Below are 57671 nucleotides of genomic sequence, written 5' to 3'. Positions count from 1 at the left end.
TCTTCATCATTTCCATCTTCATATGCTCTCGGTAAATACTTAAATACGAGATCAATTGCTTTTAACGCTAAACCATCTGTATAATCATTTGCCATAACAGACACATATGCTTCAATTGCATGTGTTAATACGTCCATGCCAGTATCTGCTGTTACATGAGGTGGTACTGTCATTACAAATTGTGGATCAACAATCGCTACATCTGGTGTTAATTCATAATCTGCGAGCGGATACTTTATATTATTTTTCTTATCTGTAATAACCGCAAATGGCGTCACTTCTGACCCTGTTCCTGATGTTGTTGGAATTGCAACAAACTGCGCTTTATTTCCTAATTTCGGATATTTACATGTGCGTTTTCGTATATCTAAAAACTTCTGTTTAATTCCATAGAATGTTGTTTCTGGGTGCTCATAGAATAGCCACATCCCTTTTGCTGCATCCATAGCTGAACCACCACCAAGTGCGATAATTACATCTGGTTTAAAGCTTTTCATCATGTCCGCACCTTTAAAAACAGTTTCATCTGATGGATCTGGCTCGACTTCAAAGAAAACTTCAACTTTCACATCATTTACATGTTTACGTAAATAGTGTGTAACTGTATCTACATAACCATGCTCCACCATTCCTGGATCCGTTACAATAAACGCACGTGAAATATTGGGCATGTTTTCTAAATATGCTGTCGCATGTTTTTCAAAATAAATTTTTGGTGGTAATTTGAACCATTGCATATTCTTTTTTCTATTTGCCAGCCTTTTTATATTTAATAAATGAGTCGCCGTTACGTTTTGGGAAACTGAGTTTTTCCCGTAAGAACCACAACCAAGCGTAAGTGATGGAATAAATCCGTTATATATATCGCCAATTCCCCCTTGTGATGAAGGTGCATTTACGATGAGACGGCAAGCTTTCATACGTAATCCAAATTGTTTTTGTACTTCTTTATTTGTAGAATGAATGACTGCTGAATGCCCTAAGCCACCAAGGTCTAACATTCCTTCGCAGTATGTTAATCCTTCTTCTAATGAATTTGCTTTTACACAAGCTAATACTGGGCTCAGTTTCTCACGAGATAGTGGATACGCTGCTCCGATCCCTTTAATTTCAGCTATAAGAATTTTTGTATCTTCAGGTACAGTAATCCCTACTAATTCGGCAATGTACTGTGCTGATTTCCCTACAATATCGCTATTTACTGCACATGTATTTTCATTAATAACAAGCTTTTCTAATTTTCTTCTCTCTTCTTCTGTTACAAAGTAACAATTGTTTGCAATCATTTCTGTTTTAACATCATCATAAATTTCCTTATCTACAATGATAGCTTGTTCTGATGCACAAATCATTCCGTTATCAAACGTTTTCGATAAAATCAAATCATTAACAGCTCGTTTAACATGTGCCGATTTCTCTATATAACATGGTACATTACCAGGGCCTACACCTAACGCTGGTTTGCCAGTAGAATAAGCTGATTTCACCATACCAGCTCCTCCAGTTGCTAGAACGAGTGCAACACCTTCATGGTTCATTAATTGTTTCGTTGCTTCGACAGAAGGTCTTTCAATCCATTGAATACAGTGTTTTGGTGCACCAGCCTTCACTGCTGCATCATATACTGTTTTCGCCGCTGCAATGGAACAGTTTTGTGCAGAAGGGTGAAATGCGAAAATAATTGGATTTCTCGTTTTTATTGCGATTAATGCTTTAAACATCGTTGTCGACGTTGGATTAGTTACTGGTGTTACTCCTGCTACTACACCGACAGGTTCCGCAATTTCTATTATTTCTTCATGAGGATCTTCGTGAATAATTCCTACCGTTTTATCTTTCTTTATGCTATGCCAAATATATTCAGTGGCAAAAATATTTTTAATGCATTTGTCTTCATATACACCACGGCCCGTTTCTTCAACAGCCAATTTCGCAAGTGGCATATGTTGATCAACACCTGCTAGTGCCATTTCATGAACAATGTTGTCAATTTGCTCTTGTGTAAAACTATCTAATGCTTGTAAAGCTTTTTGACCGTTCTTCACTAACGTATCAATCATCTCTTTTACCTCTTGCATTTCATTTACAACTTTCTCTTTGACTACCATGTAAATTTCCTCCTATTCTACTATCGTGGTCCTTATATGTCCCTATAGGTCAAAATAAGTCCCTATTATCGTAAAAAAAATAGAGTTGCCTTCTTACATGAACCTCATTGTTTGTGAAATATTTCACAAGTTTGTTCGTGAGTAACATTTCATGAATTTAATATACAGGAAATCATTTCATTTGTGTGTGTCTAATTTGTGAAACATTTCACAAATTAGCATAATAAAAATGTACTGCTCATATAGAGCAGTACATTTTTATTATGCTAACGCTTGTGCTAAATCTTCAATTAAATCTTCACCATCTTCAATACCGACAGAAATACGAATTAATGTATCTGTAATTCCTAATTCTTTACGGCGATCAGCTGGAATAGATGCATGTGTCATTTGTGATGGAATAGAAATTAAGCTTTCTACTGCTCCTAAACTTTCAGCAAGTGTAAAATATTGTAGTTTTTCTAGTACTTTATTTAATGTTTCTTCACTATCTACATCAAATGAGATGATTGCACCAAATCCGTTCGCTTGTTCTGTTGCTAATTCGTGATTTGGATGTGATTCAAGACCCGGATAATATACTTTATTTACTTTTGGATGGTTATTTAAAAACTCAGCAATTGCGCGTGAATTTGTTTCATGCTCTTCCATACGAATTCCTAGTGTTTTTAAACCACGAAGTAGTAAGAAGCTATCTTGTGGTCCGAGAATGCCTCCTGTTGAGTTTTGTACGAAATGAAGGTCTTCTGCTAATTGTGGGCTATTTACAACTACTAGGCCTGCAACCACATCACTATGCCCACCTAAATATTTTGTTGCACTATGAAGTACAATGTCTGCTCCTAAAGAAATTGGTGACTGCCAATACGGCGTCATGAATGTGTTATCAATAATTGTTAATAAATCTTTCTCTTTTGCAAGAGTGGATATTTTCTTAATATCAGTAATTTTCAGTAACGGATTCGTCGGTGTTTCCACATAAATCGCTTTCGTATTTGGGCGAATTGCTTCTACAACTTCCTCTAGGTTTGTTGTATCTACAAAGGTATGCTCAATGCCGAAACGGTTTAGTACTTTTGTAATAACGCGGTATGTTCCACCGTAAACATCGTCTGTTAAAATGACGTGATCTCCTTTTGAGAATAACATAATTGTTGCTGTAATAGCTGCCATCCCTGAACCAAATGCAAATCCAGCATGACCATTTTCTAATACTGCAATCATTTCTTCTAAAGCTGAACGAGTTGGATTACCTGTTCGTGAATATTCATATCCTTGATGCTTACCAACTGCTTCTTGTTTGTACGTACTCGTTTGATAAATCGGTACGTTTACAGATCCAGTTGAAGGTTCTCCTATGCGAATACCATGAATTAACTTTGTCTTTGCTCTCATTTTTTATTCCCATCCTTTGTATATATCTTTACTTAAATAACGCTCACTACTATCTGGAAAAATCGTTACAATATTTGTACCTGGTTTTGCTTTTTCAGCCTCAAGCAAACTTGCATGGAATGCCGCTCCTGAAGAACTTCCAACGAGAAGACCTTCCTTTTGCGCCAATTCTTTTACACGTAAAAATGCATTTCGATCAGAAATCGTATGAATTTCATCGAAATAAGATGTTTTTAAAAATGGTGGAATAAATTCAAGACCAATTCCTTCTGTCTCATGTGAACCAGCCTTACCACCATTTAAAATAGATCCTTCTGGTTCTACAATAACCGTTTTAATATCAATGTTTTTCTCTTTTAAATAAGACGCAGTTCCCATAAACGTACCGCCAGTTCCTGCCCCTGCAACAAATATGTTAATCTCTCCATTCAGTGCATCCCAAAGTTCAGGACCTAGTGTTTTGAAATAAGCACGAGGGTTTGCTTCATTAGCAAACTGACTTGGAGAGTATGAATTCGGTATTTCCTTTACTAATTCTTTTGCCTTTGCAATTGCGCCGGTCATTCCCTGCTCAGTCGGTGTATGCACGACCGTTGCACCTAACGCTTTCATTAATTCTTGCTTTTCAACACTAAATTTCTCTGGTACACAAACAATGACGCGTAAATCATGTTCTAACGCTGCAAGTGCCAGTCCAATACCGGTATTTCCAGCCGTCGGTTCAATAATTGTTCCGCCCTGGGTAACAAGCCCTTTTTCTAGTGCATCTTCGATTAATTCCCTTCCTAAACGATCCTTAACGCTTCCGCCTGGGTTGTAAAATTCAAGCTTTGCAAATAAACGGACTCCTTTCGGAAGTGAAAAACGAGTAATTTCTACGATTGGTGTATGGCCAATCAACTCATGAACGCCACGATATACATTCATCGTGTTCTCCCCCTTATTTGCCAATAAAGAAAAGGCAACTGTATGTATTTTCTTTATATGAGACAGTTGCCTTTTTGTTACATTACTTTAACTCTTCTAGTACTTTTACGATAAAGTTTGTAGAATGAAGAGCTGCTTGATCTAAAAATTGATCAAATGAAACATTTGATTCTTTACCAGCAATATCAGAAAGTGCACGAATAATAACAAACGGAACTTCATATTGGTGGCATACTTGCGCAACAGCTGCTGCTTCCATTTCTACTGCATAAAGGTCTTCAAATTTATCACGAATTGCTGCAACGCGGTTCGGATCACTCATAAATGAATCACCTGTTGCAATCATACCTTTTACAACTTGAATATTTTCTTCTGCTTGCATACATTTCTCAGCTAATGCAACTAATGCCTCATCAGCTTTAAATCCAGGTGGCATTCCTGGCACTTGACCATATTCGTAGTTAAATGCTGTAACATCTACGTCATGATGACGAACTTCTGTTGAAATAACCACATCTCCAACATTTAAAGAATGATGGAATCCACCAGCTGAACCAGTGTTGATTACTTTTTCAGGTTTATATCTTTCTAATAAAATTGTCGTTGACATCGCTGCATTTACTTTACCAATACCAGACTTTAGCAAGATTACTTCATGTCCTGCCAATAGCCCTTTCGTAAATTCACAACCTGCAACAGTTTCTGTTTCTGCTTGTTCTAGTTTGTCACGTAAAATACGTACTTCTTCTTCCATTGCTCCAATTACAGCAATTCTCAATCTAATCCCTCTTTCTATTGCTTAGTTGCCTCCATTACCCATACAAAATGATTTAATCTCGTAAACGTTACATGGAAGCCATTGTTTTCAAAAATAGATTGCATGATAGGAATACGTGTATAGTATTCTGTTTGCAAATCGTTTGCTAACTGATGAAAACCTCTTTGTTTTGCTGTTTCAACAGTTTTATCATATGCATCTTGATCTGCAAATATCGTATCAGCAAACACTATTTTACCACCTTTGTTTAGCAATTGACTATACTTCGCAATTGCTACATCTTTTTCTTCATCTGTTAAATGATGAAATGCATAGGTGCTCACAATAGTATCAATTGAATTTGGGACTTCAAATGAAAGAAAGTCACCCTCTGTAATTGAAAACTCTTTTGGTAATTTCTCTTTTGCAATAGTACGCATTTCGCGTGACGGTTCTATACCGTAAACTGTGCGACCAGCAAGTAATAATTTATTTGTTAAATTGCCAGTACCAACACCGAATTCTAATACGTTGCCAAATGACTTGTTAACTACATCCTCTAAAATGTCCTCATAATGGGCGAAAACTTCTTTATATTGTATATCTTCGCCTTGTACAAATGAGTCGTACGTATGAGCCCATTCATCAAATAAACCATTAAATTCTATGCCCATAAAAATTCCCCTTTTTCTTATCGGTTTTATCAGTATGATATTCCCTCTTTCTAAAAATGTCAATTGAAATGCACATAGTATTTCCTTCTTTTCTTTGTTACACTATAGGTGATTACATAGGAGAGGGGTCGTCTTCGTGTCATTTACCTTTGAAATGTTAGAAGATAAAGTAGAGTTTTTTGAAGCGGCGGACTTAGCTTCTTTAGAAAAAAAAATTAGTGAGCAAATTGATAATAATAAAGCACTTATGCTCGAAGTACATCATATCTCGCATCAAATGATTATGGATTCTGAAAGCAAAAGACCTTATTATAGTGCGGTTGTTCATTTTAAATTAAAAAAATTACGCTAACTAAAAAAGAGAAGCTCCTAAGAGCCTCTCTTTTTTAGTTTAAAGTTTGAACAAGTACTGGTTTCCAGCCCTCATTATCTACCCAATCAATGTTTACATAATATTTTTTACCTGATTGCTTATCTTGTACGTTACCGTAGGCTTTATTCTTACCGTTATTTCCGATTCTATGAATAACTAATTGCTCTACTGGAACGTCAATTGCAGCGGAAATCGCTTGATTCATCTCATTCCAATCTGCTGTACCTTTTTTAAACGTCATCGCAGGTGTTGCACCTTGTTCTGTACCTACTGGCTTCCAAGAAGGTTTCGTATAAGCATCTGTTGCCTTTGGCTGTGTTTTTTCAGCTGATACTTTCTCATTAGCTTTTGCTTCTTCTTCAGCTTTTTTCTTTTCTTCTTCAGCTTTTTTCTTTTCTTCTTCAGCCTTTTGCTTCTCTTCTTCTTTTTTCTTAGCCTCTGCTTTATCTTGCTCGTTCTTCTTCGTCTCTTCTTTACCTTTAGCTTTCTCAGCTTTATTCTCTTTTGTTGTTTGCTGAGCTACTTTTTTATCACTAGGAGACGCTTGCTCTTTTGTATCAGGAACAAACAATTGATATGCTACTATAGCTACTGCTACTAATACAATAGCAATCGCAATATTTAAAACACCGTTTTGACGACGTTTTTGTTGTTTCTGTTGAAATCTAGATCCTCCTGCCATTCTTCAAACCTCCATGCAGTTTTTCATACTTGCTATTGTAACATTAAATCTAGAAAGGTTGAACATTTACAATAATATTTTCACGAAATGAGAACATTTCATAAATAATTGCAAGATTACTTTTCATTTTCTAATTGATGAATTGCTTCTACCAGCTCTGTAAAAACTGGTGTAACTACATTTACGTTACTATCTGTTTCTATATCAACTACAACTAAAGCATATCTTGGGTTTTCATATGGAAAATAACCTGCAAACCAGCGATTCACCTTCGCTCCTTTTCCTGTTTGTGCCGTCCCAGATTTTCCAGCGACGTTTAGTGGCAACGAACGAAATGCCGTTCCCGTTCCCTTCTCCATCGTTACAACGCCTCTTAATAACGCTTGTAGTTTTTTCACCGTTTCATAAGAAAGTTGTTTCCCATTTAATTTATGGTTTTCAAATGTAAAAAAGTTGGTTCCATTTTTATACACTATTTTTTTCACAGCTTTCACTTCCAGCTTTTCCCCATCTCTAGCAATTGTCGCCATCATATTCGCTATAGCTAGAGGTGACACGCGTACATCTTTTTGTCCGACCATCGTTTGGGCAATCGCTTTTCTACTATCTTTATTTTCTTCGCTTCCCCAAATAATAGCACTCTTTTCTTCTGGCAATTGCTCAAATTCCGGTGTATGAAATACGGAACCTTTCCACCCTACCTTCTGACTTGCTCCTAAGGCCTCTAAATACGTTTCTAAAACTTCACTATCCTTTTGCATTAGTTCATTACCTAATGCGGCAAACGTCCGATTACAGCTTCTAGCAAAGCTTTCCTTAAAATTTAATGACCCCATCATAACTTGTGGCAGATTTTCATCGTATAAATCCGTATTACAGTTAAATGTACGATTAAACCGCACCAAATTCTCATCAATTACTGCTGCTGCAACTACTGTTTTAAAAACAGACCCCGGAAAGTGAGGAGTTAACATTTGATTTTCAAGTGTAGCTTTATATACACTCCTATCACTCATCTGTAAAGATGGCTTACTTACCATTGCTAAAACTTCACTATTCTTTATGTCTAGTAATACTAACCCACCTTTTTTTATTCCGTTTTCATCTATAATCTTTTCTGCCTGTCGTTGCAACGTTTTATGTATTGTCGTTTGAATAGTAACTGGATAAAATGGATTTCCTGGTGAAGTATATTTCGCCTGTTTCCCGAAAATCGGTTCTCCTTGTCGATCCACTTGATATAGTACTTTCGCCTCTCCATCAGTTAGTAAAAATTCATCAAATGATTGCTGCAATCCGGAAATACCAATTGGCGTTTGTTTCGAAAGTTTTTTCATTTCTCCATAACGCTTTTGAAATTCCTGTTCATTCTCTCCCACATCACCTATTAAATGATTTGCCTCTCCCGTTTGCTTCAATCGAACTTCTGCTGCTACAATACCTAAAATATCTAAGCGATTTACCTTCTCCATCTGCTCGGCCGTTAATTGAAATGGGATATTCCCCCTTCGTAATATAAATGCTTCATTCTTATTTTTTATTTGCAGTCTTATCTCTTGTCTCGACACACCAATGATATGCGCAATTTTCTCTAACATGTCATTTTTTATTTGTAAAAATGGGAAAATAATTAAAACTGGATATTTCTCTTCACCAATTTCCTTACCATTTCGATCTATAAAATGCCCTCTTCCATTATCTACTGTAAGTGATTGTGTGCGCTGCGTAACACTTTTTTCAATCAAATTAATATTTCGGTCAGTAAACGATTCTGTATCTATAATCTGTATTTGGATTAAACGACAAAGTAATAAAAAAATCATACCCATAAAACAAATTAAAACAATTATAATTCTCCGTTTCATTTTCATAAAAAACACCTCGTCTATTTTAGTTTAGACGAGGTACTGTTTTATTTATACAAACTGCAAAATTTAAAGCTATATTACCTCAATATACTTAAATTCATTATTACTTTTGGGGCTTCTCTAGAAACTTCATAAGAAGCGATCTAAATTCTGTTTCATTCACTCCAGCATTTTTTGCAACCTCGATTACAGTTGTTGTTACCTGAGTTGCTACCTTTAAGTATTCAGCACTTAAATTGTTCATTTCACTTCTTTTTTCTTTTGCATTTTCAACTGTTACAGAATCAATACACACAATCATCTTATCTACAATTTGCAAGTAATTATTTTCTGCATCTATTATTTTTTGAATATCACTTTTATTACTTATTTTAGATTGTTTTAAATATGTATATGCTTGATTTACTTCATCTTTGAGGAGTTTATCATTATTCTTTGCCTGTTCTTGTAACATACCCTTCATATCATCTATTGTTTTTTGATCCATCGAATCTCGTAATAAATATTCTGGATTCCCAATCGCATAATCATACTTAATCGTTACATTCTGAAATATTTTCATTACAATAGCTAATTGATACTCCAAATCAAAATCATCAAACTTCTTGTTATCAATACTTGATTCTACTTTCTCTTTTGGACTTTCTGTACTTTTTGAATTCTCGGTTGCAGCATCATCCTTTTTTTCTTCTTGCTTCACTTTTTCCCCCTTTGATGATGTAGCTTCCTCGTTAGTTCCACACGCAGTGAGCCCTAATATGGAGATACTAGAAATCAGTACCGTAAATATTTTTTTTTTCATACTTACCCTCTTTTCCCCCTTAAAACTGTTCCATGTTGAAATAATTAAAACTTAAAGTCCTCAATTATGATATCAAACTATTTAGTAGTTTATTGTCCTTTCCTGTCGAACTGTTTGAAAGTTCTAACAGTTTTATATTTGTATAAAAAAGTTAAAATAATAAAAAAGATTCCCCCAATTGGGAGAATCTTTTTTATTATTTTACAGAGATAATCTCTACTTGCATTTCTCCACCTGGTGTTTGGATTGCTACCTTCTCACCAATTTGCTTACCTAATAAGCTTTTTGCGATTGGAGAATCGTTAGAAATTCTTCCTTCAAATGGATCGGCTTCTGCGCTACCTACGATTGTGTAAGCTTCTTCGTCTCCACCCGGTAATTCTTTAAATGTTACAGTTTTACCTAATGTTACAACTGTAGACTCTTCACCGTTGTCTTCAATGATAACCGCATTACGGATCATATTTTCCAGTTGTGTAATACGCCCTTCTACGAACGCTTGCTCATCTTTCGCTGCATCATACTCAGAGTTCTCAGAAAGATCTCCGAAGCTACGCGCGATCTTAATACGCTCTACAACTTCTTTACGTCTTACTGTTTTTAATTGTTCAACTTCGTTCTCTAGTTTTTGCTTACCCTCTTGCGTCATAGGGTATGTTTTTTCTGTTGCCATATTTTCCACTCCTTTTATATACCAATCCCCCGAAAAAAGAGGAGTTCCATATGAAAACTCCCCCACTTATATTAGCGGAGGTTTCTAGTACACGTGGCACTAGTGGAGTTGTCACATACAACCCCGTATTCCAAATTCTTCTTTATAGTAAGAAGATATGTATGGAAACTTGATATAAATATGCCCTCACCTATATATAGATGAGGTTGCATGTTTCATTGTATTCGATAGGAAGGGAAAAAATCCCTTCCTATCGTATATCTTTTACTATGCTATTACAAATTTACTTTTTGTTCAAGAATTGTAGCAATTTTTGTCACCATAATATCAATTGCAACGTGGTTTTGTCCACCTTCAGGGATAATAATATCCGCAAATTTCTTAGAAGGCTCAATAAATTGATTGTGCATTGGACGTACAACACTTACGTATTGATCAATAACTGAATCCATCGTACGACCACGCTCTTTAATATCGCGCTGCATACGGCGTAAAATACGAAGGTCTGCATCTGTATCAACGAACAACTTAATGTCCATTAACTCGCAAAGACGTGGGTCTTCTAAAATAAGAATTCCTTCTAAAATGATTACATCTTTCGGCTCAACTGGAATAATTTCTTCTGAACGCGTATGCAATGTATAGTCATATACAGGCTTATCAATTTGCTCATATGCAAGCAACTGCTGCAAATGTTCAATTAACAGATCATTATCAAACGCAAGCGGATGATCATAATTTGTTTTTAAACGCTCTTCCATTGGTAAATGGCTTTGATCTTTGTAATAATAATCTTGCTCTAAGATTAAAATAGAATGACCTTGAAAATGGTCAAAAATCGCTTTCGTTACACTCGTTTTACCTGATCCTGAACCACCAGCAATTCCAATTACAACAGGCTTATTCGTCCCCATTCGACTATCACTCTTTCTTATTGAAGTATGCTTTTGCGCATCATGTTATTCACATACACTGGTTGATCCACTTTGAATTTCACGATTTGCAACGGATGTCTCGCTGCATCTAATTCGTTTCCATCCTCATCCCAAATTTTCTCCACCGTCTGCGTAAAGTTTTCTATTTCTGGTCCAAAGAACTCCACTTCATGTCCTGGTTTGAAATGATTACGTTGCTCAATCGTTACGATGCCCGTTTCTTCATTATAATCTAACACTAAACCAGCGAAATCATACGTTGTTTTCTTACTATGATTTCCAAACATTTGCTCTTGATGTCCTGGAACCCCTTCAAAGAATGCAGGAGCTGTATCACGATTTGCACATTTATCAAGCTCATCTAGCCATTCTTGTTTAAACTCAAAATTATCCGGATCCGCACAATATGCATCAATTACTTTACGATATACAGTTGCTACAGTCGCTACGTAATGGATAGATTTCATACGTCCTTCAACTTTTAAGCTATCAATTCCAATTTCAATCATTTTCGGAATTGATAAGATTAAATTTAAATCTTTTGGACTCATCGCAAAGTGAGCATCTTCTTCTTGGAATAGAGGAAGCTCTTTTGCATCTTTATGTTGTGATACCGTTTGAACTAAATCATAGTCCCAGCGACAAGATTGACAACAACCACCACGGTTAGAGTCACGCGCTGTCATATGGTTACTTAATGTACATCTTCCTGAATATGCGATACACATTGCACCATGGACGAATGCTTCAATTTCAATATCCACTTTTTCTTTAATTTCTTTCATCTCTTCATAGCTTGCTTCACGAGCTAATACAAGACGATGTAAACCTTCTTCTTTCCAATACTGTGCTGCTTTCCAGTTGGATAGTGATTGTTGTGTACTTAAATGCACCTCAACAGAAGGCGCTACACGTTTACATGTCTCAATAATAAGCGGATCGGCAACGATAATTCCCGTTACGCCAGCTTTTTCAATCCCTTTTAAATATTCCTCTAGCCCGTCCATATTTTCATTATGCGCAAAGATATTTGTTGTTACGTATATTTTTGCTCCATATTTCTTTGCAAATTCAACGCCTTCTGCCATTTCTTCCAGCGTAAAGTTACCTGCATTTGAACGAAGACCAAATTCTTGTCCACCTAAATATACAGCATCTGCCCCGTAATGGATAGCTACTTTTAATTTTTCTAAGTTACCCGCAGGGATTAACAGTTCAGGTTTCTTCACAATAACGCGTTTGCCATCGATCACTCGTGAAATTTCTTGTACAGTCATTTCCTACACCCTCCTCGTTTAGTAAACCGTCTCTTTAAAGAAGAACCCTGTATCTAACGGACGATTTACCGGTTGCATTTCTTCTATCTCGTTATATAAATCGTCTTTCACGTCATAATACGCATCACGATCTTCTACACATAAATCAATTGCTTTACGATATTTCTTCGTTACCTCAATAATGTATTCAGAACTTTTTAGTACACCCTCGATTTTTAAGCTATCAACTTCAGCATCGATTAGTTCCTCTAACTCATCAATGAAACAAATATCGTTCGGACTCATAATGTGAGTACCATTTTCATCTTCATAAATTGGATATTTATTATTGCGCTCTGGATCATATAAGAACATATTCTCTTCATACTTTTTCTTTTCAATATCGAGATTACGACCTTGATACTCAAAGTAGTTTCCGACTAATGAACGCTTTGATTGGAACATGCAAGTCATACCGTGAATTTGCACTTCAAGTTCCACTTCAGCATTTTCTTTTAATTCAACAATTTCATCTAAACTAAGCTCACGAGCTAATACAGCGCGTTTCGCACCTCTTTGCCCCCAATAGTTACAAGTAAACCAGTTTGTTGCTGTCGTTTCTGTATTCCAGTGCAACTTCATGTTTGGTGCAACTTCACGAACAGCCATTAATACCGCTGGATCTCCGAAAACAATCGCATCTACATGTATCTCATTTAAAAATGCAACATAGTCCGTTAATTCTTCTACTTTATCATTATGGAACATCGCATTCATTGCAACGTATACTTTCACACCATTTTCATGTGCAATGTTTACAGCTTCTTTCACATCTTCACGTGAAAAATCTCCTGCTAAACGTAAACCAAACTTTTGTTCACCGATCATTACTGCATCTGCTCCTGCTTTTGCAAGAGGTTCGATATCCGCCACTGCTCTAGGCGTTACTAACAATTCAGGTTTCTTCATACCTTTGTCACCCTTTCTTTTTACTTACAGCCACTCCATCACCAATCGGGAAAATCGTTGTATCATATCCTTCATGGTTCATAAGCCATTCATTGTACGTCTTAATACGACGAATCAAACCACGCGTACGTCTATTTTCAATTTTCTCTTTTGTCGTCACAAGCCCATGGTACATAACGTTATCTGAAATAATAACGCCACCAGGATTTAATAACGGTTCATATAAGTCAAAAAAGCGACGATATTGCCCTTTCGCTGCATCAATAAAAATAACGTCAAATGTTCCATGTTCTTTCACTTGTTCGCCCGTTTCTAAAGCATCACCGTAAATAACAGAAATACGCTCTGTTACTGGGGAACGTTCTATATATTCAAGTGCCTTTTCATATCGTTCGCGATTACGCTCTACTGTCACAATACGAGAATTCGGAATGGCTTGCATCATACGAATACTAGAATAACCGATTGCTGTTCCAAGTTCTAAAATGCTTTTCGGTCCAATTAAACGTAAAAATTGCAGCATAAATTCCATTCCAAGTCGATCCATAATCGGCACATGGTTTTCTGTTGCATACTCTTCCATTTCAAGAATTAATTTATCTTTTGGATCAATAAATGATAATAGGTACTCGTTAACTGCATCCTCCATAATTGGTCCTCCTTATTTACATGGAGAAGTGCCTCTATGACGCGTAAACCTTTGTCTTTTCACACATAGAATGCAATAAAAATACAAGCCAGCTTCACCCTTAGCTTGTACGTCCCGTTTTGATATTAAAAACGATTCTTCTGCCAGTTTTTAACCCGATATATTTTATCATAAAAAAGAGGGATGTGCGACCTTTTTCGCTACCCCTCCCCATTTCACTGTTTTTTCGTTATATATTTTTGCTTTAATGCATTATGTTCTTCTAATGTTTTCGCATAATACACTTCACCACTTGGTGCAGCTAAGAAATAATAATAATCTGTTTGCGCAGGTTCTAACGCTGCTTCTACTGAATGTTTACCAGAGTTTGCAATCGGTCCAACTGGCAATCCTTTCACAACATACGTATTGTACGGTGAGTTCACTTTTAAGTCCTCGTATAATACACGTTGTTTATGCTTTCCAAGCGCGTATAATACCGTCGGGTCCGTTTGAAGTGGCATACCTTTCGCTATACGATTATAAAAAACACTAGAGATCTTTTGACGATCTGTAAAACCAGTAGCCTCTTCTTCAATAAGTGAAGACAGCGTAAGAAGCTGATGAACATCCCAGTTCTTCGCTTTCATTTTCGCCTCATTTTGAACAATGATTGCATTCGTTTTCTCAAGCATCGGCATTACAATTTCTTCTAACGTCGTATCTTTCTTATAGAACGAATACGTCGCAGGATATAAATAACCTTCTAATGGATATTTAATATTGCTATCAAAGATTTTGTCAGTCAATAACTTCGGATACTTTTGCTGCATTTTTTGAACAAATGCCTTATCGTTTAATTGACGCACAACATCATCTTTATTCCACTTTAATTCTGCCGCAATCGTTTCTGCAATTTCAGTTACTTGTGCTCCTTCTTTAATCGTCACTTTATAAAGAGCCGGACGATGTACATTACCAGATGACATTTGTTCCATGACATCCCCAGCACTCATGGAAGCATTTAACAAATATGTGCCAGCTTGTAAATTTTTTGATTTAGCTTTTGCATAAAAACTAAAGACTGTACCGTTTTTCACAGCACCTTTTTCTTCTAAAATCTCACCAATTTTACTTGTAGATGAGCCCTTAGGAATCTCTACTTCAATCTCTTTTTTATTCTCGCTATCAACCGGTCCTAAAGCCGATAAAATATATGCATAGACTGAACCACAAACTAAGAGCAGTGCAATAATCGAAAATAAAAAAATGCGTCTACGCTTCTTTTTCACTTGATTCTCTACCAAAACTCTTCCTCCTTATTCAATTGTAGACCATATGTATATGTTTCTATACAGCATGATGGAAAACCACAACAAATCCGCCTAGCTCTTTTAATAGCCATTTTATTTTTCTACAATCCGTATCATTATACTACAAAGGATTGCGTGGTTTCGACAAAAAATCTTTCATTTTACATATAAATACAAAAAAAGATGGACTGTATGTCGTCCATCTTTTCAGTACTTATTATTCTGCGTCTTGCTCATCAGCAAGAGTGTTGAACATTTCTTGTACCATTTCCCACTCTTCTTCAGATTCGATCGGAAGTAAAGTTCCGCCCTCTTCTTCATTTTGCTCATAAGCCATTGCATCATAAATTTGGTCTCCATCTTCGTCTACTTCACCGATTGGAGAGAAGACTACGTATGATTTTTTGCCAAATTTTTCAGCATCAAAAGTGAAAACAATCTCACATAAATGTTCGTTACCTTTTTCGTCTACAATTGTAATTTGATTTTCTTCCATTTTGGTCACCTCTTATTTACTATCTAAAAATCCTTGTAAGATTACGACTGCAGCCATCTTATCGATTACTTGCTTTCGCTTCTTACGGCTTACATCAGCTGAAATGAGCAGACGTTCCGCTGCCATCGTCGACAAACGCTCGTCCCACATTACAACGTCTAATTGTAACAGTTCTCGTAGGTTTTCTGCAAATTGCTGGCAAGCTTCACCACGCGGGCCAATTGTACCATTCATATTTTTAGGTAAACCTACTACTATTTTGTCCACATCATACTGTTTTACTAACTCAGAAATACGGTCAAAACCAAATTGACCTCGTTCTTCGTTAATCTTGATTGTTTCCAATCCTTGTGCTGTCCAGCCCATTTCGTCACTAATTGCAACTCCGACTGTTTTTGTACCTACATCTAAACCTAATATCCGCATAAACTACTCCTCACGATGATGTTTCAAATAAGACTTCACAAGCTCTTCAATTAACTCATCACGTTCAAGCTTGCGAATGATGCTTCGTGCATCTTTATGGCGAGGTATGTATGCTGGGTCTCCACTTAATAAATAACCGACGATTTGGTTAATCGGATTATAGCCTTTTTCTTGAAGTGCATCATACACAGTTAAAAGTACATCATTTACATGGACACTCTGTTTTTCATCTTGAATGCTGAACTTCATTGTTTTATCAAAACCGTCCATTTCAAGCACCTCACTTATAGAGTAAGTATAGGGAGAAGAACTTCTCCTCTCCCTACCATTGTACACTACTATCTCTTTATTTTGAAACAGATTTAACGTACTCTTGTACAAATGCTAAAGCTTCCTCAACTTGCGCTGGGTTTTTACCACCTGCTTGTGCCATATCAGGACGGCCACCACCGCCACCGCCACAACGAGAAGCTACTTCTTTCACAAGCTTACCTGCATGGTAACCTTGGCTAATTAAATCTTTCGTTACGCCAGCTAAAATATTTACTTTATCATCATTTACAGACGCTAATACAACAACTGCAGACTCTAATTTATTTTTCAGGTCATCCATCATCGTACGTAAGTTGTTCATATCTGCAACATTTACTTTCGCTGCTAATACGTTCACGCCATCAACTGTCATTACTGAATCAGTTAAGTTTCCAGCTTCGATATTGCTTAATTTCGCAGCAAGAGATTCGTTTTCTTTTTGAAGTTGTTTCACTTCAGCAAATAAACCATCAACTCTTGTTAAAATATCTTTCGGATTTGTTTTCATTTTTCCTGCTGCTTCTTTTAATAAACCTACTTGATCGTTCATTAATTCGTATGCAGACTTGCCAGTTACCGCCTCAATACGACGAGTTCCTGCACCGATACCAGACTCAGCAACGATTTTGAAAATACCGATAGAGGCTGTGTTATCAACGTGACAACCACCGCAAAGCTCTAAGCTGTAATCGCCCACTTGTACAACGCGTACAACATCACCGTATTTTTCACCGAATAATGCCATTGCACCCATTTCTTTCGCTTCTTCGATTGCTTTTTGAGAAATCTCAACATCAATACTTTCCCAAATTTTCTCGTTTACGATACGCTCAATTTTTTCTAGTTCGTCAGCTTGTACTTGACCGAAGTGAGAGAAGTCAAAACGTAAACGTTCAGAAGTTACAAGAGAACCGGCTTGGTTAACATGCGTTCCAAGTACGTCTTTTAATGCTTGATGCAGTAAGTGAGTTGCTGTATGGTTTTTCACAACGCTACTACGGTTTTTCGTATCGATAACAGCTTTTACAGCCGCTTCTTTCGTTAATGTACCTTCTTCAACAACAACTTTGTGTAAGTTTTGACCATTTGGTGCTTTTTGTACGTCTTTTACAAGAACTTTCACACCGTCAGCAAGAAGATAACCACGGTCTGCAATTTGCCCACCGCTCTCAGCGTAGAATGGCGTTACATCAAGTATTAATTGTCCTTCTTCGCCTGCTTGCAAGCTATCTGTGTACTCACCATTTTTCACAAGTGCAACAACGTTACTTTCTGTTGCAACTGTACCGTAACCAACGAATTCGCTCGCTACTTTAACTTCGCCAAGGACACCGCCTTGAACTTGCATAGAATCAACGTCTTGACGAGCCGCACGTGCACGCTCACGTTGTTTTTCCATTTCAGCTTCAAAGCCTTTATGGTCAACTGTCATACCAGCTTCTTCTGCGTATTCTTCTGTTAATTCAATCGGGAAACCGTATGTGTCGTATAGACGGAACGCATCTACGCCAGAAATAACAGTTGTTTTTTCTTCTTTCGCTTTTGCAATTACTTCAGCTAAAATTGCTTCACCATCATGAAGTGTTTCATGGAAACGCTCTTCTTCGTTTTTCACAACTTTTGCGATGAAATCTTTCTTTTCAAGTACTTCTGGATAGAAGTCTTTCATTACTTCTCCAACAACCGGTACTAATTCAAACATGAATGGACGGTTGATATTTAATTTCTTCGAATAACGAACAGCGCGGCGTAATAAACGACGTAATACATAACCACGGCCTTCGTTAGATGGAAGAGCACCGTCACCAACAGCGAATGTTACTGTACGAATATGGTCAGCAATTACTTTAAATGCCATATCTTTTTCTAAGTCGCCGTTACGATACTTCTCACCAGAAATTGATTCTGTCGCGCCAATCATCGGCATGAATAGGTCTGTATCAAAGTTCGTAGGTACATCTTGAACGATAGATGTCATGCGCTCTAGACCCATCCCTGTATCGATGTTTTTCTTAGGAAGCGGCGTATATGAACCGTCTGGATTATGGTTAAATTGAGAGAATACAAGGTTCCATACTTCTAAGTAACGCTCGTTTTCTCCGCCTGGATATAATTCTGGGTCACTAAAGTCATTACCGTAAGCTTCTCCACGGTCATAGAAAATCTCTGTATTCGGTCCACTTGGTCCTTCACCGATATCCCAGAAGTTTTCTTCTAAGCGGATGATGCGCTCTTTTGGAACACCCATTTTCTCATTCCAAATTGTGAATGCTTCTTCATCTTCTGGATGGATTGTAACTGATAGTAATTCTTTATCGAATCCGATCCATTTGTCGCTCGTTAAGAATTCCCAAGCCCAAGTAATTGCTTCTTCTTTGAAGTAATCACCGATTGAGAAGTTTCCTAACATTTCAAAGAATGTATGGTGACGAGCTGTTTTCCCTACGTTTTCAATATCGTTTGTACGAATTGATTTTTGTGCATTTGTAATACGTGGATTTTGCGGGATTACACGACCATCAAAATATTTCTTTAATGTCGCTACACCACTGTTAATCCATAGAAGAGATGGATCTTCATGTGGAACTAGTGATGCACTAGGTTCTACTGCATGTCCTTTTTCCTGGAAAAAGTCTAAAAACATTTGACGAATTTGAGCGCCTGTTAGTTGTTTCATTGTATTTTCCTCCTTAAATATAAAAAACTCCCGCCCCTATAAAAGGGACGAGAGTTAACTCGCGATACCACCCTAATTATGAATTGATTATTATAACAATCAATTCATCACCTCATGGTGCCGTAACGTGGCAAGACGGCAGTGATTAGCTGCTCTCAGGATTAGCTTTCTGTTACCCTTCATTTGAAGCTCCTTTCAGCCAGTGGAAGCTTCTCTCTATAAATGGACTGTAACATACTTGTTCCGTCATTGATTTAATGTATTATATGACTAAATATAATAGAATTCTCTTAAGTTTGTCAATGTAGATAATAATAATTATATTGTACCACATACATTTCTGATAGCTACATAAGTATCTACTTGTCATTATAAACAGCCTTTATATATTATGTATTTATTAACAAGTAGGGATATTTTCATACAAAAAAATTACTACTTGTTAATATTTCTGGATATTACATTTTTGTTATAATTAAATTATTAACAATAAAGGAGCGATTATAATGACAACTTTATTGAATCAAGCTAAAGAAATGTTAACTACTGACGAAAAAATCCTTTTTTATGCAGCATGTTCATTAGATATATTTATCTATCGTTCCGTCGCAAGGCCAGGACTGTTAATCTTGACGAACAAAAGGCTCTTCTTTTACGGACCAGATTTAAGTAGGAACCCAATATTTGAAGAGTACTCTTTCGCAAAAATTTCTAATCTAAAAGAACAGAAACGACTTTTCAGCAATCAAATTGTATTTATGTATGATGATGAATGGAAAAGAATAAAACATATTCAAACAAATGATGTGAGCGGGGTTGTTCAGCAAATAAAAAAACAACTACCTAAATAGGCAGATTGTGAGCCCTCTATTTCTATAAATAGAGGGCTTTCACATTAAATATCTTCTCTTTTCCAAAGAGGCCTTACATGAACGATCACTGTGCGAATGACCGCTAAAATAGGAACCGATATTAGTAAGCCTACAATCCCCGCAACTTCTCCCCCAACTAGTAATGCAAACATAATAATAACAGGATGCATACGGAGCGACTTACCAACGATGTAAGGAGATAAAATATTACTTTCAACAAATTGCAAAATCGCAATTGTAATTCCCGCCTTAATGAGTAAACTCGTTGATACCGTTGCCGCGATCATCAATGTCGGAATGGCTCCTAAAATAGGGCCAAAATACGGGATTATATCCGTTACCCCAATAATAATACCGAGCAGCAATGGATATTTCATACCGATAAACCAAAAAGAAAGAGCGGATACTCCCCCTAATACTAAGCAAACAAATAACTGTCCTCGAATATAGCTTCCAAGTGACTTGTCAATTTCTTTCGCGAGCATTTGTCCTGTACTACGCCATTTACTTGGAACTAGTTTCCAAAAGGTATGATAAAACTCACCGTAGTCTTTTAATATGTAAAATACAATGAACGGAATTAAGAAAATAATGAGCAATGAATCCAGTACACCACGAGCTGTGCTCATTACTTTATTCAAAAGCGCTTGAATCTTCATTTCTACACCAACAAAAATTTGTTTCACCTTTTCATGAATAAATGATGGGAAATTCGCTGTTTGTTCTGTTACCCCATCCATCCAAGAATCGTACATTTTTGTAAACTGCGGAAATTGTTCATTAATCTCTTGCAACTGCTTTATAACAATTGGTGTTCCTTTATAAATTCCATAGCCAATCCCGCCGAAGAAAAGGACATAAATGAGCAAAATAGCAAGTGTGCGTGGCATCCCTTCCTTATGGATTTTTTCAATTAACGGGTGTAATAAATATGCAATGAAACACGCAATAAGAAATGGTGTAATTGCCATTTTAAACACAAAAATAATCGGTGCCCATAGCGGCTTAATTTTTAAAAAGACAAGCAAACAAAGAAAAACGAGTAACAATAATCCTAAACGATATATCCAAATGATTTTAAGATTCTTCACACGAAAAACCTCCTCCACCTTTATTTTGAAAATAAATGGGGTAGGTTATGTGCAAAACTTTTAAAATCTTTTCATACAGACCATACTGTTTTTTAAAGACGTACATATATTTAACATAATAAGGACAACCACCCCTGAGAATACAAAAAATCAAAATATAATCAGGAGGGCTAATTATGGTTTTATTTATGCTCGTATTATCCGCACTTTTTATGATTCTTGAATGGATTTGTATCGGGTTTGGTATTTGGAAAGGTTTCTTTATTCGCTCCTCGCGAAAAGAAAGAGCGAAGCAATTATGGCATTATGGAATACTTGGAGTTGGATGTTACGGTCTATCTTATGTTTTCTCGGAAATCGGACTTTTATATTTGCATATGAATACGTAAAAAAACTCCCTCGTCAATAAGGGAGTTTTTCACTTTATCGAAATGATTATAAATAAGACTTAATCATCTTACGCGCTTTTTTCATATTGCGTTTTGAAAATACATCTTGCTTGCGAGCATATCGATATGCTGCAGCCCCAACACCTAATGCGATTAATGAATTGCGTAGATTCAAAGTAGATCCCCCTTTTCGTTATCCGATCGTTCTCTCATTCTCATCAAATAAATCATCAAGAGAGCTTAATGAACCATCTTCCTCTACTTGATGCGTATGGATTTTCCCCTTTGAAACCGATAATTCAATATAACAATTCCAGCAATAAAATTGGTTGACACCTATTTTTCCAATGTCTTTCCCTTTGCAATTTGGACAACTGAACATATGGCTTTCATCTCCTCACAGTCTCCCAGATTCTATTCGCCATTATGTCCAAACCGCATTCATTTATACATGCTAGAGCCTTTCAACGTTGTACGTTTGAAAGTTTCACTATATAATTTCACCTTGTTACATGAAATCATACGGTGAAATGTTTTCCACGTCCATTTCTTCACCATTAACCGTTACCATCTGTACCTCTCCTTGTGATTCTTGCAATCGACCAGCTAAAGTCGTTTGACGCATTGCATCATCAAGGCGATTTACACCGGATTGAAAAGCTGCTTCCTCTCCGCAAATAATAAGGAATTTTTTACTTCTCGTAATGCCCGTGTAAATTAAATTACGACGTAACATACGATTGTAACTTTTTACGATTGGCATAATAACAATCGGGAATTCACTACCTTGTGATTTATGAATCGAACAACAATATGCATGTGTAATTTGATTTAAATCTGGCTTTGTATACGTTACTTCAATCCCATCAAATGAAACGATAATCATATCTTGTTGCTCAACGTTTTCTTTCGCATAAAACACCGAAACGATTTCTCCGATATCACCATTAAACACTTGGCTCTCTGGCTGATTCACCAATTGTAGTACTTTATCACCTCTTCGGTATACAACATCACCGTAAGCAATTTCTTTACTCTTTTCTTTTTTCGGATTAAATACTTCTTGCAACGCTTCATTCAGCACATTAATACCAGCAGGTCCCCGGTACATCGGCGCTAATACTTGTACATCTCTTGCACTAAATCCTTTTGTCTTTGCGTTTTCACAAACCTTTTTGACAACCTCAACAATTTGATTTCCTGTACAAGCAATAAACGAACGGTCTTTTTTGTTTTCCGCTAAATCTGGTGGTAGCATTCCATCTTTTATCGCATGGGCAAGCTGAATAACAGATGATCCTTCCGCTTGACGATAAATTTCTGTAAGTTTGACTGTCGGAACTGCACCTGCATTCAATAAGTCTTTTAACACTTGTCCAGGGCCTACAGATGGCAACTGATCTTCATCGCCTACAACGATAACTTGAATATTTGTCGGAAGCGACTTGAATAGCTGATTTGCAAGCCAAATGTCAACCATTGAAAACTCATCAATAATGAGTAACTTCCCTTGAACCGGGTCAGTTTCATTACGCTGGAAAGAACCTTCTGGCGTCCAACCAAGCAAACGATGAATTGTGCAAGCTGGAAGTCCTGTTGATTCACTCATTCGCTTCGCCGCTCTTCCTGTCGGGGCCGTTAATAGTATTGGAAATGGATTATCATCACTATATTCATTTGGATTTAGTGATAATCCGTGCAATGACGCATACATTTCAACAATTCCTTTAATAACTGTTGTTTTCCCCGTTCCTGGTCCACCTGTTAATAACATCATCGGTTTATGAAGTGCAGTTTGAACTGCTTCTTGCTGAAGCGGTGCATACTGCACCTTCAACTGTTCTTCAATTTCTCCTAATGTTTTTAACACTTCTGCTTCAGGGAATGAAGGAGTTTCTTCTTGATTCATAAGACGACGAATTGACTTTACAACGCCTTTCTCAGAATAGAATAAAGAAGCTAAATACACTCGCTCTTCTTCTATAATGACTTTCCCTTCACTTTGCATCATTTCAACGCAGCCTACAATGTCTTCCTCAGTCACTCTGCCTTCTTGATTATTTAAAAGTGACATCGTTTCTCTTACAAGCTGACCTTTTTCCATATAAACGTGACCAAATTGTAATGACACATTCTCTAATGTATAAAAACATCCCGCACGTACACGGTCGTCGTGATTGCCCGATATACCTAATGCACGCCCTATATCATCTGCTCTCCCAAAACCAATTCCATCCACTTCTTCAATAAGCTTATATGGATTGTTACGAATCACTTCTAATGTCATCTCTTTATATTGCTGATAAATTTTAATTGAAAGCTTCGTCCCAAAACCGTAACCATTTAAAAAACTCATCACTTTTTCTAACCCTTGATGCTCAATAATCGTCTCATATATTTCCTGCGCTTTTTGCTTGTTTACAACACCATTTAACGCATCAGGATCATCCATAATTTTAGAAATGGCATGCTCACCAAGATGGTCCACAATTTTTTCAGCCGTACGCTTTCCAATCCCTTTAAACAAATCGCTCGCTAAATACTGCACCATACCTGCTTTTGTTTGTGGCAATTCTTTCTTAAACGTTTCAACTAAATATTGTTTCCCATACTTTGGGTGGTCTTTAAAATGACCTGTTAATGTAAACACTTCATCCTCATGCATACGGGGAAAATGACCGTTTATCATTACTTTTTTTTCGTCGTATGTTTCATTCGTTTCAATGACTTTCATACTGACAACGGAATAGAGGTTTTCTTCGTTGTGGAAAATGGTATGAAGAACTTGCGCTTTTATAAATTTTTTCTCTTCCTCAAACAAATCCATTGCATGTTGATTTCCCATCTTTCCTCTCCTTTCCGATTTCTTTTCACTTTAATGAGCAGTACATCCCCCACCTGTTGCACACTCTTTAGATGAGGGGTAACTGCGCATTAAACTATAATTTCACTTTATTCAGCTTCTTGCTCTAATAAACGAATACCATTACCAGCTAAAAAGTGATCTGGCTGAACTTCAGTTGCTTTCTTAAATAAAGTAAGAGCTTTCTCGTTATTTTCTTCGAATACGTACGCAACACCTAAATTATAATACGCATCTGCATGCTCTTCATCCATTTCTAATACCTTTTCAAAATAAGGTTTCGCCTCTTGAATATGTTCTAGTCGCGCGAAGCAAAGTCCACATTGGAATACAGCTTCTACATCGTTTCCATCTAATTCAGTTGCTCTTTGTAAAAATGGCAATGCAAGACGATCATTTCCAAGTTGCACGTGTGTGATACCTAGCATAAATGTTACATCAGCTGATTGTAGTCCTGCTTGCATCGCTTGTTCAAATACAGCCTTTGCCTCTGCAAATTGCTCTTGGCCGTAATATACATTTCCTAAACCATAATAAGCAGCCGCAGATTTATCATCTAATTCTAATGCACGTTTATAAAATAAAATTGCTCGTTCACTATCACCTAATACATCTAATAAATTCGCAAAGTTAATGTATCCAAGCGCATCTTTCGGATTTTCTTCAATTGCTTCCGTAAAGTTTTTAGCTGCTTCTTCCCAGTTTCCTTCTTGCATATATTGAATACCTGTTTCAAGTTTGTTTGACATGTCCTTCACCTCTACATCAAATTATAACAAAGAATGTATTTTTCAAGCGAACGAAAATTCGCTTTATGTAAAAGAAACCTCTAACCGCTAATCGGCAGAGGCTTCTTGTTCTATCCTAAATAATCTAATTTCTTACCACTACGATATACTTCATCAATTGTAGCACCGCCTAAGCACTCATCTCCATCATAGAAAACAACTGCTTGGCCTGGCGTAATCGCACGAATTGGCTCATCACAAAGAATACGAACTGTATTTTCATCAACGATTTGAACCGTTACTTTATTGTCTGCTTGACGATAACGGAATTTCGCTGTACATGTAAATTCTTTTTCCTTCGCTTTATTACTTACCCAGCCTACATTCGTAGCAATAACTTCATCACCATATAGAAGCTCGTTATGGAATCCTTGGTCAACATATAAAATGTTTTCTTTCAAGTTTTTTCCAACAGCAAACCACGGATCACCGTTACCACCAATACCAAGACCATGACGTTGTCCAATTGTATAGTACATTAAACCATCATGTTTCCCTTTCACTTCACCAGATAATGTTTGCATCACACCTGGTTGTGCTGGCAAATAGTTGCTTAAGAAATCTTTAAAGTTACGCTCACCGATGAAGCAAATACCTGTACTATCTTTCTTCGCCGCTGTCGCTAAACCAGCTTCCTTCGCCATTTCGCGAATTTGCGGTTTCTTTAATTCACCTAATGGGAACATTGTTTTTGATAATTGCTCTTGGCTTAATTGATTCAAGAAATATGTTTGGTCTTTATTATCATCAACGCCGCGAAGCATTTTATATTCGCCGTCCATATAAGCAACACGTGCATAATGACCAGTTGCTACATAATCAGCACCAAGTGCAATTGCATGCTCTAAAAATGCTTTAAATTTAATTTCTTTGTTACACATTACATCTGGATTTGGTGTACGCCCAGCTCGGTACTCATCTAAAAAGTACGTAAATACTTTATCCCAATATTGTTTTTCAAAGTTTACTGCATAATACGGAATACCGATTTGGTTACACACTTCAATTACATCATTGTAATCTTCTGTTGCTGTGCAGACACCATTCTCATCTGTATCATCCCAGTTTTTCATAAAAATTCCGATTACATCATAACCTTGCTCTTTTAATAAAAGAGCTGCTACAGATGAATCGACGCCACCGGACATCCCGATGACAACGCGTGTTTCTTGAGGTAGTTTGTTCATCATGTCACCTCCCATGCTAATTTTGTGTTAATCGCTTCACGATTTTCACTGTTTCGTACGCAGCTTTTTCAATTTGCTCTTTCGTATTTCCAAGTCCGAAACTAAAGCGTACGGATGAACGTATTTGATCGGAGTCTTTTCCGAACATCGCTACTAATACATGTGATGGATCAATCGAACCAGCTGTACAAGCAGAACCACTTGATACTGCAATGCCAGCTAAGTCTAAGTTTACAAGAAATGGTTCAATGTTCATTCCTGTAAAGTTTATATTCAACACATGCGGTAAGCGATATTCCAAGTTTCCGTTTACCTCGAAATGAATGTCCTCATTTTTGAAGACAGATACCATTATATCTTTAAACTCTTCATATTGGGCATTTTTTTGCTCACGAGTTTTTTCAGCTAGCAAAACTGCATGTTGAAGTCCGGCAATACTAGGTACATTTTCAGTACCAGCACGACGCTTTCTTTCTTGCTCCCCACCTGTTAATAACGGTTCAAATTTCACATCTGTACTAGCATACAAAAATCCTACACCTTTTGGACCGTTAATTTTATGCGCTGAAATTGATAATAGGTCAATCCCAAATTCTTTCACATCAATTGCTACTAAACCGTAAGCTTGTACAGCATCTGTGTGGAAATACGCTTGATGTTCTTTTAACAGCTTTCCTATTTCCGCAATTGGTTGTACTGTTCCTACCTCATTATTTCCAAACATAATAGATACAAGAATTGTCTCACTTGTTAACGCTGCTTCTACATCAGAAACTTGAACACGCCCAGTTTCATCGACAGGTAAATACGTCACTTCAAACCCTTCACGCTCTAAAACTTCACATGTATGCAAAATCGCATGATGTTCAATTTGCGTTGTAATAATGTGGTTACCTTTATGACGATTCGCGCGCGCTACACCTATAAGTGCTAAATTATCAGCTTCTGTACCACCGCTCGTAAATATAATTTCATTTGGATTTGCATGAATGCTACGTGCACACACACGTCTCGCCTCATCTACCGCATGGCGCGTTTGACGCCCATAAAAATGAATACTAGACGGATTTCCAAATATTTCTGTCATATATGGAATCATCTTTTCGACCACTTCTGGGTGAGTCGGAGATGTCGCAGCATGATCTAAGTAAATGCGTTCCATTAAATCTCCTTCTTTCCAAATCGTTTCACAAGGAATTAAATGTAAAACATATAGCCCCCATGATTTTCTTCCTCATAACGTACTAAATCTTCTAAAGTTGTACTATCTAATACTTCTTGCACCGCATCACGAACGCGCATCCATAATTGGCGTTGTGCAGGTTCTTCTTCCTCTATCATTTCTACAACACTAATTGGCCCCTCTAGTACACGGATTACATCCCCAGCTGTAATGTTAGCCGGCTGATCAGATAATACATATCCACCGTATGCACCACGCGTACTCTTTACAAGTCGAGCGTTACGAAGCGGCGAAATTAATTGCTCTAAATAATGCTCAGATAAGTCATGTGCCTGCGCAATTGATTTTAATGAAATTGGACCTTCACCAAACTTTTTTGCAAGGTCGATCATAATTGTTAAGCCGTAACGGCCTTTTGTTGAAATCTTCATCTATTTTGCACCTCTTTTCAAATTTTCACTTCTATTGGTTATATCTTTATTCGTAAAAGAACACAATTTAAAATCCTATGAAATTATAGCATAATATAGTATTATAAGAAATTTCAACTTGTGTAACAAAATGATAACATAAAATCACATTGAAAAACTCGGGAATTATTACAATTGAAAGAAAAATAAGAATATTTAATATTAATATACAAATAACACCGCAATATATTTCAATTTTCCACATAAAAAATGATACGATACAATGAGATTACATATTAAGGGAGACGGTCAAAATGAAACAACCACTCGCACATCGAATGCGTCCAACAACGATTCAAGACATTATTGGACAACAGCATTTAGTTGGTGAAGGAAAGATTTTATGGCGGATGGTCCAAGCAAACCATTTTCAATCAATGATTTTATACGGTCCTCCAGGCACAGGAAAAACATCGATTGCAAGCGCAATTGCAGGAAGTACCGGAACGCCGTTTCGCCTCTTAAACGCTGTTACTCATAATAAAAAAGATATGGAAGTTGTCGTACAAGAAGCAAAAATGCATCGCCATCTCGTTTTAATTTTGGATGAAGTTCACAGGTTAGATAAAGCGAAGCAAGACTTTCTATTACCTCATTTAGAAAGCGGACTCCTTACTCTAATCGGTGCGACGACAAGCAATCCGTTCCATGCTATCAATTCTGCTATACGAAGCCGTTGTCAAATTTTCGAATTACACGCATTAACAGAAGATGATATTTTAATTGGTTTAAAACGAGCGCTTGAAGATAAAGAAAAAGGGCTTGGAGAATATGATGTCATTGTCACAGAGGAAGCTCTCCTTCATTTCGCAAATGCCTCGGGCGGTGATATGCGCTCAGCTTACAATGCACTTGAACTTGCTGTTTTATCTAGCTTTACTACAGACGACCAAGCGGCTGAAATTACACTCGAAATCGCTGAAGAATGTCTACAGAAAAAGAGTTTTGTTCACGACAAAGGTGGCGATGCTCACTATGACGTTTTATCTGCTTTTCAAAAATCAGTACGTGGAAGTGATGTGAACGCCGCACTTCATTATTTAGCACGTCTTATTGAAGCAGGTGACTTACAAAGCATTGGTAGACGTCTTCTTATTATGGCATATGAAGATATCGGGCTTGCTAGCCCGCAAGCTGGTCCACGTACACTTGCAGCGATTGAGTCGGCTGAACGAGTGGGATTCCCAGAGGCACGCATACCACTTGCAAATGCTGTTATCGAGCTTTGCCTATCACCGAAATCAAATTCGGCCTATAAAGCACTCGATGCCGCACTTCACGATTTACGTAATGGCCAAACAGGTGATATTCCAAGTCATTTAAAAGATAGTCACTATAAAGGTGCCGAATCACTTGGAAGAGGCATTGGATACTTATATCCACACGATCATCCAAACGGCTGGGTACAACAACAATACTTACCTGATAAAATAAAAAACAAGCAATATTATAAACCGAAAACGACAGGGAAATTTGAACAAGCGCTGTCTACCGTTTATGAAAGATTACAAAGTTCGCATAAAACGAAGAATAAAGGGTAATATAAGCGAAAACGTCACCATTACGGAGGCTTCGCTTATGAAAACACGTCAAGATGCATGGACAAAAGAAGACGATCTCCTTTTAGCAGAAACTGTTTTACGACATATTCGCAGCGGAAGTACACAAATAAAAGCATTCGATGAAGTTGGCGATACATTAAACCGAACTTCAGCAGCTTGTGGATTTAGATGGAATGCTGAAGTAAGACCAAATTATGAAGATGCGGTACAACTTGCAAAAAAACAACGTAAAGAATTAAAGCGTTCGGAAGCTAAAATAGAAAAAGAGCAGTTCTCACAAACGAAACAACTCGTAATCGATGCCGAGTTTTCAGAAGATATTACGCCAAATAAACAAGATCTTACAATGCAAAATGTCATCTCATTTTTGCAAAACTTGGAGTACAATAATCCTTCACTCACAAAGTTACAAACTGAAAATGACGTATTACGAGATCAGCTCACTTCCCTGCAAAATACGAATAATGAACTTGAAGCAAAATTAGCTGTTCTCACAAAAAAACAACAAGCAATCGAAGAAGATTATGCAATGCTTGTTAGAATTATGGATCGTGCTCGAAAACTAGTTTCAGTCGAAGAACAGGAGGAGCAGATTGCTCCGATTTTCAAGACTGATCAAAATGGAAATTTAGATATTATATATTCAGCAGAAAATTGAAATAATCCCCACCTAATACTACATGGTGGGGATTATTTTTTGTGCATTTAAACTACAATAAGGTAAAATATAACTTTTATGTTTTTATAGCCCTAATGATGTGTATTATCGAAAGGAGAGATGAGCTATTTCATTACCAATATGGATATTTTTTTAAAATTTTTTATACAAATTAAAAAGCGCATATTCCTCATGGAATATGCGCTTTTGTTTTTTATTCTTGCCCTACACGCTTCACTTCTACGTTTTTAATACGTTCACGTACAACATGACTCGCCATAATTAAACCAGCCACAGATGGTACGAACGCATTTGAAGAAGGTGGTAATTTCGCTTTACGAATTTTTGCATTTTCGTCTGGTACGATTTCTTTACGTACCTCTTCACGAATTACGATTGGGTTTTCGTCAGAGAAGACAACTTTTACACCTTTTTTAATACCGTCTTTACGAAGCTTCGTACGAATTACTTTCGCAATTGGATCTGTGTGTGTTTTAGAAATGTCCGCAATACGGAAACGAGTTGGGTCCATTTTATTTGCCGCACCCATACATGAGATAATTTTAATTTTACGACGTAAACATTGTTTAATTAAATGAATTTTGAACGTAATCGTATCAGATGCATCTACTACGAAATCTAAACCGTGTTTAAAGAACTCTTCATATGTTTCATCTGTATAAAACATTTCTAGTCCAATTACTTCACATTCCGGATTAATGTCTGCAATACGCTCTTTCATTAATTCTACTTTTGAACGTCCTACAGTAGATACTAAAGCGTGAATTTGACGGTTGACGTTTGTAATATCTACAACGTCTTTATCAACCAATACAAGACGTCCTACGCCAGAACGCGCTAACGCTTCTGCCGAAAATGACCCTACTCCGCCAATTCCTAAAATACCGACTGTACTATTTTTTAATATTTCAAGGCCCTCTTTTCCGAAGGCTAATTCATTACGTGAAAATTGATGTAACATTCAGCTCTACACTCCTATTACAAAAATGGTCTACCATGTATTCTAGCGTTTTTCCGACTATTTGTATAGAAAAAGTTATAGAATCCCTAAAAATACATATTTCAAACAAAGAAACATAATATAAACCGGACTTTTTAAACAACCTCTTCAATATACGTTTAAAAAGGAGGATTTAGAGAACCGAGCAGATCGAGGCGCTGAAGCCAGGAGGAGCGCAGTGTAGCTTTTCTACTCGAGCACCGGACTGGCGAAGCAACGATGAGATGCGACCGTTATCTAAACCGGACTTTTTAAACAACCTCTCAAAAAAAGTCTAGACGGCTATAGTATAACCATCTAGACTTCATTCTTACTTCTCTTCTTTCAAGCTCAATTTTAAGTTTAACTCTTCAAGCTGAGCTTCTGCAACTGGGCTTGGAGCTTCTGTTAATAGACAGCTTGCGCTTGCTGTTTTCGGGAATGCAATTGTATCACGAAGGTTTGTACGACCTGCAAGTAACATAACAAGACGGTCTAAACCTAATGCGATTCCGCCGTGTGGTGGTGTACCGTATTCGAATGCTTCTAATAAGAATCCGAATTGCTCTTGCGCTTCTTCTTGTGAGAATCCAAGCGCTTTGAACATTTTCTCTTGTACGTCACGCTCGTAAATACGAAGTGATCCACCACCAAGCTCATAACCGTTTAATACAAGGTCATATGCTTGTGCACGCGCTTTTTCTGGTGCTGTTTCTAGTAGTTCAACATCTTCACGGAATGGCATTGTGAATGGATGGTGAGCTGCGAAGTAACGATCTGCATCTTCATCGTACTCAAGAAGTGGCCAATCAGTTACCCATAGGAAGTTAAATTTACTTTCGTCAATTAACTCAAGTTCTTTACCTAGACGTAAACGAAGTGCACCTAAGCTATCTGCAACAACGCTCTTCTTATCTGCTACGAATAGTAATAAGTCGCCAGCATTAGCTTCTAATGTACTCATTAACACGTTTGCATCTTCTTCACCGAAGAATTTTGCAATCGGTCCTTTTAAGCCGTCTTCTTCAACTTTAAGCCAAGCTAGACCTTTTGCACCGTATACTTTTGCGAATTCAGTTAATGCATCGATGTCTTTACGAGAGTATTTGCTCGCTGCACCTTTTGCGTTAATTGCTTTTACTTGTCCGCCGCTTTCTACAGCACTTGTAAATACTTTAAATCCACAACCTGCTGCAAATTCAGATAGGTCTGTTAATTCCATTTCAAAGCGTGTATCTGGCTTATCAGAACCGTAGCGAGCCATTGCATCAGCATATTTCATACGAGGGAATGGTGCACTAACTTCTACACCTTTTGCATCTTTCATGACTTTCGTCATCATACGCTCCATCATTTCTAAAATTTCATCTTGTGTTAAGAATGATGCCTCGATATCGATTTGCGTGAATTCCGGTTGACGATCCGCACGTAAATCTTCATCACGGAAACAACGAGCTACTTGATAGTAACGCTCAAATCCACCGACCATAAGAAGCTGTTTAAATAGCTGTGGTGATTGAGGTAATGCATAAAATTCACCGTCATGCACACGGCTTGGTACTAAATAGTCACGTGCCCCTTCTGGTGTGCTCTTCGTTAAAATTGGTGTTTCAACTTCTAAGAACTCTTCTGTATCTAAGAAGTTACGAATTGTTTTCGTTACGTCATGACGCATTTTGAATGTGTTGAACATTACAGGACGACGTAAGTCTAAGTAACGATATTTTAAACGCACATCTTCTGATGCATCTGTATCATCAGCAATAATGATTGGCGTTGTTTTCGCTGCATTTAATACGTTTACTTTCGTTGCTTGTACTTCAATACGGCCAGTTGCCATATTGTCATTAATTGCACCTTCACCACGTTCAACAACTGTACCTTCTACGTGTAATACGTATTCGCTACGAATCGTTTCTGCTACTTCTAGCGCTTCTTTTGATGTTTCTGGGTTAAATACAACTTGCACGATACCTGTACGGTCACGTAAGTCAATAAAGATTAATCCACCTAAGTCACGGCGTTTTTGTACCCAACCTTTTAATTGAACTGTTTGTCCAACCGCTTCTACTGTTACTTTTCCACATGCATGTGTTCTTTCAGCCACTGTAAGTTCCCCCTATATTAATTTCTCTGCTACGTATGAAGCAAATACATCTAATGCTACTTCTTCTTGTCCGCCAGTTGCCATATCTTTTAAGTTAATGATACCTTTATCTAGCTCATCTTCTCCTAATACAGCTACATATTTCGCATTTAAACGATCTGCTGATTTAAATTGTGCTTTCATTTTGCGATCTAAATAATCTTTTTCAACTGATAATCCAGCTTTACGAAGATCAAACGCAATTTTCGCAGCATGGTCTTTCGCTTTTTCACCAAGCGCTACAACGTAACAATCAATACTATGTTCAATTGGTAATTCAATATTTTCAGCCTTTAGCGCCATAATTAAACGTTCAATACTCATCGCAAAACCGATACCTGGCATCTCCGGTCCACCGATTTCTTGTACAAGTCCGTTATAACGACCACCACCGCTTAATGTAGTAATAGCACCGAAACCTTCTGCCTCACTCATAATTTCAAAAACAGTGTGTTGATAGTAGTCTAAACCACGTACTAAGTTCGGATCTTTTTCAAATGGAACATCCATCATCGTTAATAGTTCTTGTACTTTATCGTAGTATACTGCTGAATCTTCATTTAAGTATTCTGTAATAGATGGTGCTGTTCCCATTAATTCATGGTTACGGTCCTTCTTACAGTCTAAAATACGAAGAGGATTCTTTTCTAAACGAGATTGACAGTCAGAGCAGAACTCACCGATACGAGGCTCAAAATGAGCAATTAATGCATCACGGTGCGCTTGACGGCTCGCTGCATCACCTAAGCTGTTTAATACAACTTTAATATTTTTTAAGCCCATGCCGCGGTAAAACTCTACAGCAAGTGCAATTACTTCTGCATCAATTGCAGGATCGTTACTGCCGATTGCTTCAATACCGAATTGCACGAATTGACGATAGCGACCTGCTTGTGGTCTTTCGTAACGGAACATTTGACCGATATAGTATAATTTCGTTGGTTGTGTTGCATCACCGAACATTTTATTTTCAACGTAAGAACGTACAACCGGTGCAGTACCTTCTGGACGTAGTGTTAAACTGCGCTCTCCACGGTCTTGGAATGAATACATTTCTTTTTGTACGATATCTGTCGTATCACCAACACCGCGTAAAAATAGCTCAGTGTGTTCAAAAATTGGTGTGCGAATTTCTTTATAATTGTAACGACGGCAAATTTCGCGCGCTTGCCCTTCGATATACTGCCATAACTCAACGCTACCCGGAAGGATATCTTGCGTTCCGCGTGGGATTTGAATAGACATATTCAGTTCCTCCTCAAATTGTTTTAATCTTAATAAAAATAAAAAAACTCCCGCCTCTACTGTTTGAACAGTAGGGACGAGAGTATTATACCCGTGGTGCCACCCTAATTGAAGCACGTATGCTTCCACTTTTTTAATAACGCTTAAATATGCGTTCATCCCTACTAAGCATATATGCCGTTCAAGTTGAAACCTACAGAGTGTCATTCAATCAGTCATCATGTAGAAATGTTTTCAGCCTAGGACATTTCTTCTCTTTCCATGTGTATCTCATTTACTCTTCTCTATCAACGGTTATATTCATATGTAAATATAAAATTACTATACGTTTGTTGCGTAGGATTGTCAAGTGCTCTAAGAGCGTTCAATTTGCTTCTTTAGACGCTTTACATCTTGTAGTGAAATTCCGAACTCAGAAGCGAGTTCCATTGAAGTATTGTTTTGCTCTTTTGAAATAAAATCATGAAAATTCACGTTAAACAGTTGATTTGCACCATTTGTAACAGAATGTCCTTTTTCATTCATACGCATACGTATATCCCTCACATTCAATATGGATGTTTTACTTTTTATTGTTCCATATTGATGAGATAGTTATACATAACTGAAACAGCTATTGATTCCAAACAAACATTAGAATTCGATTAACAATAATAACAATAGCTAATCCACTCGCCAGTATAGGATGCTTCAAATGATACAATGCTGCAACGCCTAATCCAAAAACGGTAATCTCTAATAGAACGTGTAGAGTGCCATGAAGTTCCCACTCTGCATTGGGCGCCCCAAATAGCCCCCATATAACAGCCACAACAACCGGAAGAATTACAGAAAGCATAAGTTTTACAACCGGTATTTTTCCTATACGAAATCCCCAGTACCCAATAATCCCAAGAATGCATAACTCTAACATAAAGCGCAAAGCTATATTGAATTCTTGAATCATGATACACCTTCTTCTACTTTTATTCCCCTTCACAATCATCCTATGATAAATCAACAAAACATACAACAATGTATGAAAAAGAGAGGATTATATAATCCTCTCTTCTCGGGCAACACTATTTACTTTCTACAATTAAGGTCACCGGACCATCATTGATTAAAGAAACGTCCATCATTGCTCCGAACTTCCCTGTTTCGACATGCAATCCTTGTTTGCGAACTTCTTCATTAAAGAAATCGTATAAACGCTCTGCATAGTCAGGCTTCGCAGCATCCATAAAGTTTGGACGTCTTCCTTTACGGCAATCTCCGTATAATGTGAATTGCGAAATTGATAGAACTTGTCCTTCTACATCAAGTACTGAATGGTTCATCTTTCCGCTCTCATCTTCAAAAATACGTAGGTTTGCAATTTTTTCTGCAATATAAGTTGCATCTTTTTCTGTATCTTCATGCGTAATGCCAACTAGCAATGTTAGACCGAATGGAATTTGCCCTACAATCTCACCATCTACTGTGACAGACGCTTCCTTTGATCGTTGTAAAACAACTCTCATCTTCCTACACTCCCTATTAATGCATCATGCGTCGTACTGCATAAATTTCCGGAACACGTTTAATGCGCTCCACTACTTTTTTCAAGTGTTGTAAGTTACGAATCGAGATTGACATATTAATTGTCGCCATCTTATTACGGTCACTTCTACCAGAAACGGCTGAAATGTACGTTTTCGTCTCTGTAACAGCTTGCAATACTTCATTTAATAAACCACGGCGATCGTAACCTGAAATTTCAATATCAACGTTATACTCAATTTCTTTTTCAGGACTACCTTCCCACTCTACTTCTAATAAACGTTCTACAGCTTCTTCTGTATGAACATTTACACAATCACGACGGTGAATCGATACGCCTCGGCCTTTCGTAATATACCCAACGATATCATCGCCCGGAACTGGGTTACAGCATTTTGATAAACGAATTAATAAATTATCCGCACCACTTACTTTAACGCCAGAATCCCATTTTCGAATTTTCATCGGTTTACGAACTTCTTTAACTTCGACGATTTCTTCTTCTTCGCGTTGTTTGCGGAACTTGTCCGTTAGTCGCGTAACAATTTGTGATGCAGTGATGCCATTATATCCAACTGCCGCAAACATATCCTCTTCATTTGCAAAGTTGAATTTCTCAGCAACACGTTTTAAATTGTCAGGAGCTAATACTTCTTTCATCTCATACTCTAAGCCACGCACTTCTTTTTCAACAAGTTCACGGCCTTTTTCAATATTTTCGTCTCTACGTTGTTTCTTAAAGAATTGACGTATTTTATTTTTCGCATGAGATGTTTGAGCAAGTTTCACCCAATCTTGACTTGGGCCATACGAATGTTTCGATGTTAAAATTTCAATGATGTCACCCGTTTTTAATTTATAATCAAGTGTCACCATTTTCCCATTTACTTTTGCACCAATTGTTTTGTTTCCAATTTCCGAATGGACACGATATGCAAAATCAATCGGAACAGATCCAAGAGGTAATTCCATCACATCGCCTTTCGGTGTAAAGACGAATACCATGTCAGAGAATAAATCAATTTTTAATGACTCCATAAATTCTTCAGCATTAGAAGCTTCATTTTGCCATTCTAATATTTGACGGAACCATGTTAGTTTCTTCTCTAGTGTACCCGTTGTTTCTGCTGTTTTTCCTTCTTTATACGCCCAATGTGCCGCAATCCCGAATTCTGCAATTTCGTGCATTTCTTTCGTACGAATTTGCACTTCAAGTGGATCACCTTTCGGCCCAATTACAGTCGTATGAAGAGATTGATATAGATTTGCTTTCGGCATTGCAATATAATCTTTGAAACGACCTGGCATCGGCTTCCAGCACGTATGAATAATTCCAAGCACCGCATAACAATCTTTAATACTGTTTACAACGACGCGTACAGCTAGTAAATCATAAATTTCATTGAACTGTTTGTTTTGCAGTGCCATTTTACGATAAATACTGTAAATATGCTTTGGTCTTCCAGAAATCTCAGGTTGAATTGCAACTTCTTTTAATTTCTCACGAATACCAGTCATTACTTCATCTAAATATTCTTCACGCTCTGCACGTTTACGCTTCATTAAATTTACAATACGATAATATTGTTGCGGATTTAAATAGCGAAGTGACGTATCCTCTAGCTCCCATTTAATAGTACTAATTCCGAGTCTATGTGCTAAAGGCGCAAAGATTTCTAACGTTTCATTTGCAATGCGACGCTGCTTCTCTTGAGGCAAATGTTTCAATGTACGCATGTTATGAAGACGATCAGCTAGTTTAATTAAAATAACTCGAATATCTTGAGCCATTGCAATAAACATTTTGCGATGGTTTTCTGCTTGTTGCTGTTCATGGGATTTATATTTAATCTTTCCAAGCTTTGTAACACCATCGACAAGCATAGCGATTTCTTTATTAAATTCCCGTTCAATATCTTCTAATGTAATTTCTGTATCTTCCACTACATCATGCAAGAAACCTGCCGATACTGTAGATGGATCCATGTGTAAATCAACTAAAATACCTGCAACTTGAATTGGGTGAATAATATATGGTTCACCCGATTTTCTATATTGTTCGCTATGTGCATCACGCGCATATTCATAGGCACGTGCCACTAGCTCAATATCTTCATCCGCTAAATATTGACTTGCTTTCTCGAGTACCTGTTCAGCTGTTAGTACTTGCTCATTTGCCATCGAATCACCTTTTATTGAAAATTGACTTTATCTTTATTGAATAGAATAGAATAAATTATATTCTATCATTATAACCCAATGATTGTGAATTGTGAAAAGGAAAAGATTTTACTGACATTTCACCATATTTTTTGTGCAATTATACAAAAGTACCCGTTCCTCTCCAAGAGATTCACGGGTACTTTTTATCACCGTAGTTTCACCTATATAATGATTAGTATTTTTCTAATACTAATACATCGTAACCATCTAACATTTTACGACCATCTAAGTAAGTAAGCTCTACTAAGAATGCAATTCCTGCTACAACTCCGCCAAGTTCTTCAACTAGTTTAATTGTCGCTTCGATCGTTCCACCTGTAGCTAATAGGTCATCTGTAATTAATACACGTTGACCTGGCTTAATTGCATCTTTATGGATTGTTAAAACATCCGTTCCATATTCTTTACCGTAGTCAACTGTAATTACTTCACGTGGTAATTTCCCTAATTTACGAACTGGTGCGAAACCTACTTCTAATGCATAAGAAACTGGGCAACCGATAATAAAACCACGTGCTTCTGGTCCTACTACAACATCAATGTCTCTTTTTTTTGCATAAGCAACGATTTCATCTGTTGCTGCTTTGTATGCTTTTCCGTCGTTCATTAAAGGTGTAATGTCTTTGAACACAATACCTTCTTTCGGATAATCTGGTACAATTGCGATATGTTGCTTGAAATCCATATTTCTGAATCCTCCTCAGATATAAAAGGTTTGTAAATACAAATCCTTTACCATAACTGTTCTACTTATTTATGATTACGAATCGCTTCAAACCATGTATATAGTTGCTGATATGTGCTATAAACCAATTCTTTCTCTAATTGTAAGTGGTTCATTTTCTCACGATATGTGTTCGATTCAATTAAATCACGCTTTTGTTTTTTGTCTGCCATAAAAATGACACCGTCTTTTATTGTAACAAATTCTAACTCAAAAAACACCTGTGTCATGAAATTTACTGTATCTTTTGACCAACCTTTATGACGACACAATTGTTCCCCATATTGCCTTAAAGAAAATGGAGCTTTTTGGTTCAAGAAAGAATAGTACCATTTAAAGTGTTCCCTCGTTGGGACTGTACTAAATAAATGATTATTCTCTTGATAAAATAGTGTATAAATCCGGGCAGGGAATCCTGTCTTAAATAAATCACGTAATTCATCTGTTCCTTTCGGTAAATCAAGTAACACAATGTATTGATCATCTAAATGACTTACCTCTGATGCATGCACGAGCTGTTCTTTATAGTCTTCTAAAGCAAATTTATTCAATACCTCTTCAGAAAAATACACCATTATTATTTTTTCTTTCGGAAGTTCTGCTAAATTCGCTTCTACATTACGCATACTACGCCAGTCAAATAATTGCCATGCCTCTACAGCAATATCTTGCACCATTAATTGCGGCTTTTTAAAGTTATTCCATTCATTAATGGACGCTTCTCCTACTACAGAAACCTTCGCAACCGGAGAGATTTCTTTCGCATAAGCACCGAATCCAAATCCAATTGTGTCCAGTGTTGCTTGTCCATCACGAAGAGCCATTTTCAAATGAGATCCATCAGATCCGATTGCACGAATACTTTCTAAGTCAGCGTTTTTCACCGCAATACGTGGTTTCGGATTTCCTACGCCAAATGGCGCTAACTTTTGCATATCCTCAATCGCGGCAAGCGTTACATCCTCTACTTTACAAAATGCATCCACTGCTGTAATCGGAATAAAATCTTCTTCTGTTAAAATTACATCTGCTTGCTCATTTAATCGCCTTCTTAATTCATCCACATCATTCATATGAAGCGTCATTCCCGCCGCCATCGGATGGCCTCCGAAATGCGGTAACAGTTCACGGCAATCTGAAAGGTTTGCAAACAAATCAAACCCTGCAATACTACGAGCTGATCCCTTTGCTGTTTCTTTATGAGGATCAATACTTAATACAATCGTTGGACGATAAAAACGTTCAACTAACTTAGAAGCGACTATTCCAATTACCCCTGGATTCCAACCTTCTTTCGCAAGAACTAATACTTTATTTTCTTCTGGCGGGAATTTATTTTCGACTTCAGCGATAGCTTCTTCTGTAATTTGCTTTACAATATCTTTTCGAAGTTTGTTCAGCTCATCAATCTCTTCAGCTAGCTCTTTCGCTTCCTCTGGATCGTCCGATAATAAAAGGTGAACAGCAGGTGCTGCATCTTCTAAACGTCCAACGGCATTAATACGCGGCGCGAGCGAGAAGCCAATACTTTCTTCTGTAATTTCACTTTGCGAAACGTTAGCAACTTTAAATAACGCCTTTAAACCGATATTTCGCGTCATTCGCATATGCTTCAGTCCACGCTGTACTAGCAATCTATTTTCACCGTGAAGTGATACTAAATCGGCTACCGTACCGATTACTGCAATTTCCAACAAATGCTCCGGCACACGACCTAAAAGTGCATGTGCAACTTTAAATGCAACACCAACACCCGCTAAATAATGAAACGGATAAACACCGCCCTCTAATTTCGGATGAATAATCGCAAGTGCTTCTGGTAATTCTGGTGGTGGCTCATGGTGATCTGTAATAATAAGATCTATTCCAAGTTCCTTCGCTACCTTCGCTTCATGTACCGCTGCGATACCAGTATCAACAGTAATAATTAGCGAGAACCCTGCACTGTGCGCCCAACGGAATGCTTCTTCATTTGGCCCATAACCTTCAGTAAAACGATTTGGAATATAAAACTCAACATCTGCACCTAATTCTTGAAGAGCAAGATATAACACAGTCGTACTACTTACTCCGTCCGCATCATAATCACCAAATATTAATATTTGTTCTCCATTTTCAATAGCTTTTTTCACACGTTCTACAGTCCGATCCATCCCTTCAAGTAAAAATGGATCGTGAAATTCTTGATCTGCTGTATTTAAAAAATCTACAATCTTATCTTCTGTATCTAATCCTCTACCGAGGAATAACGAAACAACAAGAGGTGATAATTGCAATTTGCTTGCTAATTCACTCACTCGCTCTTCACTATATTCTTTTTCTTTCCAACGCGTCTTCGGTTGTAACACGAAATCACCCCTTAACCTATCCATTATACAAGACAGATTAAGGGGTGACAATATAACGCAAACAACGAGTGGATATCTACATAATCAAATATCTACTATACTCAATTTGGAGAATACGGATTAATATGTACAAAAACATTTTGTACGTTATCTTGTTTCATAAGTACTTCTTTTACATGTTTTCCAATGCGATGTCCTTCTTCTACAGTGATATAAGGATCTACAGATACTTTAATATCAACAATTACATAATGACCATGTTCCCTCGCATATAAAGATCCGATTTTTTTCACACCTTCCACTTGAAGAACTGCCTCTCTAAGCGGAACAACATCTTCTTCATGCAAAACATGATCGAGCGTCGCATGAATAGCTTCCGATCCAATATCCCACGCCATCTTCGCAACGAGAAGTGAAACAAATAATCCTGCAATAGGATCAGCATATACAAGCCAATCTATACCTAACTTACCGCCGATAATAGCTGCACAAATGCCGATTAAAGCTGCAATTGAAGAAAACACATCAGAACGATGCTCATATGCATTTGCGATAATTGCATCACTATTTATACGTTTTCCTAATCGGAATTTATACTGAAACATTCCTTCTTTTACTACAATCGAAAGAACGACAGCAAAAATCGTAATTCCTTTTGGTGGTTCTAATTCTTGCGAAAAAGCTTTTATAGACGAGATCGCTATCTCCAGTCCAACGATAAATAATAATACCGCAACAATAATCGCTGAAATCGATTCCGCTTTACCGTGACCGTACGGATGATCTTCATCAGGCGGTTGCTTCGCCGCTCGCAATCCAAAAAGTACAGCTAACGAGCCAATTACATCCGATCCAGAATGCACCGCATCCGCTAAAAGTGCCTTACTGTTTCCAATGTAACCAATTACCGCTTTTACAATCGCTAATATAATATTACCAACGATTCCGACAATAGCACCAAACTCGGCCTGTTTAAAACGTTCATCTTTTTCCATAATTAAAATCCCTTCTTTTCTTAACCTATCGTTTTATCCCGCTTTAACGGGCAGTAAGACTCCCACCTCAAAATCCGGCGAATACGAGGAAGTTAGGTGGGAGATCAACTGCCCGTAAAAGCCCGATTGGTGAAGGCTAATAATCAGTGGGGGGGATGACCCCCCACTGATTAAAGTTTCACTTTATTATAACAAAACTAAAGACCTCTCTACCACTTTATTCCATTTACTCTTTTTTAAAAGACGCTACATTATTGTATCCAGAAACGAAAAAAGAGATGCCCCTTAAAAGGACATCATCTTTATATATATTTTCATTTTTACACTTGCGGTTCAGTTACTGATTTTTCTACTTTTTTATTTCCTTTACCCTTTTTCAAACGACGGTTTTCAAGCATTAACCAAATTTGAGAAGCAACGAAAATAGAAGAGTACGTACCTACAACTAATCCAATTAATAACGCAAGTGAGAAGTTACGCAGTGATTCACTACCGAAAATAAGTAGTGCAATTACTGGGAACAACACTGTTAATACTGTATTAATTGAGCGACCAATTGTTTGACGAATACTTGCGTTTACGATTTCTTCTAAATCTTTTATATCACGAACTCGTTTTTTCTGTTTGTATAACTCACGGTTTCTATCGAACGTAACGATTGAGTCATTGATAGAATAACCGATAATTGTTAACACAGCAGCGATAAACGTTAAGTCTACCTCTATTTGGAAAAGACTAAATATAACAATCATAACGAATGCATCGTGTAATAATGCGATTACTGCAGATACTGCGTACGTAAGGCGGAAACGAATACTTACGTATAAAACGATTACTGCAGAAGCAATTAATACCGCGATAAATGCATTTCGTGCAATTTCTTTACCGATTGTCGGTGAAACTGTACTTATGTTTGGTTCTGTACCGTATTTATCATGGAAGAATGTTTTTGTTTTCGCAATTTCATCTTTTGATAGAACACCTAATGTACGAACTGCGAAACCTTTATTGTCATTTCCAGTCGGTACAATATTTTCTTCCTTCACATCAATCTTCAGTTCGTTTAAATCTTTATGAACGTCAGACACAGTAAGTGCTTGTTTTGATTGCAAGTCAATACGTGTACCACTTGCAAAGTCAATTCCAAGGTTCATTTTGAAGATCGGTAATATAATTGCCCCAGCAATTACAACTACAATTGAGAATAAGAAGAATTTATGACCGATATTTACGAAGTTAATACGATCAAATTTCGTCGGTGGATGTACTACACCCTTTGTTAATGGAATAATATCCTTTTCCCTAACACCGAAGTAAGATAGTTTTTTATCGAAGTAGCGACTCTTTACAAGTAAACCTAGTAAGAAACGAGTACCGAATACGTTCGTAATAAAACCAACTAAAATACTTACGATTAAACTTGTTGCGAATCCTTTTACAGAGCTATTACCATAAGCGAATAAAACACCAGCTGCTGCAAGCGTTGTAATATTCGCATCTAAAATTGTTGCTAATGAACGATGGTTACCAGCACGAAATGCTGACATCATTGACTTACCAATTTTCAGCTCTTCCTTTAACCTCTCGTACGTAATGATATTCGCATCAACTGCGATACCAACCCCGAGCACTAATGCCGCAATACCTGGCAACGTCAGAACTGCATGCATCCAGTTAAAGACAAGTAATGTAACGAAAATGTATAAGCCTAACATAATAACCGCTACAAGTCCTGGTAAACGGTAGAATACAAGCATAAATAAGAAAATAATAGCAATACCGATCGCACTAGCGAAAATCGTTTGCTCTAATGCTTGTTGACCAAATTTCGCTCCAACAGATGTTGAATACATTTCTTTTAAATCAACAGGAAGTGCACCAGCATTTAATAAAGATGAAAGTTGTTTTGCACTTTCAACTGTGAAGTTTCCACCTACGATAGATACTTCAGCTTGATTAAATACTTGGTTTACTGTTGCTGCTGATAAAAACTTCGGATTCGGTTTTGCAGATTCTGCTTTATATGAATCTTTTCCTTCTTCAAAATCAAGCCAAATTACCATTAAATTCGTTGGTGGTGGCATTTTCGAAATCTTTTCAGTTACTTCACGGAATTTTTCAGCGCTTTTTAGTGTAAGACCTACGCTCGCACGGCCTTGCTCATCAAATGTTTGTTTCGCTCCGCCGCCTTTTAAATCCGTCCCGTCCATAAGAAGATTGTCGTTCACATCACGGAATGTTAATTTCGCTTGCGTTGATAACATTTCACGCGCTTTTTGCTGATCTTGTACACCAGCAAGCTGCACACGAATTCGATCTTGCCCTTCGATTTGAATGTTCGGCTCACTTACACCGAGAACATTGACACGATTTTCAAGGGCACCTACTGTACTTACAAGTGCATTATGATCGATTTTATCACCTTTTTTGGCTGGTTTTACTTCATATAGAATTTCAAAACCACCGCGAAGGTCTAGTCCTAGACTAATTCCTTTTGCTATGTCTTTTCCTGCCGCACCAATTACTCCACCAATTAATAAAACGATGAGGAAAAAGGCAGCAATTCTTGTACCACGCTTTGCCATATGTACCCTCTTTCTGCTACTAACAGATTCCATACATCACTTGATTCACTTGCAATAAGCAAATCTCTATACCTATATGCTTGTCTAGTTAGTAGACTTCCTTTCTGTAAAATACATGTGTTTCTTGCTAGGTCATCACTAGCTGTGTCGGTAAGACCTACGTAATACCTACACTTTCATTATTTTTTCTCTTCACTACCTCCTTTATATATAATCTTAGACATAATTATTTCCTCTTTATCAATACCTATCATTATACTGCAAAAGGAAGAACAAACCAATTGCAGTCGGTTATTTATTTTCATATTCATCAAACGACCAAAGTGGCGCTTGATATGCTTCAACAGTTAAATAATTCATATATTCATTAGTACTTACTCTTAATACATCATTTACTAATTCATATAATCTAACATCACTGTCTATCTTTTTCCACTTTTTCACCTTGAGAAACTTCCAAATATCATTATCTGTCACTCGGTCGTAACCAAACATTTGAAACTCTTCTACTTTACTTTCTAAAACGACTTGTAACTGTCCGCGGTATGATTCTACCAAAGCCTCTTTATCCAACATATATAACATCTCCTTCTTATTTCAGCACGAAAAGTCGCTTTTAATCCCGCTCTAATGGACAGCAATAACTACTTTCAAGAGCATTATCATACTCCACTCTCTTAAATGCTTGTCATTCTTGTCTCATACGTGCATATAAATTATTGTAAATCATTCCATTGATTTTGAGAAGGTAGGAGAAGACCATGACGAAACAAAGCTTTTTAAAAGGTGCTTTTATTTTAATGATAGCTGGCTTTATTACAAAAATCCTTGGGTTTATTAACCGCATTGTAATGGCACGTATTTTAGGAGAAGAAGGCGTTGGCCTTTATATGATGGCTGTCCCCACCTTCATTTTAGCAATTACATTAACACAAATCGGCCTTCCTGTTGCGATTGCAAAATTTGTAGCAGAAGCGGAAGCAGTGAACGATAAACAAAGAGTTAAAAAAATATTAACTGTCTCGCTAGCAGTTACATCCGTTATTAGTATCGTTTTAACAATTGCGATTATGCTACTCACACCTATTTTAGCAAAAACATTATTAACAGATGAAAGAACATACTATCCATTAATGGCTATTTTACCTGTCGTCCCTGTTATTGCAGTTTCTTCTGTTTTACGTGGTTACTTCCAAGGGAAACAAAATATGAAACCGAGTGCTTATGCCCAAGTTTTAGAACAAGTGGTCCGCATTACAATTATCGCTGTATGCATTCGTTTATTTTTACCTTATGGCGTAGAATATGCTGCAGCCGGCGCCATGCTATCAGCTGTTCTTGGCGAAGTTGCATCTTTATTATTTTTACTTACTTTATTCCAACGCGAAAAACATTTATCTATACGCTCTGGATTTTTCACTACTGTAAAGGAGAGCAAAAATACATTTTATTCCCTTATGGACATTGCACTCCCAACTACAGGAAGCCGCTTGATCGGTTCCATTTCTTATTTCTTTGAACCTATCGTCGTTATGCAAAGCTTAGCGGTCGCCGGCGTTGCTGCTTCTGTCGCAACTCAGCAATACGGTATGTTAAACGGTTATGCGTTCCCGCTTCTATCACTGCCAGCCTTTATTACATACGCTCTTTCTACAGCACTCGTCCCATCAATTAGCGAGGCAATGGCAAAGAGACAACACAAATTAGTTGAACACCGATTACAACAAGCACTTCGAATTTCATTAATAACCGGCGGATGGTCAGTCGTTATATTATATGTATTTGCTTCTCCTGTTTTAACTCTCATGTACGGCTCAGACAACGCGACGGCGTTCATCCAGCTTCTTGCACCTTGCTTTTTATTTCATTATTTTCAAAGTCCCCTTACATCTGTGTTGCAAGCTTTAAACTTAGCACGCGCTGCTATGATGAACACATTTATTGGTGCTATCGTAAAATTAATCGTTATCTTTGTACTCGCTTCACGCCCAGAGTTCCAAATGATGGGGGTTGCTCTCGCCATCGCAGCAAATATCGTGACGGTAACATTCCTTCACTACGCCACTGTTTTAAAGAAAATTACATTTACCATTTATGCAAAAGACTATATTTTCGGCGGGATTGCTATCGGGATTGCTGGTACCTTCGGTTTTTATCTTCATAAGCATATCGTTTTTTCTCATTCACTTGGCGTACAAACATTATGGGAGATCACCTTAACAACAATCGTTTATATCGTTCTCCTTTTCGTTTTCAAACTCATCCGAAAAGAAGAATTAAGTCGGCTCCCTATCATTCGTAAACTTTCATTTTTGAAGTAAAGTGAAACTTTAATCAGTGGGGGCATCCCCCACTGATTATTAGCCCGCACCAATCGGGCTTACCATTCAAAATGGTAAGCCTCTAATTCTCTTTCAAATCAACAAAAAATTGTCCATTTTGAAAACTACAATATAAAATCTGTTTCACATCTTTATAACCTAAGTTATTCAATTTTTCAACGAGCCATTCATCTGTATGCTCAATCATTTGCAAATGATTGTATTGAATTTCTCCATCAATAATTAGTGGGAGTGTAAAAATTGGTGTATCATTTTTACTCTTTTTACTTTTTTGTTTTTGAAAGACAGATAACCTCCCAGTTGGTTCTAAAATAGCGTATTCTACATCACGTACATCTCCGACTCCTTGCTCCCGTAGTTGCATCATTAAATCATCTATGCTATACCGCTGCTTCCGCATCTTTTTTTCATCAATTTTACCTGCATTTACAAGAATAGCCGGCTCCCCTTCTATTAAATGCCGAAAACGTTGAAACTTTAATGAAATGACTGACAAAATGATTTGTATACACATAAGAAAAGTCATTGGAACTAATTGATGCCAAAGTGACTTATCTGTATTTTCAATTGCCACTACAGCCATTTCACCGAGCATAATGAATACAACTAAATCTAATACACTTAATTCTCCAATTTCACGTTTACCCATAAGACGAAAAATAATTAAAATGATTATATACAACAGCATTGTTCGTCCAATTATTGATACCCATTCCATTTCTACATCTCCTTTTTTACTTATAGGTTCCCCCACAAAAAAGAAACTAGTCTAACTTAAACAAAATGAAAATATGCTTGTATTAAAAAGGGGGAATGCATAATGGATGGAACGAAAAAATTATCAACTGCAATTGGCTTTGGTATTATCACCCTATTAATCCTCGCATCTATTACAAGTATGATTATGGCTCTTTTATTAAAATTCACTAATATTGGCGAAGAGACATTAGCGGTTACCATTTTTATACTAGCTCTTCTATCTACTCTCATATCCGGATTTGTAGCTGGTAAAAAGGCAAAAGGAAAAGGATGGTTAGTCGGCCTCACAACAGGACTCACATTCACTCTTCTCGTCTTTCTCGTTAACTATTTAGGCTTCTCTCAAACTTTATCGAACTCACAGTTACTCTACCAATTGGCATTAATGGGTGCGAGTACACTCGGAGGTATTTTCGGTGTAAATATGTCAAAACAAAATAATTAAAAAAGGCCCTGCACATTTCATGCAGGGCCTTCATCATTAGTTTTTCACAACTTCACGAATCGCATTACGATCGAAAGTTAAGTGTGAACCACCAGATTTAACAACAATTTTAGTTTCATCTACTGATTCAATTGTACCATGTAAGCCACCAATTGTTACGATAGCATCACCTTTTTTGATTTCATTTTGCATTTGAGCTACTGCTTTTTGACGCTTTTGCTGCGGGCGAATTAATAAGAAATAGAAAATCGCAAACATCGCAACAATCATAATGATATTCATCATACCTGGATTCATCTTTTGTTCCTCCTTTTAAATTATGTATTAGAAGTTTTTAGCATTCGGTTTATTAAAGCCATACTGTTCAAAGAACTCTTCGCGGAAATCGCCAAGACGGTCTTCACGAATAGCTTGTCTCACCTGCTCCATTAAGTTTAACAGAAAATGAAGGTTGTGATAAGACGTTAAACGAATTCCGAACGTTTCATCACATTTCATTAAGTGACGAATGTACGCACGAGAGTAATTTTTACATGTGTAGCAATCACAGTTAGGATCAAGCGGACCGAAATCTCTAGCAAATTTCGCGTTTTTCACAACTAAGCGACCTTCACTTGTCATACATGTACCATTTCGGGCAATACGAGTTGGAAGTACGCAGTCAAACATATCAATACCACGAATCGCACCATCAATTAATGAGTCAGGAGAACCTACTCCCATTAAGTAACGTGGCTTATTATCTGGAAGAAGTGGTGTTGTAAATTCAAGTACACGGTTCATAATATCTTTCGGCTCTCCAACAGATAAACCACCTACAGCGTAACCAGGGAAGTCCATTGAAACAAGATCTTTCGCACTTTGACGACGAAGTTCTTCAAACTCTCCGCCCTGTACAATACCAAATAAACCTTGGTCTTGTGGACGCTCATGCGCCTTTAGACAACGCTCTGCCCAACGGCTCGTACGCTCTACAGACTTTTTCATATATTCAAAAGTAGCTGGGAACGGTGGACACTCGTCAAATGCCATCATGATATCTGAACCTAATGCATTTTGAATTTCCATCGCCTTTTCTGGAGATAAGAATAATTTATCGCCATTTAAATGATTACGGAAATGAACACCTTCCTCTTCAATACGTCGGAAATCACTTAAACTAAATACTTGGAATCCACCTGAATCCGTTAAGATTGCACGATCCCAGTTCATAAACTTATGCAAGCCACCTGCTTCACGAATAATTTCGTGACCTGGGCGTAGCCATAAATGATACGTATTACTTAAAATAATACCAGAATCCATTGCTTTTAATTCTTCTGGTGACATCGTTTTAACTGTTGCAAGTGTACCAACTGGCATAAATGTTGGTGTATCAAATGAACCGTGTGGCGTATGCACACGTCCTAAACGCGCACCCGTTTGTTTACAAGTTTTAATAAATTCATAACGAATTGCTGTCATAATTTACTCCTTTTATTTGTTTCTCATTTTAGCGTGAGATGCAACGAACATCGCATCACCAAAGCTAAAGAAACGATATTTTTCTTTTACTGCTTCATTATATGCATGAAGTACATTATCTCTATTTGCAAATGCACTTACAAGCATAATTAATGTTGATTTCGGCAAATGGAAGTTTGTAATTAAACCATCAATTGCTTTAAATTCATATCCTGGGTACATAAAAATATCTGTCCATCCAGAAGCGGCACAAAGCTTACCATCATGATCTGTCGCAATCGTTTCTAATGTACGAGTTGATGTCGTACCTACTGTAATAATACGTCCACCATTCTCTTTCACACGGTTTAATAACGCAGCTGTCTCTTCAGACATATGATAATACTCTGCATGCATATGATGCTCTTCAATAGTATCTGCAGAAACTGGTCTAAATGTTCCAAGTCCTACATGGAGCGTAATAAATGCTAATTGAACGCCTTTTTGCTTCAATTTCTCGAGTAACTCTTCTGTAAAGTGAAGTCCAGCTGTCGGTGCTGCTGCTGAACCAATTTCCTTCGCATATACCGTTTGATAACGATCGCGATCTTCCAACGTCTCTTTAATATACGGAGGAAGTGGCATTTCTCCAAGTTCGTCTAAAATTTCATAAAAGATGCCGTCATATGAAAACTCAAGTTGACGCCCACCTTGATCTGCAGTTCCTGTGCAAGTTGCTTTTAACTTTCCTTCACCAAAAGAGATTACAGTACCTTCTTTTACACGCTTCGCTGGCTTGACAAGTGTTTCCCACTTATCGCCTTCCTCTTGTTTTAAAAGAAGCACTTCGATATGTGCACCTGTATCTTCTTTCACACCGTGCAAGCGAGCAGGCATAACTTTCGTTTCATTTAAAACTAAGCAATCCCCCTCATGTAAGTAAGAAAGAATGTCCGTAAAATGTTTATGCTCAATATCCCCTGTTTCACGGTCTAACACCATCAATCTTGATGTTTCACGCTCTTCAAGCGGGATTTGTGCAATAAGCTCTTCTGGTAAATGAAAATCAAACAGATTAATATCCATAACTATATCCACCTATTTCTTATTTGAATCGATTTATTATATACATAACAAAAGATAATACAATACTTAACACAATACATGTAATGATAGGAAAATAAAAGATAACGTTTCCTTTTTTCACAAAAATATCGCCTGGAAGCCTTCCAATAAACTTCCAAGCTAGACCAACAACAATGAGTAAAATACCAGCTGTAATAAGCAGCTTTGGCATCTCCGTCATACCTTTGGCATCTCCATTCCGAAATGTTCATATGCGAGTGGAGTTACGATTCGGCCTCTTGGCGTTCGTTGTAAAAAACCAATTTGTAATAAATACGGCTCATACACATCTTCAATCGTATGAGATTCTTCTCCAATCGTTGCCGAAACTGTTTCTAACCCAACTGGACCACCACGGAACTTTTCAATAATACCAAGCAGTAATTTATGGTCAATATGATCAAGTCCTAATTTATCTACTTGTAATAGCTCTAACGCCATTTGTGTAATTTCCATCGCAATCGTTCCGTCACTGCGAACTTGCGCGAAGTCACGTACACGTCGTAATAGACGATTCGCAATACGAGGTGTGCCACGGGCACGTCTTGCAATTTCTAGTGCTGCCAACGAATCAATCTCCACTTCAAATACTTCTGCTGTGCGTTCTACAATCGCAGAAAGCTGATCTACTGTATAATACTCTAATCGTGAAAGTACACCGAAACGGTCACGAAGTGGTGCTGATAATGCACCTGCACGCGTCGTTGCCCCAACTAGTGTAAATGGGGGTAAGTCTAGACGTACAGATCGAGCTGACGGTCCTTTCCCAATAACGATATCAAGGCAAAAGTCTTCCATCGCTGGGTATAACACTTCTTCAATAGATCTATGCAAACGATGAATTTCATCAATAAATAATACATCCCCAGGCTGAAGTGCTGTTAATACAGCCGCTAAATCTCCTGGTCTTTCAATTGCGGGACCTGACGTTGTTCGAATGTTAACACCCATTTCATTGGCAATAATATTCGCAAGCGTCGTTTTACCAAGTCCAGGTGGTCCATATAAAAGTACGTGATCTAACGTTTCTTCACGCATTTTCGCCGCTTCAATAAAAACTTCTAAATTATGTTTCGCTTTATCTTGGCCAATATACTGACGGAGCGTCTGTGGCCGTAATGAATATTCTAAATCTGCATCTTCATATACAGATTCCCCTGAAAGGAGACGTTCGTCCATTATACTCACCTCTTACCATTTAGTAAAAGACTAAGTGCCTTTTTAATATATTGATCCGTCGTTAGTGATTCTTTTAATAGTTCTGGTACAACGCGAGAAACTTCTCGTTCTGCATAACCGAGTGCACGCAGTGCTTCCAGCGCTTCATCAAGTTCAACTGATGAACCTTTCTTCTCATCAAAACTTTCGACATCTGAGAACAAATCAACAAACGCATCTGGTACAACATCTGCTAATTTCCCTTTTAAATCTAAAATCATTTGGCGCGCTGTTTTCTTTCCGACACCTGGGAATTTCACTAAAAACTTCTCATCTTCATGTTCAATTGCTTGAACGACCTGTCCTGTTTGACCAGAAGCTAAAATTGCAAGAGCGCCTTTCGGTCCAATGCCTGATACACCTAACAATTTTGTAAATAATAAACGCTCTTCACGTGTTTTAAATCCGTAAAGTGCCATAATATCTTCTCTCACATAATGATATGTATAGACACGAATTTCTTGCTTACTTCTTTGAAAGACATATGGATTTGGTGTGAAAATTTGATAACCAATTCCATTATGATCAATTACGACATATTCCGGTCCTACATACTCCACGTAACCTGTAACATATTCAAACAAAATACGATCTCTCCCTCTCAAATCATGTATTCCATTTTAACATATTTAACAATAGAAAAGCGAGGCTACCCCAACAAATGTTCTCTGTTTAAAATTTCCATTTTTTTCTATTGACATAAATACAGAAAGAACATTACTATACAATAGTCGATAATGATTATCAATATTAATTAAAGGGGTTACATCAGGATGAAAAAAAGGCTATTTATTTTATTTACTATCATGTTAGTTGTTCTTTCTATCGTTGGCTGCTCTTCTCAAAAAGATGAGTCAAAAGCGAAAGAACAACCGAAAACAAAAGTTGTCAAACATGCTAAAGGAGAAGCGACAATTCCAGTAAATCCAAAAAGAATTGTTGACTTATCTGGATCAACAGAAGAATTGTTACTTCTTGGACATAAACCTGTTGGTACAGCAAATACATATAAAGATAAAATCCAAAATCATTTAACAGAAAAGCTAGACGGAGTAAAAGCTGTTGGCTGGTATTGGGCACCTAAAGTTGATTTAGAAGCTGTTACTGCTTTAAAACCAGACTTAATTATTTTAAACAATCGTCAATTGAAAATTTATGATCAACTAGAAAAGGTGGCACCAACAGTTGTTCTAGAAACAAATCTAGAAGACTGGCGCGGTAAGTTTAAAGAAGTAGGTAAACTATTTGACGAAGAAAAAAAAGCTGATAAATGGATTACAGACTACGATAAAAAAGCAGACTCTTTATCTAAAAAAATTAAAGAAAAAACAAAAGACGAAAACTTTATGTTCGTTGCAGTAACACCACAAAACTTCCGTGTATACGGTAGCTTCGGATATGGTGACATCATCTTTAACGACTTAAAACTTCCAGCAACAAAAGGTACAGACTTAAAACAAACGATGGCACAAGTATCACTAGAAGGTCTCGTTGCATTCCAGCCTGATCAAATGTTCATTGTAAACTTCGGCGGCGAAGCTGATAAAGTGTATGAAGACTATAAAAACAGTGCAGTTTGGAAAGATAATAAAGCAGTGAAAAATAATCACGTATACGAAGTATCGAATGAAGTCTTCAATACGAAAGCATTTAATCCAATCGGAAAAGATATGCTAATTGATGAAATTGCTAAACAAATTTTAGATAAAAATAAATAAGAAAAGCAGCTCGCACCAGAGCTGCTTTTCTTACTTTCTCACTGCATACTGCTTCATTTTTTCAATGGTCTTCACAAAACCTTCTTTTGATTTTATACGAATGCCACGTTTTAATTTCGCACGCTCATAACTTTCAAGCTTTTTCATATCAATTTGAAAAAATGAGTGAATCGCGTTATCACTTTTCGGTACCCCTTTAAAAATTTGTAATATTCCTTCCTCTGAAACACCAAAATAACCACTTGTTTTCAATAAAGGTGAAATATCATCAATTTTCTTTTGTAATACGATTTGTACATCATCACGATCAACAAGTTGCCACTCTTTATATTGCTGCAAAAACTGCTCCAAATTCACTACTTTTTCCGTAAATATTTCCTCACTTACTTCTCCATCAACATACATACGCTCTAATAAAATTGTAACTTGAGGTTCTTTTTCTTTTACTTCTGGTACTGGCCCTTCCGCCCTCACACTCGTTTCATAAACTAAACAAAACACCATAACGAAAGCTTGCACTGCAATCAGTATCCATTTCATTTCCGTTCACCTCTTCTAGGCAAAATCATACTTTCATTTGTAGTTTTTCCGGAAATGGGGGTTTTATCCCTAATTCATAGAATACCCCTATTAAGAATTATAGAATTCAATTTTTTGTACACCTTTACACTATTTCCCCCTATTTAGAATCGCAGTGATTATGCGAAAGTAGTTTTTTATCTTTATTGGATTGTATTGTAGCAATGATAAGTGAGCCATTCATAGTAGAAGTATAGTGAAGTCCCATAAAGAAAAAAACGTTGTACCCAAAATTACCACTACATATTAATTCTTTTGAGAATATTCGTAAATACATTCCGAATATTTCGTCATTAAAACCAACAAAAAAGTGAAGTTTAGATTTCTCTAAACTTCACTTTATCTTTATAAAATATGAAAGACGCCTGCATAGCAGGCGTCTTGATGCGTTTACGGCGAGAGACCAGGCGACCACATTCGCGTGTTTAGCACTTAAGCATATCTCTCGTCTTACGTAAATTAGCTCATCGCTTTGCTAATATAACATTAATAAGATAGGAACGCAACATGTTTATAAAAATATTTCATTTCCTTTTTTACCTAAATAAAGTTTATGTAAATTATAAATTGATTAATGCAATATATATGTTACAATTAATACTATAAATATAAACAGGGGCTGAATGCTTTGAAAAAAATTAAAGATGAACGTCTCATTCTTCAAACATTAAAAAACATACGTATTGCCTTTCTCTTTCAATCAATTGGTATAATCGGAATTTTAGGCTATATCGGATTCACTGAAGGAATGGATCAAATTACGAAATCTCCATTATGGTTATTATTTATTCTTACAAGTATTTTACTTAGCTATTTACAATTAAGTATTTCAATCGATGTAGAAGAAAGCGAAAAGGAAATAAAGTTAACTCCTTATTACAAACTTGTCCTACGCTCCCTTATTGTAGGGATTATTATGGCTATTATTTATATCATTTTCAGTCCAGAGAGACCTCTGTTTGAAGCTATCCTTACAGGTAGTATCCTCTTCGTATGCTTTTTAACTTCTTATTCCGTTAGTTATCTTATTAAAAAACGTCGTTTACAAGACAAAGATGAATAAAGAGGAAGGGATTCCCCTTCCTCTTTATTGTTATCGTACTGTACCAGTTAAACCGTAACGAATGTCTCGGAACATATTTGTTATGTCACGATTAAAATCGTTTGTAACTGTACCATTACGTAGACGCGTACTCATTGCATCAACACGAGTAAACATGTCGTTTCTTACAGAGACGTACACGTTTCTATTTCCAGCTTCACTCGCAACAGCTTGACGAATTTCGTTTGCCATCGCTGTTTCATCTGTCGCTGTATTACGTGGTTTTACCGCAATCGCTACATCGTTTCCATATACAACTGTAGAAACTCGATCTACGTTATTCATACGTTTCACACGATTCGTAATTTTTTCTGCAGTTTTACCATCATTGTTAATGTATGAATTGTTCATTGTAATATTACGTGTTGGGTGCGGATTAGCAATTTGTCCATTGTAATTTACATCACGGTAATAATTATATCCAGTACCGTTACGATAATCATACACATTGTCTGTTGCTCTGTTTCCATTTCGGTATGTTACATAATCTGTATAACGATCGTTACGCGTTACATTAGTACGATTTGGATGTGTATCATTATAAGATGTACGCTCGTAATTATAATTACGCCCGTCCATCGCAGTTTTCTCTTTAGGTGTACCACATGCAGCTAACGCACTGGTAACTAACAAAGAAGCAGCAATAATTTTAACTTTCGTATTCAATACAAAAACCCCCCTTGTTAGAATGCACTTCTCTTTTCGAAAAGCTCCCTCTTATGATGAGTAACAGAGAGGTTTTTTACACTGTTAATATTTCACTAGGAATTTTCTAGCACTTGATGTAAATCTCACGTTTTCTTAACTACCACAAATACAAAAAAGGCGGGAATAATCCCACCTTTTTTAAACTTCCTCTTCGTCCTCTTCTTCTGAAACTGGTTCTCCAAATACATTTGGTGGATCCGGCTGATAATACATCGTTCCCGGCTGTGGTGCATATGCAGGCTGAGTCGGTTGATAATATAAAGGATTGGCGTATTGTGGTCCACCTGGTTGCGGACTATATAACCGACTTTCTCCTCCGCATCCACAATCTTCCTCACCTTGCACGAGTGGTGGCATATTATTATCCATTGGCATCATATTCGGATTTGGCATAGAAGTATATTGTGGTGATACCTGTGCACCTTGTTGATATGGCATATTATAGTATGGGTTTTGTTGTTGATAATGCGGATATGGCGGCATCATTGGCATTTGATTTGGCATCATATTCGGCATTTGATTGTTATCCATTATTGGCATCATATTCGGCATTTGATTGTTATCCATTATTGGCATCATGTTCGGCATTTGGTTGTTATCCATTATCGGCATTATGTTTGGCATTTGATTGTTATCCATTATTGGCATTATGTTTGGCATTTGGTTGTTATCCATTATCGGCATTATGTTTGGCATTTGATTGTTATCCATTATCGGCATTATGTTTGGCATTTGATTATTATCCATTATCGGCATTATGTTTGGCATTTGATTATTATCCATTATCGGCATTATGTTTGGCATTTGATTGTTATCCGCTATTGGCATTATGTTTGGCATTTGGTTGTTATCCATTATCGGCATTATGTTTGGTGGTTGATTGTTATCCAGCATCGGCATTATATTTGGCACTTGAATATTTGGCGGTATTACTTGCGGAATAACAACATTTTCCTTTGATACGTTTGGTAATACTATGTTTCCTACATTTTCTTTCTTCACTTGCGGTGATACTATATTTCCTACATTTTCTTTCTTCACTTGCGGCGATACTATACTTCCTACATTTTCTTTCTTCACTTGCGGTGATACTATGTTTCCTACATTTTCC

55 protein-coding genes, 3 pseudogenes and 2 other annotated features (1 of these 60 running past the window's edge) are annotated in these 57671 nt (G+C 37.1%); of the genes and pseudogenes, 9 read left to right on the top strand and 49 right to left on the bottom strand.

The window, feature by feature from the left end:
* From adhE to BAU28_RS10915, 5 genes are all read right to left on the bottom strand, one after another.
* Positions 1-2108 carry the 5' portion of a bifunctional acetaldehyde-CoA/alcohol dehydrogenase gene (adhE, locus tag BAU28_RS10935; RefSeq protein ID WP_071718569.1) on the bottom strand. 496 nt of this gene lie to the left of the window's left edge, so only the first 2108 of its 2604 coding nucleotides appear in the window; its start codon is at positions 2106-2108; the stop codon falls past the left edge of the window.
* Between the two features lie 261 nt (positions 2109-2369).
* Positions 2370-3503, bottom strand: a complete 1134-nt coding sequence (locus tag BAU28_RS10930; RefSeq protein ID WP_002173554.1) for a bifunctional cystathionine gamma-lyase/homocysteine desulfhydrase — start codon at positions 3501-3503, stop codon at positions 2370-2372.
* Between the two features lie 3 nt (positions 3504-3506).
* A complete protein-coding gene (locus BAU28_RS10925; protein WP_002173555.1) occupies positions 3507-4430 on the bottom strand; it encodes an O-acetylserine dependent cystathionine beta-synthase in 924 nt (307 codons plus the stop codon).
* A gap of 82 nt (positions 4431-4512) precedes the next feature.
* Positions 4513-5208, bottom strand: coding sequence for a 5'-methylthioadenosine/S-adenosylhomocysteine nucleosidase (gene mtnN / locus BAU28_RS10920; RefSeq protein WP_002088741.1), 696 nt, complete (start codon positions 5206-5208; stop codon positions 4513-4515).
* Positions 5209-5222: 14 nt separating this feature from the next.
* The gene (locus tag BAU28_RS10915; RefSeq protein WP_002173556.1) at positions 5223-5861 is read right to left on the bottom strand and encodes a class I SAM-dependent DNA methyltransferase; all 639 of its coding nucleotides are present in this window, start codon (positions 5859-5861) and stop codon (positions 5223-5225) included.
* Positions 5862-5997: 136 nt separating this feature from the next.
* On the opposite strand from BAU28_RS10915, the gene BAU28_RS10910 reads away from it, so the two are divergent.
* On the top strand, positions 5998-6213 hold the full coding sequence (locus BAU28_RS10910) for a YrzA family protein (protein ID WP_002173557.1): 216 nt from the start codon (positions 5998-6000) through the stop codon (positions 6211-6213).
* Between the two features lie 34 nt (positions 6214-6247).
* Here BAU28_RS10910 and BAU28_RS10905 read toward each other — a convergent pair whose 3' ends face one another.
* The 13 genes from BAU28_RS10905 to alaS all read right to left on the bottom strand — a co-directional run bounded on the left by BAU28_RS10905 (position 6248) and on the right by alaS (position 19271).
* Positions 6248-6916 (bottom strand): YrrS family protein, encoded by a 669-nt coding sequence (locus BAU28_RS10905; RefSeq protein ID WP_071718568.1) that lies wholly within the window; start codon positions 6914-6916, stop codon positions 6248-6250.
* Between the two features lie 116 nt (positions 6917-7032).
* Positions 7033-8787 (bottom strand): peptidoglycan D,D-transpeptidase FtsI family protein, encoded by a 1755-nt coding sequence (locus BAU28_RS10900; RefSeq protein WP_071718567.1) that lies wholly within the window; start codon positions 8785-8787, stop codon positions 7033-7035.
* A 100-nt stretch (positions 8788-8887) separates the two neighbouring features.
* Complete coding sequence (locus BAU28_RS10895; protein WP_071718566.1) at positions 8888-9586, bottom strand: hypothetical protein; 699 nt, start codon at positions 9584-9586, stop codon at positions 8888-8890.
* A 196-nt stretch (positions 9587-9782) separates the two neighbouring features.
* A complete protein-coding gene (gene greA, locus BAU28_RS10890; RefSeq protein ID WP_002173560.1) occupies positions 9783-10259 on the bottom strand; it encodes a transcription elongation factor GreA in 477 nt (158 codons plus the stop codon).
* 275 nt (positions 10260-10534) lie between these two features.
* Positions 10535-11173 carry a uridine kinase gene (gene udk / locus BAU28_RS10885; RefSeq protein ID WP_025147365.1) on the bottom strand — a complete coding sequence of 213 codons (639 nt, stop codon included), beginning with the start codon at positions 11171-11173 and terminating at the stop codon, positions 10535-10537.
* 17 nt (positions 11174-11190) lie between these two features.
* A complete protein-coding gene (locus BAU28_RS10880; RefSeq protein ID WP_000217969.1) occupies positions 11191-12471 on the bottom strand; it encodes a peptidase U32 family protein in 1281 nt (426 codons plus the stop codon).
* An 18-nt stretch (positions 12472-12489) separates the two neighbouring features.
* The gene (locus tag BAU28_RS10875; protein ID WP_025147363.1) at positions 12490-13419 is read right to left on the bottom strand and encodes a peptidase U32 family protein; all 930 of its coding nucleotides are present in this window, start codon (positions 13417-13419) and stop codon (positions 12490-12492) included.
* A gap of 7 nt (positions 13420-13426) precedes the next feature.
* Positions 13427-14068 (bottom strand): O-methyltransferase, encoded by a 642-nt coding sequence (locus BAU28_RS10870; protein WP_048372308.1) that lies wholly within the window; start codon positions 14066-14068, stop codon positions 13427-13429.
* Between the two features lie 215 nt (positions 14069-14283).
* Positions 14284-15354: an endolytic transglycosylase MltG gene (mltG, locus tag BAU28_RS10865; protein ID WP_071718565.1), complete on the bottom strand. Its 1071-nt coding sequence runs from the start codon at positions 15352-15354 to the stop codon at positions 14284-14286.
* 223 nt (positions 15355-15577) lie between these two features.
* Positions 15578-15856, bottom strand: coding sequence for a DUF1292 domain-containing protein (locus tag BAU28_RS10860; RefSeq protein ID WP_025147360.1), 279 nt, complete (start codon positions 15854-15856; stop codon positions 15578-15580).
* A 12-nt stretch (positions 15857-15868) separates the two neighbouring features.
* Positions 15869-16282 carry a Holliday junction resolvase RuvX gene (gene ruvX / locus BAU28_RS10855; protein WP_001221197.1) on the bottom strand — a complete coding sequence of 138 codons (414 nt, stop codon included), beginning with the start codon at positions 16280-16282 and terminating at the stop codon, positions 15869-15871.
* Between the two features lie 3 nt (positions 16283-16285).
* Positions 16286-16552, bottom strand: a complete 267-nt coding sequence (locus BAU28_RS10850) for an IreB family regulatory phosphoprotein (protein ID WP_000348590.1) — start codon at positions 16550-16552, stop codon at positions 16286-16288.
* A gap of 76 nt (positions 16553-16628) precedes the next feature.
* Complete coding sequence (gene alaS / locus BAU28_RS10845; RefSeq protein WP_071718564.1) at positions 16629-19271, bottom strand: alanine--tRNA ligase; 2643 nt, start codon at positions 19269-19271, stop codon at positions 16629-16631.
* Positions 19272-19311: 40 nt separating this feature from the next.
* Positions 19312-19530, bottom strand: a binding site (T-box leader).
* Between the two features lie 247 nt (positions 19531-19777).
* Between alaS and BAU28_RS10840 the strand changes: the two genes are divergently transcribed.
* Positions 19778-20122 carry a PH domain-containing protein gene (locus BAU28_RS10840; RefSeq protein WP_048372316.1) on the top strand — a complete coding sequence of 115 codons (345 nt, stop codon included), beginning with the start codon at positions 19778-19780 and terminating at the stop codon, positions 20120-20122.
* Positions 20123-20166: 44 nt separating this feature from the next.
* Here the strand turns inward: BAU28_RS10840 and BAU28_RS10835 are convergent, their stop codons facing one another.
* A complete protein-coding gene (locus tag BAU28_RS10835) occupies positions 20167-21234 on the bottom strand; it encodes an AI-2E family transporter (protein ID WP_071718563.1) in 1068 nt (355 codons plus the stop codon).
* A 176-nt stretch (positions 21235-21410) separates the two neighbouring features.
* On the opposite strand from BAU28_RS10835, the gene BAU28_RS10830 reads away from it, so the two are divergent.
* Complete coding sequence (locus BAU28_RS10830) at positions 21411-21623, top strand: hypothetical protein (RefSeq protein WP_002173569.1); 213 nt, start codon at positions 21411-21413, stop codon at positions 21621-21623.
* Between the two features lie 46 nt (positions 21624-21669).
* Here BAU28_RS10830 and BAU28_RS10825 read toward each other — a convergent pair whose 3' ends face one another.
* The 7 genes from BAU28_RS10825 to cymR form a co-directional block, all read right to left on the bottom strand.
* Positions 21670-21798 carry a YrzQ family protein gene (locus BAU28_RS10825; RefSeq protein WP_002173570.1) on the bottom strand — a complete coding sequence of 43 codons (129 nt, stop codon included), beginning with the start codon at positions 21796-21798 and terminating at the stop codon, positions 21670-21672.
* 18 nt (positions 21799-21816) lie between these two features.
* Positions 21817-22005 carry a hypothetical protein gene (locus BAU28_RS10820; protein ID WP_000490499.1) on the bottom strand — a complete coding sequence of 63 codons (189 nt, stop codon included), beginning with the start codon at positions 22003-22005 and terminating at the stop codon, positions 21817-21819.
* A gap of 126 nt (positions 22006-22131) precedes the next feature.
* Positions 22132-24468 carry an SF1B family DNA helicase RecD2 gene (gene recD2 / locus BAU28_RS10815; RefSeq protein ID WP_071718562.1) on the bottom strand — a complete coding sequence of 779 codons (2337 nt, stop codon included), beginning with the start codon at positions 24466-24468 and terminating at the stop codon, positions 22132-22134.
* A 107-nt stretch (positions 24469-24575) separates the two neighbouring features.
* Positions 24576-25235, bottom strand: a complete 660-nt coding sequence (locus tag BAU28_RS10810) for a tetratricopeptide repeat protein (protein WP_048372324.1) — start codon at positions 25233-25235, stop codon at positions 24576-24578.
* Between the two features lie 110 nt (positions 25236-25345).
* Complete coding sequence (mnmA, locus tag BAU28_RS10805) at positions 25346-26461, bottom strand: tRNA 2-thiouridine(34) synthase MnmA (RefSeq protein WP_002173573.1); 1116 nt, start codon at positions 26459-26461, stop codon at positions 25346-25348.
* Between the two features lie 16 nt (positions 26462-26477).
* Positions 26478-27623, bottom strand: coding sequence for a cysteine desulfurase family protein (locus BAU28_RS10800; protein WP_071718561.1), 1146 nt, complete (start codon positions 27621-27623; stop codon positions 26478-26480).
* A 35-nt stretch (positions 27624-27658) separates the two neighbouring features.
* A complete protein-coding gene (gene cymR / locus BAU28_RS10795; protein WP_000704116.1) occupies positions 27659-28075 on the bottom strand; it encodes a cysteine metabolism transcriptional regulator CymR in 417 nt (138 codons plus the stop codon).
* 293 nt (positions 28076-28368) lie between these two features.
* Between cymR and BAU28_RS10790 the strand changes: the two genes are divergently transcribed.
* Both BAU28_RS10790 and BAU28_RS10785 read left to right on the top strand, forming a co-directional pair.
* A complete protein-coding gene (locus BAU28_RS10790) occupies positions 28369-29655 on the top strand; it encodes a replication-associated recombination protein A (protein ID WP_025147352.1) in 1287 nt (428 codons plus the stop codon).
* Between the two features lie 37 nt (positions 29656-29692).
* Entirely contained in the window at positions 29693-30334 is a 642-nt protein-coding gene (locus BAU28_RS10785) for an RsfA family transcriptional regulator (protein WP_071718560.1), read from the top strand.
* 214 nt (positions 30335-30548) lie between these two features.
* On the opposite strand, the gene BAU28_RS10780 is transcribed toward BAU28_RS10785, so the two are convergent.
* The 12 genes from BAU28_RS10780 to BAU28_RS10725 all read right to left on the bottom strand — a co-directional run bounded on the left by BAU28_RS10780 (position 30549) and on the right by BAU28_RS10725 (position 45697).
* The gene (locus tag BAU28_RS10780; RefSeq protein WP_000903181.1) at positions 30549-31316 is read right to left on the bottom strand and encodes a tRNA threonylcarbamoyladenosine dehydratase; all 768 of its coding nucleotides are present in this window, start codon (positions 31314-31316) and stop codon (positions 30549-30551) included.
* Between the two features lie 349 nt (positions 31317-31665).
* Entirely contained in the window at positions 31666-33441 is a 1776-nt protein-coding gene (gene aspS / locus BAU28_RS10775; protein WP_071718559.1) for an aspartate--tRNA ligase, read from the bottom strand.
* Positions 33442-33453: 12 nt separating this feature from the next.
* Positions 33454-34725 (bottom strand): histidine--tRNA ligase, encoded by a 1272-nt coding sequence (gene hisS / locus BAU28_RS10770; protein WP_071718558.1) that lies wholly within the window; start codon positions 34723-34725, stop codon positions 33454-33456.
* Positions 34726-34794: 69 nt separating this feature from the next.
* Positions 34795-35025, bottom strand: a binding site (T-box leader).
* Between the two features lie 54 nt (positions 35026-35079).
* Entirely contained in the window at positions 35080-35256 is a 177-nt protein-coding gene (locus BAU28_RS30390; protein WP_001242605.1) for a hypothetical protein, read from the bottom strand.
* Between the two features lie 82 nt (positions 35257-35338).
* The gene (locus BAU28_RS10760; protein WP_071718557.1) at positions 35339-35671 is read right to left on the bottom strand and encodes a YrdB family protein; all 333 of its coding nucleotides are present in this window, start codon (positions 35669-35671) and stop codon (positions 35339-35341) included.
* Positions 35672-35786: 115 nt separating this feature from the next.
* Positions 35787-36227 carry a D-tyrosyl-tRNA(Tyr) deacylase gene (locus BAU28_RS10755; protein WP_001266956.1) on the bottom strand — a complete coding sequence of 147 codons (441 nt, stop codon included), beginning with the start codon at positions 36225-36227 and terminating at the stop codon, positions 35787-35789.
* Positions 36228-36243: 16 nt separating this feature from the next.
* Positions 36244-38427 (bottom strand): GTP diphosphokinase, encoded by a 2184-nt coding sequence (gene relA, locus BAU28_RS10750; protein WP_071718556.1) that lies wholly within the window; start codon positions 38425-38427, stop codon positions 36244-36246.
* A gap of 214 nt (positions 38428-38641) precedes the next feature.
* Positions 38642-39154 carry an adenine phosphoribosyltransferase gene (locus BAU28_RS10745; protein WP_002173582.1) on the bottom strand — a complete coding sequence of 171 codons (513 nt, stop codon included), beginning with the start codon at positions 39152-39154 and terminating at the stop codon, positions 38642-38644.
* A gap of 65 nt (positions 39155-39219) precedes the next feature.
* Entirely contained in the window at positions 39220-41541 is a 2322-nt protein-coding gene (recJ, locus tag BAU28_RS10740; RefSeq protein WP_071718555.1) for a single-stranded-DNA-specific exonuclease RecJ, read from the bottom strand.
* Positions 41542-41642: 101 nt separating this feature from the next.
* Entirely contained in the window at positions 41643-42536 is an 894-nt protein-coding gene (locus BAU28_RS10735) for a cation diffusion facilitator family transporter (RefSeq protein WP_071718554.1), read from the bottom strand.
* Positions 42537-42856: 320 nt separating this feature from the next.
* The gene (gene secDF, locus BAU28_RS10730; protein ID WP_071718553.1) at positions 42857-45121 is read right to left on the bottom strand and encodes a protein translocase subunit SecDF; all 2265 of its coding nucleotides are present in this window, start codon (positions 45119-45121) and stop codon (positions 42857-42859) included.
* Between the two features lie 291 nt (positions 45122-45412).
* On the bottom strand, positions 45413-45697 hold the full coding sequence (locus BAU28_RS10725) for a post-transcriptional regulator (protein WP_002173586.1): 285 nt from the start codon (positions 45695-45697) through the stop codon (positions 45413-45415).
* 185 nt (positions 45698-45882) lie between these two features.
* On the opposite strand from BAU28_RS10725, the gene spoVB reads away from it, so the two are divergent.
* Positions 45883-47442 carry a stage V sporulation protein B gene (spoVB, locus tag BAU28_RS10720; protein WP_071718552.1) on the top strand — a complete coding sequence of 520 codons (1560 nt, stop codon included), beginning with the start codon at positions 45883-45885 and terminating at the stop codon, positions 47440-47442.
* A gap of 82 nt (positions 47443-47524) precedes the next feature.
* On the opposite strand, the gene BAU28_RS10715 is transcribed toward spoVB, so the two are convergent.
* Positions 47525-48181, bottom strand: a complete 657-nt coding sequence (locus tag BAU28_RS10715) for a DUF421 domain-containing protein (protein WP_071718551.1) — start codon at positions 48179-48181, stop codon at positions 47525-47527.
* Between the two features lie 102 nt (positions 48182-48283).
* Between BAU28_RS10715 and BAU28_RS10710 the strand changes: the two genes are divergently transcribed.
* Positions 48284-48667: a TIGR04086 family membrane protein gene (locus tag BAU28_RS10710; protein ID WP_048372353.1), complete on the top strand. Its 384-nt coding sequence runs from the start codon at positions 48284-48286 to the stop codon at positions 48665-48667.
* 36 nt (positions 48668-48703) lie between these two features.
* Here the strand turns inward: BAU28_RS10710 and yajC are convergent, their stop codons facing one another.
* The 6 genes from yajC to ruvA are packed head-to-tail and all read right to left on the bottom strand — an operon-like array spanning position 48704 to position 53037.
* Entirely contained in the window at positions 48704-48964 is a 261-nt protein-coding gene (gene yajC / locus BAU28_RS10705) for a preprotein translocase subunit YajC (RefSeq protein WP_002173590.1), read from the bottom strand.
* 27 nt (positions 48965-48991) lie between these two features.
* Positions 48992-50131: a tRNA guanosine(34) transglycosylase Tgt gene (gene tgt, locus BAU28_RS10700; RefSeq protein ID WP_000125362.1), complete on the bottom strand. Its 1140-nt coding sequence runs from the start codon at positions 50129-50131 to the stop codon at positions 48992-48994.
* A 12-nt stretch (positions 50132-50143) separates the two neighbouring features.
* On the bottom strand, positions 50144-51196 hold the full coding sequence (gene queA / locus BAU28_RS10695) for a tRNA preQ1(34) S-adenosylmethionine ribosyltransferase-isomerase QueA (RefSeq protein ID WP_002173591.1): 1053 nt from the start codon (positions 51194-51196) through the stop codon (positions 50144-50146).
* 19 nt (positions 51197-51215) lie between these two features.
* Positions 51216-51416, bottom strand: coding sequence for a DUF2905 domain-containing protein (locus BAU28_RS10690; protein WP_071718550.1), 201 nt, complete (start codon positions 51414-51416; stop codon positions 51216-51218).
* Complete coding sequence (gene ruvB, locus BAU28_RS10685; protein WP_025151209.1) at positions 51413-52414, bottom strand: Holliday junction branch migration DNA helicase RuvB; 1002 nt, start codon at positions 52412-52414, stop codon at positions 51413-51415. Before ruvB ends, BAU28_RS10690 begins: the two co-directional genes overlap by 4 nt.
* Positions 52415-52419: 5 nt before the next feature.
* Positions 52420-53037: a Holliday junction DNA helicase RuvA gene (gene ruvA / locus BAU28_RS10680; RefSeq protein WP_000464514.1), complete on the bottom strand. Its 618-nt coding sequence runs from the start codon at positions 53035-53037 to the stop codon at positions 52420-52422.
* 189 nt (positions 53038-53226) lie between these two features.
* On the opposite strand from ruvA, the gene BAU28_RS10675 reads away from it, so the two are divergent.
* Positions 53227-54171 (top strand): iron-hydroxamate ABC transporter substrate-binding protein, encoded by a 945-nt coding sequence (locus BAU28_RS10675; RefSeq protein ID WP_002173594.1) that lies wholly within the window; start codon positions 53227-53229, stop codon positions 54169-54171.
* Between the two features lie 14 nt (positions 54172-54185).
* Here the strand turns inward: BAU28_RS10675 and BAU28_RS10670 are convergent.
* Positions 54186-54711 (bottom strand): annotated as a pseudogene (locus BAU28_RS10670) (BofC C-terminal domain-containing protein); the annotation flags it as partial.
* A gap of 193 nt (positions 54712-54904) precedes the next feature.
* Positions 54905-54991: pseudogene (locus BAU28_RS29810) on the bottom strand (DMT family transporter); the annotation flags it as partial.
* Positions 54992-55378: 387 nt separating this feature from the next.
* On the opposite strand from BAU28_RS29810, the gene BAU28_RS10665 reads away from it, so the two are divergent.
* The gene (locus BAU28_RS10665; RefSeq protein WP_071718549.1) at positions 55379-55813 is read left to right on the top strand and encodes a branched-chain amino acid ABC transporter substrate-binding protein; all 435 of its coding nucleotides are present in this window, start codon (positions 55379-55381) and stop codon (positions 55811-55813) included.
* A 30-nt stretch (positions 55814-55843) separates the two neighbouring features.
* Here the strand turns inward: BAU28_RS10665 and BAU28_RS10660 are convergent, their stop codons facing one another.
* On the bottom strand, positions 55844-56518 hold the full coding sequence (locus BAU28_RS10660; RefSeq protein WP_071718548.1) for a YhcN/YlaJ family sporulation lipoprotein: 675 nt from the start codon (positions 56516-56518) through the stop codon (positions 55844-55846).
* A gap of 180 nt (positions 56519-56698) precedes the next feature.
* Positions 56699-57671 (bottom strand): annotated as a pseudogene (exsA, locus tag BAU28_RS10655) (spore coat assembly protein ExsA); the annotation flags it as partial.

Source organism: Bacillus paramycoides (assembly GCF_001884235.1).
Lineage (GTDB): Bacteria > Bacillota > Bacilli > Bacillales > Bacillaceae_G > Bacillus_A > Bacillus_A paramycoides.
The sequence above is the reverse complement of the archived record's forward strand: the minus strand, read 5'-3'. Positions and strand labels throughout refer to the sequence as shown.

Excerpts from the sequence above, each read along its gene's own strand:
- BAU28_RS10930 (WP_002173554.1), bottom strand. The coding sequence starts at position 3,503 with ATGAGAGCAAAGACAAAGTTAATTCATGGTATTCGCATAGGAGAACCT.
- BAU28_RS10925 (WP_002173555.1), bottom strand. The coding sequence starts at position 4,430 with ATGAATGTATATCGTGGCGTTCATGAGTTGATTGGCCATACACCAATC.
- BAU28_RS10915 (WP_002173556.1), bottom strand. The coding sequence starts at position 5,861 with ATGGGCATAGAATTTAATGGTTTATTTGATGAATGGGCTCATACGTAC.
- BAU28_RS10905 (WP_071718568.1), bottom strand. The coding sequence starts at position 6,916 with ATGGCAGGAGGATCTAGATTTCAACAGAAACAACAAAAACGTCGTCAA.
- BAU28_RS10900 (WP_071718567.1), bottom strand. The coding sequence starts at position 8,787 with ATGAAAATGAAACGGAGAATTATAATTGTTTTAATTTGTTTTATGGGT.
- BAU28_RS10895 (WP_071718566.1), bottom strand. The coding sequence starts at position 9,586 with ATGAAAAAAAAAATATTTACGGTACTGATTTCTAGTATCTCCATATTA.
- greA (WP_002173560.1), bottom strand. The coding sequence starts at position 10,259 with ATGGCAACAGAAAAAACATACCCTATGACGCAAGAGGGTAAGCAAAAA.
- udk (WP_025147365.1), bottom strand. The coding sequence starts at position 11,173 with ATGGGGACGAATAAGCCTGTTGTAATTGGAATTGCTGGTGGTTCAGGA.
- BAU28_RS10880 (WP_000217969.1), bottom strand. The coding sequence starts at position 12,471 with ATGACTGTACAAGAAATTTCACGAGTGATCGATGGCAAACGCGTTATT.
- BAU28_RS10875 (WP_025147363.1), bottom strand. The coding sequence starts at position 13,419 with ATGAAGAAACCTGAATTGTTAGTAACGCCTAGAGCAGTGGCGGATATC.
- BAU28_RS10870 (WP_048372308.1), bottom strand. The coding sequence starts at position 14,068 with ATGGAGGATGCAGTTAACGAGTACCTATTATCATTTATTGATCCAAAA.
- BAU28_RS10860 (WP_025147360.1), bottom strand. The coding sequence starts at position 15,856 with ATGGAAGAAAATCAAATTACAATTGTAGACGAAAAAGGTAACGAACAT.
- ruvX (WP_001221197.1), bottom strand. The coding sequence starts at position 16,282 with ATGCGGATATTAGGTTTAGATGTAGGTACAAAAACAGTCGGAGTTGCA.
- BAU28_RS10850 (WP_000348590.1), bottom strand. The coding sequence starts at position 16,552 with ATGGACGGTTTTGATAAAACAATGAAGTTCAGCATTCAAGATGAAAAA.
- alaS (WP_071718564.1), bottom strand. The coding sequence starts at position 19,271 with ATGAAACAACTAACAGGCGCTCAAATTCGTCAAATGTTTTTAGACTTT.
- BAU28_RS10840 (WP_048372316.1), top strand. The coding sequence starts at position 19,778 with ATGACAACTTTATTGAATCAAGCTAAAGAAATGTTAACTACTGACGAA.
- BAU28_RS10830 (WP_002173569.1), top strand. The coding sequence starts at position 21,411 with ATGGTTTTATTTATGCTCGTATTATCCGCACTTTTTATGATTCTTGAA.
- BAU28_RS10820 (WP_000490499.1), bottom strand. The coding sequence starts at position 22,005 with ATGTTCAGTTGTCCAAATTGCAAAGGGAAAGACATTGGAAAAATAGGT.
- recD2 (WP_071718562.1), bottom strand. The coding sequence starts at position 24,468 with ATGGGAAATCAACATGCAATGGATTTGTTTGAGGAAGAGAAAAAATTT.
- BAU28_RS10810 (WP_048372324.1), bottom strand. The coding sequence starts at position 25,235 with ATGTCAAACAAACTTGAAACAGGTATTCAATATATGCAAGAAGGAAAC.
- mnmA (WP_002173573.1), bottom strand. The coding sequence starts at position 26,461 with ATGAACAAACTACCTCAAGAAACACGCGTTGTCATCGGGATGTCCGGT.
- BAU28_RS10800 (WP_071718561.1), bottom strand. The coding sequence starts at position 27,623 with ATGGAACGCATTTACTTAGATCATGCTGCGACATCTCCGACTCACCCA.
- cymR (WP_000704116.1), bottom strand. The coding sequence starts at position 28,075 with ATGAAGATTTCAACAAAAGGCCGTTACGGCTTAACAATTATGATCGAC.
- BAU28_RS10790 (WP_025147352.1), top strand. The coding sequence starts at position 28,369 with ATGAAACAACCACTCGCACATCGAATGCGTCCAACAACGATTCAAGAC.
- BAU28_RS10785 (WP_071718560.1), top strand. The coding sequence starts at position 29,693 with ATGAAAACACGTCAAGATGCATGGACAAAAGAAGACGATCTCCTTTTA.
- BAU28_RS10780 (WP_000903181.1), bottom strand. The coding sequence starts at position 31,316 with ATGTTACATCAATTTTCACGTAATGAATTAGCCTTCGGAAAAGAGGGC.
- hisS (WP_071718558.1), bottom strand. The coding sequence starts at position 34,725 with ATGTCTATTCAAATCCCACGCGGAACGCAAGATATCCTTCCGGGTAGC.
- BAU28_RS30390 (WP_001242605.1), bottom strand. The coding sequence starts at position 35,256 with ATGCGTATGAATGAAAAAGGACATTCTGTTACAAATGGTGCAAATCAA.
- BAU28_RS10760 (WP_071718557.1), bottom strand. The coding sequence starts at position 35,671 with ATGATTCAAGAATTCAATATAGCTTTGCGCTTTATGTTAGAGTTATGC.
- BAU28_RS10755 (WP_001266956.1), bottom strand. The coding sequence starts at position 36,227 with ATGAGAGTTGTTTTACAACGATCAAAGGAAGCGTCTGTCACAGTAGAT.
- relA (WP_071718556.1), bottom strand. The coding sequence starts at position 38,427 with ATGGCAAATGAGCAAGTACTAACAGCTGAACAGGTACTCGAGAAAGCA.
- BAU28_RS10745 (WP_002173582.1), bottom strand. The coding sequence starts at position 39,154 with ATGGATTTCAAGCAACATATCGCAATTGTACCAGATTATCCGAAAGAA.
- BAU28_RS10735 (WP_071718554.1), bottom strand. The coding sequence starts at position 42,536 with ATGGAAAAAGATGAACGTTTTAAACAGGCCGAGTTTGGTGCTATTGTC.
- secDF (WP_071718553.1), bottom strand. The coding sequence starts at position 45,121 with ATGGCAAAGCGTGGTACAAGAATTGCTGCCTTTTTCCTCATCGTTTTA.
- BAU28_RS10725 (WP_002173586.1), bottom strand. The coding sequence starts at position 45,697 with ATGTTGGATAAAGAGGCTTTGGTAGAATCATACCGCGGACAGTTACAA.
- spoVB (WP_071718552.1), top strand. The coding sequence starts at position 45,883 with ATGACGAAACAAAGCTTTTTAAAAGGTGCTTTTATTTTAATGATAGCT.
- BAU28_RS10715 (WP_071718551.1), bottom strand. The coding sequence starts at position 48,181 with ATGGAATGGGTATCAATAATTGGACGAACAATGCTGTTGTATATAATC.
- BAU28_RS10710 (WP_048372353.1), top strand. The coding sequence starts at position 48,284 with ATGGATGGAACGAAAAAATTATCAACTGCAATTGGCTTTGGTATTATC.
- yajC (WP_002173590.1), bottom strand. The coding sequence starts at position 48,964 with ATGAATCCAGGTATGATGAATATCATTATGATTGTTGCGATGTTTGCG.
- tgt (WP_000125362.1), bottom strand. The coding sequence starts at position 50,131 with ATGACAGCAATTCGTTATGAATTTATTAAAACTTGTAAACAAACGGGT.
- queA (WP_002173591.1), bottom strand. The coding sequence starts at position 51,196 with ATGGATATTAATCTGTTTGATTTTCATTTACCAGAAGAGCTTATTGCA.
- BAU28_RS10690 (WP_071718550.1), bottom strand. The coding sequence starts at position 51,416 with ATGACGGAGATGCCAAAGCTGCTTATTACAGCTGGTATTTTACTCATT.
- ruvB (WP_025151209.1), bottom strand. The coding sequence starts at position 52,414 with ATGGACGAACGTCTCCTTTCAGGGGAATCTGTATATGAAGATGCAGAT.
- BAU28_RS10675 (WP_002173594.1), top strand. The coding sequence starts at position 53,227 with ATGAAAAAAAGGCTATTTATTTTATTTACTATCATGTTAGTTGTTCTT.